This is a genomic window from Staphylococcus sp. HMSC068G11, from assembly GCF_001815825.1.
Taxonomy (GTDB): Bacteria; Bacillota; Bacilli; order Staphylococcales; family Staphylococcaceae; genus Staphylococcus; species Staphylococcus epidermidis.
In genome coordinates, this window is sequence record NZ_KV822060.1 from 1 (window position 1) to 57,671 (window position 57,671).

Annotated in this window: 59 protein-coding genes and 1 pseudogene (1 of these 60 running past the window's edge); 42 read left to right on the forward strand and 18 right to left on the reverse strand. The window is 31.2% G+C overall.

Translation table 11 applies throughout. The features are described 5' to 3' along the window. The coding region (locus HMPREF3058_RS02055; protein ID WP_141755959.1) for an LPXTG cell wall anchor domain-containing protein at positions 1 to 323 on the forward strand (323 nt) is incomplete at its 5' end. 428 nt (positions 324 to 751) lie between these two features. On the opposite strand, the gene HMPREF3058_RS02060 is transcribed toward HMPREF3058_RS02055, so the two are convergent. Then, the gene (locus HMPREF3058_RS02060) at positions 752 to 2,038 is read right to left on the reverse strand and encodes an aminotransferase class I/II-fold pyridoxal phosphate-dependent enzyme (protein WP_002499513.1); all 1,287 of its coding nucleotides are present in this window, start codon (positions 2,036 to 2,038) and stop codon (positions 752 to 754) included. Between the two features lie 475 nt (positions 2,039 to 2,513). On the opposite strand from HMPREF3058_RS02060, the gene HMPREF3058_RS02065 reads away from it, so the two are divergent. From HMPREF3058_RS02065 to pmtD, 6 genes are all read left to right on the forward strand, one after another. After that, the gene (locus tag HMPREF3058_RS02065) at positions 2,514 to 2,684 is read left to right on the forward strand and encodes an SE1626 family protein (protein ID WP_001832481.1); all 171 of its coding nucleotides are present in this window, start codon (positions 2,514 to 2,516) and stop codon (positions 2,682 to 2,684) included. A 318-nt stretch (positions 2,685 to 3,002) separates the two neighbouring features. Further along, the gene (locus tag HMPREF3058_RS02070) at positions 3,003 to 3,380 is read left to right on the forward strand and encodes a PSM export ABC transporter transcriptional regulator PmtR (RefSeq protein ID WP_001830364.1); all 378 of its coding nucleotides are present in this window, start codon (positions 3,003 to 3,005) and stop codon (positions 3,378 to 3,380) included. After that, on the forward strand, positions 3,380 to 4,294 hold the full coding sequence (gene pmtA, locus HMPREF3058_RS02075; protein WP_002490544.1) for a phenol-soluble modulin export ABC transporter ATP-binding protein PmtA: 915 nt from the start codon (positions 3,380 to 3,382) through the stop codon (positions 4,292 to 4,294). The genes HMPREF3058_RS02070 and pmtA overlap by 1 nt, the downstream gene beginning before the upstream one ends. Continuing rightward, complete coding sequence (pmtB, locus tag HMPREF3058_RS02080; RefSeq protein ID WP_002499514.1) at positions 4,275 to 4,934, forward strand: phenol-soluble modulin export ABC transporter permease subunit PmtB; 660 nt, start codon at positions 4,275 to 4,277, stop codon at positions 4,932 to 4,934. Before pmtA ends, pmtB begins: the two co-directional genes overlap by 20 nt. Positions 4,935 to 4,954: 20 nt before the next feature. Further along, a complete protein-coding gene (gene pmtC / locus HMPREF3058_RS02085; protein WP_002487353.1) occupies positions 4,955 to 5,827 on the forward strand; it encodes a phenol-soluble modulin export ABC transporter ATP-binding protein PmtC in 873 nt (290 codons plus the stop codon). After that, positions 5,827 to 6,558 carry a phenol-soluble modulin export ABC transporter permease subunit PmtD gene (gene pmtD / locus HMPREF3058_RS02090; RefSeq protein ID WP_002487326.1) on the forward strand — a complete coding sequence of 244 codons (732 nt, stop codon included), beginning with the start codon at positions 5,827 to 5,829 and terminating at the stop codon, positions 6,556 to 6,558. The genes pmtC and pmtD overlap by 1 nt, the downstream gene beginning before the upstream one ends. A 130-nt stretch (positions 6,559 to 6,688) precedes the next feature. Here the strand turns inward: pmtD and HMPREF3058_RS11540 are convergent. After that, a pseudogene (locus tag HMPREF3058_RS11540) lies at positions 6,689 to 7,249 on the reverse strand (thioredoxin family protein). Positions 7,250 to 7,417: 168 nt separating this feature from the next. On the opposite strand from HMPREF3058_RS11540, the gene HMPREF3058_RS02095 reads away from it, so the two are divergent. The 3 genes from HMPREF3058_RS02095 to HMPREF3058_RS02105 are packed head-to-tail and all read left to right on the forward strand — an operon-like array spanning position 7,418 to position 9,347. After that, positions 7,418 to 7,903: a hypothetical protein gene (locus HMPREF3058_RS02095; RefSeq protein ID WP_002491507.1), complete on the forward strand. Its 486-nt coding sequence runs from the start codon at positions 7,418 to 7,420 to the stop codon at positions 7,901 to 7,903. Positions 7,904 to 7,956: 53 nt separating this feature from the next. After that, positions 7,957 to 8,514 carry a DUF1700 domain-containing protein gene (locus tag HMPREF3058_RS02100; RefSeq protein WP_002447480.1) on the forward strand — a complete coding sequence of 186 codons (558 nt, stop codon included), beginning with the start codon at positions 7,957 to 7,959 and terminating at the stop codon, positions 8,512 to 8,514. Beyond that, the gene (locus tag HMPREF3058_RS02105; RefSeq protein ID WP_002491493.1) at positions 8,511 to 9,347 is read left to right on the forward strand and encodes a DUF4097 family beta strand repeat-containing protein; all 837 of its coding nucleotides are present in this window, start codon (positions 8,511 to 8,513) and stop codon (positions 9,345 to 9,347) included. Before HMPREF3058_RS02100 ends, HMPREF3058_RS02105 begins: the two co-directional genes overlap by 4 nt. A gap of 53 nt (positions 9,348 to 9,400) precedes the next feature. Here HMPREF3058_RS02105 and HMPREF3058_RS02110 read toward each other — a convergent pair whose 3' ends face one another. Then, on the reverse strand, positions 9,401 to 10,441 hold the full coding sequence (locus HMPREF3058_RS02110) for a C45 family autoproteolytic acyltransferase/hydrolase (protein ID WP_002491543.1): 1,041 nt from the start codon (positions 10,439 to 10,441) through the stop codon (positions 9,401 to 9,403). A 379-nt stretch (positions 10,442 to 10,820) separates the two neighbouring features. On the opposite strand from HMPREF3058_RS02110, the gene HMPREF3058_RS02115 reads away from it, so the two are divergent. Then, on the forward strand, positions 10,821 to 10,991 hold the full coding sequence (locus tag HMPREF3058_RS02115) for a hypothetical protein (RefSeq protein ID WP_002491512.1): 171 nt from the start codon (positions 10,821 to 10,823) through the stop codon (positions 10,989 to 10,991). A 213-nt stretch (positions 10,992 to 11,204) separates the two neighbouring features. On the opposite strand, the gene HMPREF3058_RS02120 is transcribed toward HMPREF3058_RS02115, so the two are convergent. Beyond that, complete coding sequence (locus HMPREF3058_RS02120) at positions 11,205 to 11,603, reverse strand: YolD-like family protein (protein ID WP_002491499.1); 399 nt, start codon at positions 11,601 to 11,603, stop codon at positions 11,205 to 11,207. Positions 11,604 to 11,838: 235 nt separating this feature from the next. Here HMPREF3058_RS02120 and HMPREF3058_RS02125 point away from each other — a divergent pair, with 235 nt between their 5' ends. Beyond that, positions 11,839 to 12,867, forward strand: coding sequence for a 6-phosphogluconolactonase (locus HMPREF3058_RS02125; protein WP_002491495.1), 1,029 nt, complete (start codon positions 11,839 to 11,841; stop codon positions 12,865 to 12,867). A gap of 110 nt (positions 12,868 to 12,977) precedes the next feature. Here the strand turns inward: HMPREF3058_RS02125 and HMPREF3058_RS02130 are convergent, their stop codons facing one another. The 3 genes from HMPREF3058_RS02130 to HMPREF3058_RS02140 all read right to left on the reverse strand — a co-directional run bounded on the left by HMPREF3058_RS02130 (position 12,978) and on the right by HMPREF3058_RS02140 (position 16,195). Continuing rightward, positions 12,978 to 14,357: an aldehyde dehydrogenase gene (locus tag HMPREF3058_RS02130; protein ID WP_002475608.1), complete on the reverse strand. Its 1,380-nt coding sequence runs from the start codon at positions 14,355 to 14,357 to the stop codon at positions 12,978 to 12,980. A gap of 299 nt (positions 14,358 to 14,656) precedes the next feature. Beyond that, positions 14,657 to 15,586 carry a manganese-dependent inorganic pyrophosphatase gene (locus HMPREF3058_RS02135; protein WP_002458565.1) on the reverse strand — a complete coding sequence of 310 codons (930 nt, stop codon included), beginning with the start codon at positions 15,584 to 15,586 and terminating at the stop codon, positions 14,657 to 14,659. 54 nt (positions 15,587 to 15,640) lie between these two features. After that, positions 15,641 to 16,195 (reverse strand): cysteine hydrolase family protein, encoded by a 555-nt coding sequence (locus tag HMPREF3058_RS02140; protein ID WP_002447473.1) that lies wholly within the window; start codon positions 16,193 to 16,195, stop codon positions 15,641 to 15,643. A 190-nt stretch (positions 16,196 to 16,385) separates the two neighbouring features. Between HMPREF3058_RS02140 and HMPREF3058_RS02145 the strand changes: the two genes are divergently transcribed. Further along, positions 16,386 to 17,483, forward strand: coding sequence for a glycosyl hydrolase family 28-related protein (locus tag HMPREF3058_RS02145; protein WP_002447472.1), 1,098 nt, complete (start codon positions 16,386 to 16,388; stop codon positions 17,481 to 17,483). 112 nt (positions 17,484 to 17,595) lie between these two features. Here the strand turns inward: HMPREF3058_RS02145 and HMPREF3058_RS12270 are convergent, their stop codons facing one another. From HMPREF3058_RS12270 to HMPREF3058_RS02155, 3 genes are all read right to left on the reverse strand, one after another. Further along, positions 17,596 to 17,754 carry a hypothetical protein gene (locus tag HMPREF3058_RS12270; protein WP_002447471.1) on the reverse strand — a complete coding sequence of 53 codons (159 nt, stop codon included), beginning with the start codon at positions 17,752 to 17,754 and terminating at the stop codon, positions 17,596 to 17,598. A gap of 330 nt (positions 17,755 to 18,084) precedes the next feature. Continuing rightward, on the reverse strand, positions 18,085 to 18,888 hold the full coding sequence (locus tag HMPREF3058_RS02150) for a prephenate dehydratase (RefSeq protein WP_002447470.1): 804 nt from the start codon (positions 18,886 to 18,888) through the stop codon (positions 18,085 to 18,087). Between the two features lie 18 nt (positions 18,889 to 18,906). After that, a complete protein-coding gene (locus HMPREF3058_RS02155) occupies positions 18,907 to 19,974 on the reverse strand; it encodes a nitric oxide synthase oxygenase (RefSeq protein WP_002487309.1) in 1,068 nt (355 codons plus the stop codon). A 191-nt stretch (positions 19,975 to 20,165) separates the two neighbouring features. Between HMPREF3058_RS02155 and HMPREF3058_RS02160 the strand changes: the two genes are divergently transcribed. From HMPREF3058_RS02160 to HMPREF3058_RS02205, 10 genes are all read left to right on the forward strand, one after another. Beyond that, a complete protein-coding gene (locus HMPREF3058_RS02160) occupies positions 20,166 to 21,635 on the forward strand; it encodes a nicotinate phosphoribosyltransferase (RefSeq protein WP_002487360.1) in 1,470 nt (489 codons plus the stop codon). Then, a complete protein-coding gene (gene nadE, locus HMPREF3058_RS02165) occupies positions 21,628 to 22,455 on the forward strand; it encodes an ammonia-dependent NAD(+) synthetase (RefSeq protein ID WP_002487354.1) in 828 nt (275 codons plus the stop codon). Before HMPREF3058_RS02160 ends, nadE begins: the two co-directional genes overlap by 8 nt. 74 nt (positions 22,456 to 22,529) lie before the next feature. Then, positions 22,530 to 23,156: a DUF2179 domain-containing protein gene (locus tag HMPREF3058_RS02170; protein ID WP_001830398.1), complete on the forward strand. Its 627-nt coding sequence runs from the start codon at positions 22,530 to 22,532 to the stop codon at positions 23,154 to 23,156. Continuing rightward, positions 23,140 to 23,319, forward strand: coding sequence for an NETI motif-containing protein (locus tag HMPREF3058_RS02175; protein WP_002447465.1), 180 nt, complete (start codon positions 23,140 to 23,142; stop codon positions 23,317 to 23,319). Before HMPREF3058_RS02170 ends, HMPREF3058_RS02175 begins: the two co-directional genes overlap by 17 nt. 410 nt (positions 23,320 to 23,729) lie before the next feature. Continuing rightward, on the forward strand, positions 23,730 to 25,025 hold the full coding sequence (gene purB / locus HMPREF3058_RS02180) for an adenylosuccinate lyase (protein ID WP_002458558.1): 1,296 nt from the start codon (positions 23,730 to 23,732) through the stop codon (positions 25,023 to 25,025). A 124-nt stretch (positions 25,026 to 25,149) separates the two neighbouring features. Continuing rightward, a complete protein-coding gene (locus tag HMPREF3058_RS02185; protein WP_002458557.1) occupies positions 25,150 to 25,452 on the forward strand; it encodes a YerC/YecD family TrpR-related protein in 303 nt (100 codons plus the stop codon). Between the two features lie 323 nt (positions 25,453 to 25,775). After that, the gene (locus tag HMPREF3058_RS02190; RefSeq protein ID WP_002447864.1) at positions 25,776 to 26,468 is read left to right on the forward strand and encodes a heptaprenylglyceryl phosphate synthase; all 693 of its coding nucleotides are present in this window, start codon (positions 25,776 to 25,778) and stop codon (positions 26,466 to 26,468) included. After that, complete coding sequence (pcrA, locus tag HMPREF3058_RS02195; protein ID WP_002491518.1) at positions 26,465 to 28,654, forward strand: DNA helicase PcrA; 2,190 nt, start codon at positions 26,465 to 26,467, stop codon at positions 28,652 to 28,654. Before HMPREF3058_RS02190 ends, pcrA begins: the two co-directional genes overlap by 4 nt. A gap of 3 nt (positions 28,655 to 28,657) precedes the next feature. Continuing rightward, positions 28,658 to 30,655 (forward strand): NAD-dependent DNA ligase LigA, encoded by a 1,998-nt coding sequence (ligA, locus tag HMPREF3058_RS02200; protein ID WP_002491487.1) that lies wholly within the window; start codon positions 28,658 to 28,660, stop codon positions 30,653 to 30,655. Positions 30,656 to 30,674: 19 nt separating this feature from the next. Next, on the forward strand, positions 30,675 to 31,883 hold the full coding sequence (locus tag HMPREF3058_RS02205; protein ID WP_002491486.1) for a CamS family sex pheromone protein: 1,209 nt from the start codon (positions 30,675 to 30,677) through the stop codon (positions 31,881 to 31,883). 327 nt (positions 31,884 to 32,210) lie between these two features. Here the strand turns inward: HMPREF3058_RS02205 and putP are convergent, their stop codons facing one another. Continuing rightward, the gene (gene putP / locus HMPREF3058_RS02210) at positions 32,211 to 33,746 is read right to left on the reverse strand and encodes a sodium/proline symporter PutP (protein WP_002491521.1); all 1,536 of its coding nucleotides are present in this window, start codon (positions 33,744 to 33,746) and stop codon (positions 32,211 to 32,213) included. Positions 33,747 to 34,124: 378 nt separating this feature from the next. Between putP and gatC the strand changes: the two genes are divergently transcribed. The 7 genes from gatC to dinB all read left to right on the forward strand — a co-directional run bounded on the left by gatC (position 34,125) and on the right by dinB (position 42,030). Continuing rightward, positions 34,125 to 34,427: an Asp-tRNA(Asn)/Glu-tRNA(Gln) amidotransferase subunit GatC gene (gene gatC / locus HMPREF3058_RS02215; RefSeq protein WP_001830435.1), complete on the forward strand. Its 303-nt coding sequence runs from the start codon at positions 34,125 to 34,127 to the stop codon at positions 34,425 to 34,427. A gap of 1 nt (position 34,428) precedes the next feature. After that, a complete protein-coding gene (gene gatA / locus HMPREF3058_RS02220) occupies positions 34,429 to 35,886 on the forward strand; it encodes an Asp-tRNA(Asn)/Glu-tRNA(Gln) amidotransferase subunit GatA (RefSeq protein WP_002458553.1) in 1,458 nt (485 codons plus the stop codon). Positions 35,887 to 35,898: 12 nt separating this feature from the next. Continuing rightward, entirely contained in the window at positions 35,899 to 37,326 is a 1,428-nt protein-coding gene (gene gatB / locus HMPREF3058_RS02225; RefSeq protein WP_002457087.1) for an Asp-tRNA(Asn)/Glu-tRNA(Gln) amidotransferase subunit GatB, read from the forward strand. A 224-nt stretch (positions 37,327 to 37,550) separates the two neighbouring features. Beyond that, on the forward strand, positions 37,551 to 38,501 hold the full coding sequence (locus HMPREF3058_RS02230) for a diacylglycerol kinase (RefSeq protein WP_002491540.1): 951 nt from the start codon (positions 37,551 to 37,553) through the stop codon (positions 38,499 to 38,501). 89 nt (positions 38,502 to 38,590) lie between these two features. Then, positions 38,591 to 39,961: a 23S rRNA (uracil(1939)-C(5))-methyltransferase RlmD gene (gene rlmD, locus HMPREF3058_RS02235; RefSeq protein WP_002491547.1), complete on the forward strand. Its 1,371-nt coding sequence runs from the start codon at positions 38,591 to 38,593 to the stop codon at positions 39,959 to 39,961. Positions 39,962 to 40,104: 143 nt separating this feature from the next. Then, a complete protein-coding gene (locus HMPREF3058_RS02240; protein WP_002487348.1) occupies positions 40,105 to 40,647 on the forward strand; it encodes a DUF3267 domain-containing protein in 543 nt (180 codons plus the stop codon). 312 nt (positions 40,648 to 40,959) lie between these two features. After that, positions 40,960 to 42,030 (forward strand): DNA polymerase IV, encoded by a 1,071-nt coding sequence (dinB, locus tag HMPREF3058_RS02245; RefSeq protein ID WP_002458550.1) that lies wholly within the window; start codon positions 40,960 to 40,962, stop codon positions 42,028 to 42,030. A 30-nt stretch (positions 42,031 to 42,060) separates the two neighbouring features. Here the strand turns inward: dinB and HMPREF3058_RS02250 are convergent, their stop codons facing one another. Together HMPREF3058_RS02250 and ftnA are read right to left on the reverse strand one after the other, a co-directional pair. Then, complete coding sequence (locus HMPREF3058_RS02250) at positions 42,061 to 42,615, reverse strand: 3'-5' exonuclease (RefSeq protein ID WP_002487329.1); 555 nt, start codon at positions 42,613 to 42,615, stop codon at positions 42,061 to 42,063. Between the two features lie 192 nt (positions 42,616 to 42,807). Then, entirely contained in the window at positions 42,808 to 43,305 is a 498-nt protein-coding gene (gene ftnA / locus HMPREF3058_RS02255; RefSeq protein ID WP_002491525.1) for an H-type ferritin FtnA, read from the reverse strand. A gap of 221 nt (positions 43,306 to 43,526) precedes the next feature. Between ftnA and HMPREF3058_RS02260 the strand changes: the two genes are divergently transcribed. The 3 genes from HMPREF3058_RS02260 (at position 43,527) to HMPREF3058_RS02270 (ending at position 46,540) form a co-directional block, all read left to right on the forward strand. After that, a complete protein-coding gene (locus HMPREF3058_RS02260; protein WP_002447448.1) occupies positions 43,527 to 44,840 on the forward strand; it encodes a lipid II isoglutaminyl synthase subunit MurT in 1,314 nt (437 codons plus the stop codon). 1 nt (position 44,841) lies between these two features. Beyond that, complete coding sequence (locus HMPREF3058_RS02265) at positions 44,842 to 45,567, forward strand: lipid II isoglutaminyl synthase subunit GatD (RefSeq protein WP_001832482.1); 726 nt, start codon at positions 44,842 to 44,844, stop codon at positions 45,565 to 45,567. Positions 45,568 to 46,003: 436 nt separating this feature from the next. Continuing rightward, complete coding sequence (locus tag HMPREF3058_RS02270) at positions 46,004 to 46,540, forward strand: immunodominant staphylococcal antigen IsaB family protein (protein WP_002447446.1); 537 nt, start codon at positions 46,004 to 46,006, stop codon at positions 46,538 to 46,540. 151 nt (positions 46,541 to 46,691) lie between these two features. Here the strand turns inward: HMPREF3058_RS02270 and HMPREF3058_RS02275 are convergent, their stop codons facing one another. Continuing rightward, positions 46,692 to 47,678: an FUSC family protein gene (locus tag HMPREF3058_RS02275; RefSeq protein WP_002447445.1), complete on the reverse strand. Its 987-nt coding sequence runs from the start codon at positions 47,676 to 47,678 to the stop codon at positions 46,692 to 46,694. 173 nt (positions 47,679 to 47,851) lie between these two features. Between HMPREF3058_RS02275 and map the strand changes: the two genes are divergently transcribed. The 5 genes from map to vraR all read left to right on the forward strand — a co-directional run bounded on the left by map (position 47,852) and on the right by vraR (position 51,529). After that, positions 47,852 to 48,607, forward strand: a complete 756-nt coding sequence (gene map, locus HMPREF3058_RS02280) for a type I methionyl aminopeptidase (RefSeq protein WP_002447444.1) — start codon at positions 47,852 to 47,854, stop codon at positions 48,605 to 48,607. 157 nt (positions 48,608 to 48,764) lie between these two features. After that, positions 48,765 to 49,151, forward strand: coding sequence for a hypothetical protein (locus HMPREF3058_RS02285; RefSeq protein ID WP_002491498.1), 387 nt, complete (start codon positions 48,765 to 48,767; stop codon positions 49,149 to 49,151). 14 nt (positions 49,152 to 49,165) lie between these two features. Continuing rightward, positions 49,166 to 49,867, forward strand: coding sequence for a cell wall-active antibiotics response protein VraT (gene liaF, locus HMPREF3058_RS02290; RefSeq protein ID WP_002447442.1), 702 nt, complete (start codon positions 49,166 to 49,168; stop codon positions 49,865 to 49,867). Further along, the gene (locus tag HMPREF3058_RS02295) at positions 49,864 to 50,910 is read left to right on the forward strand and encodes a sensor histidine kinase VraS (protein ID WP_002447441.1); all 1,047 of its coding nucleotides are present in this window, start codon (positions 49,864 to 49,866) and stop codon (positions 50,908 to 50,910) included. The genes liaF and HMPREF3058_RS02295 overlap by 4 nt, the downstream gene beginning before the upstream one ends. After that, positions 50,900 to 51,529, forward strand: coding sequence for a response regulator transcription factor VraR (gene vraR, locus HMPREF3058_RS02300; RefSeq protein WP_002473914.1), 630 nt, complete (start codon positions 50,900 to 50,902; stop codon positions 51,527 to 51,529). The genes HMPREF3058_RS02295 and vraR overlap by 11 nt, the downstream gene beginning before the upstream one ends. 56 nt (positions 51,530 to 51,585) lie before the next feature. On the opposite strand, the gene HMPREF3058_RS02305 is transcribed toward vraR, so the two are convergent. The 3 genes from HMPREF3058_RS02305 to HMPREF3058_RS02315 form a co-directional block, all read right to left on the reverse strand. Then, entirely contained in the window at positions 51,586 to 52,764 is a 1,179-nt protein-coding gene (locus tag HMPREF3058_RS02305; protein WP_070731082.1) for a YihY/virulence factor BrkB family protein, read from the reverse strand. A 405-nt stretch (positions 52,765 to 53,169) separates the two neighbouring features. After that, a complete protein-coding gene (locus tag HMPREF3058_RS02310) occupies positions 53,170 to 53,454 on the reverse strand; it encodes a YtxH domain-containing protein (protein ID WP_002447438.1) in 285 nt (94 codons plus the stop codon). A gap of 7 nt (positions 53,455 to 53,461) precedes the next feature. After that, entirely contained in the window at positions 53,462 to 53,926 is a 465-nt protein-coding gene (locus HMPREF3058_RS02315; RefSeq protein ID WP_001830437.1) for a low molecular weight protein-tyrosine-phosphatase, read from the reverse strand. 141 nt (positions 53,927 to 54,067) lie between these two features. Here HMPREF3058_RS02315 and HMPREF3058_RS02320 point away from each other — a divergent pair, with 141 nt between their 5' ends. The 3 genes from HMPREF3058_RS02320 (at position 54,068) to HMPREF3058_RS02330 (ending at position 56,137) form a co-directional block, all read left to right on the forward strand. Beyond that, positions 54,068 to 54,283, forward strand: coding sequence for a DUF1128 domain-containing protein (locus tag HMPREF3058_RS02320; RefSeq protein ID WP_001830421.1), 216 nt, complete (start codon positions 54,068 to 54,070; stop codon positions 54,281 to 54,283). 1 nt (position 54,284) lies between these two features. Further along, a complete protein-coding gene (locus tag HMPREF3058_RS02325; protein ID WP_002458545.1) occupies positions 54,285 to 55,526 on the forward strand; it encodes an aminopeptidase in 1,242 nt (413 codons plus the stop codon). An 80-nt stretch (positions 55,527 to 55,606) separates the two neighbouring features. Further along, a complete protein-coding gene (locus HMPREF3058_RS02330) occupies positions 55,607 to 56,137 on the forward strand; it encodes an acyl-CoA thioesterase (protein WP_002447436.1) in 531 nt (176 codons plus the stop codon). 135 nt (positions 56,138 to 56,272) lie between these two features. Here HMPREF3058_RS02330 and yfkAB read toward each other — a convergent pair whose 3' ends face one another. Beyond that, positions 56,273 to 57,415, reverse strand: a complete 1,143-nt coding sequence (gene yfkAB, locus HMPREF3058_RS02335) for a radical SAM/CxCxxxxC motif protein YfkAB (protein WP_070731085.1) — start codon at positions 57,413 to 57,415, stop codon at positions 56,273 to 56,275. A 158-nt stretch (positions 57,416 to 57,573) separates the two neighbouring features. On the opposite strand from yfkAB, the gene HMPREF3058_RS02340 reads away from it, so the two are divergent. Beyond that, on the forward strand, positions 57,574 to 57,671 hold the 5' portion of the coding sequence (locus HMPREF3058_RS02340; RefSeq protein WP_001830395.1) for an SE1561 family protein. Its footprint extends 64 nt past the window's final position; 98 of the gene's 162 nt are visible here — the first part of the coding sequence; its start codon is at positions 57,574 to 57,576; its stop codon lies beyond the right edge, outside the window.

A 57,671-nucleotide genomic window follows, 5' to 3' on the forward strand; every position in this document is an offset into this window, starting at 1 on the left:
AAGACAAAGAAAAGAAAATCACAAAAACTCCGAAAAAAGATAGAGAGGAAAAAAGCCCAACAAAACTAAATAGCGTTAAAGACGAGAAAAAATCTAAAGACACAAAAACACCAAATAACGACATAGACGAGAAAGACACAAAAATAACTAAGAAAGACAAAGAAGACGAAATTACAACAACTTCTAAGAAAGACATTAACAATGATGTACAAGATAAATTACCGGAAACAGGTAAAGCAAACGATATTCAAAACCCTGCTTTAATAATGTTATTTGCTGGTTTAGGTTTATTAGGATTATTTAGAAATAAAATAAGAGAATAGTTAGTCATAGAGTGTGGGTGTACAATCCACACTTTTTCTATTTAAAAACTTAAAGAATAGGGTGGCGAGTGTAGTTACTTGATAAATAATCATTGTAGAAAAATCACAGAGGCTCAACTTCGAGATAATGGAGATAGAAATCAAAAGTCAAAAACTAATGTACTGAGTATCAATTTATTCGTTTTAGCTTTTTGTACTTAAATCACAAAAATAAAACAATAAATTATTAAAGGGTCGACTAACTAAATTGTGAAGATTCTTAAAATTTATATCCGAAGAAAATATAATTAATATTTTTTAGTAAAAATTACATCATATCAAATTAAATGAAAAGGTTTTAACACATAGTTTTCAAGAACAAATCAATCAAGATAAGAATAGAACTGGGACTGTGAATAGAGAGCATTCATAATCCCAGCCCCTTAAACTTATTTAATATCATCAATTGCATTAGCAATAGACTCAAAGACATAAGGAATATCTTCTTTTTCTACACAACTAAAGGCAATACGAATATCTGTGCTATTTAAAGCAATAATACCAATTGAATAGTTATTAATTAAATGTTTACGTAATTCTTCTGGATCGACTTGATTTAATTTCAATGACATAAAGTATCCTGAATTAAAGTCATAGGCTTGCCAATATTTAGTATATTTATTATCGTACACCACTTGTTTAGTTACTTCGTAGCGTTCTTTTAAAATATTGATATTTTGATCGATTTCTTTATCAAATTGCTCATGATGTTTAAGTACATGTTTGATAGCACTCTGAGAAGGTAGCGGAGAACTTGAAATATTGCTACGAATCAATCCTTTTACTTTAGCTTCTAGTGCATTTTTTAACGTTTCATGATTAATTCCAAACGTCATAAAGCCAACACGGAATCCCCAAGAGAAGAATTCTTTAGTAGCTCCATCCAAACGCACTGGTAAAAGGTTTGAAGATTTAACCTGTGTTAAAGCCGTGAAAATCGACTGTTGGTAAACTTCTTCATAAAATAACCCATAGTATGCATCATCGACAACAGTTACTACTTTAGTACCCTTATTAGCTAATTCTTCAATTGCATCTACAATAGTATTAACTTCTTCTTTATTTGGTGTGTAACCAGTTGGGTTATTAGGATAATTTAAAATCATAATCACTTTGTCTTTTTTATATTCTTTTAATGTTTTTACAAGCTCAGATGTAGTGAAGTGTCCTGAGTCATCAAAAATAGAATACGTATCGATATGAGCACCGTGACGTGTACTAAATACAAGTTTATAATTGCCCCAGTTGTGTGTCGGTAATAAGATGGTATCTTCTGTATCTACAAATAAATCAGCTACTAGAGAGAGACCGTGCGTGAGCGCGTTTGTAACGATGGGACGAGAGATAGATTTTGACTTTAAGTCGGGATTTTCTTTAAGCATTTTTTTCTGCCATAAATCACGTAATTCCTCTACACCTTGAGGAGGTGCATATGGGAAAATTTCATCCGGTGTAAGGTCATTAAACATTTGGTTAAGTGAATCTGCGTACATTTTACCTTCTTTTTTGGTTGCCATACCAATAGTAGCATTATATGTAGTACGTTTTGCTTCGGCGGATTGTGATAAAATTCCTTTTGGATAAAACATCTCTTTACCTAATTGTGACATCATATCTAATACTTCTGGACTTGATTGCTTTATTTCATCATTCAATTTTTGGGCTAATGGATTCATCATTGTCTTAACCTCTTTTCAATAAAGTGTTTATATATATATTATCTTGTATTGCTTTAAAGATAAAGTGTTGTACTAAAGTTATAAATTAAAAATTATCTACCAAAAACAGAACATATGTTCTGTTTTTATGTTAAACTATTGATAGGTCATCATATTATATGACACTCATCTTTTTGGGAGGTGTAGTATAATGACGTGGTGGCAAGATGGAATCATAACATTAATTACCGGTGGCATACTCATTGTCTTTCGTATTTGGTTGGAAATAAAATGGAAAGGCAAATAGATGACCAAAAAACCCCAAGTCTGCTGGTACCAGACTTGGGGTTGTGTAGTATAATACGTGGATACAATTAAATTGTAACACTGTACTAAATAGACCGCAAACAATATTATATAAAGTGATGCTATTGAGTGTGGTTCATAGTTTTGTTTTAATTTGATATACTTTTATATTACTGAGGTGAAATAAATGAAACACTTGACTAAAATATTTGTTGGATTAGCTATTGTACTATTTATAGTTGGGTATTATTTACAAGCGACAGATCACGATTCGCAAGGGATAAAATTATTGCTAGCAGCAATTATGTTTATGATTTGTGCCTTTATTAATAGACATAATGAGCGTAAAAAAAAATAGACACATTCATGTGATAAAACTTCAAATATTACTTTAAGTTTTAAGTACATAAAATTAAACAGGTGAAGTATATTTTGCTGTTTCAACAGTAATTTTAAAAGGATCTTAGTAAATATTTGGCGAAATTTGGTAAAATATCTAATTTTTAGGATGAAATGTAGAATTCAAATGAATTCAGTTTCATCCTTTTTGTATATAGATGATATATACAGTATATCCCTTATGAAATAGAGATTTCTACTATTTTTTCCGAAATCACTTTACAAAAGTGTATATATTGTATATATTATGTATATACAGAAGAAAAGGGGGACATTAATGAAAATAATTTTGAAGAACAATAGTGAAAGTCCTATATATGAACAGATTAAACAACAAATTAAAGAAAATGTTTTGAAAGGTTATGTTTCCCCTGGTGAACATCTTCCATCAATGCGTGAGTTAGCTAAAGATTTAAAAGTGAGTTTAATAACGACAAAACGAGCATATGAAGATTTGGAAAAAGATGGGTTTGTAACAACTATTAGAGGTAAAGGAACCTTTGTAAAGGAACAAGATAATTCTATTCTAAAGGAAAAGCAATTTTTTGTTATTGAAAATTTAGCTCACTCTATGTCAAAAGAAGCCAAAACAATTGGAATGCCTTTAGAGGAATTAATAGAAATATTGACTATGATTTATGAGGAGGACGACTAATGAACGCGATAGAACTTAAAGATGTTAATTATCGATCTAACGCATTTCAATTGCAAGATGTCTCCTTCAATGTTCCTAAAGGATATGTTACAGGTTTTATAGGTGGAAATGGTGCGGGGAAAACTACAATAATACGATTAATTATGGATTTAATTCAATCTGAAAGTGGTACGATCACTGTTTTTGAGAAAGATATAAAAATCCATCCTCGTGAAATAAAAAATAAAATTGGATTTGTGTATTCTGAGATTTATTTTAATCAAAAATGGACAGTAAAAAAATTAGAAAATATTATTGCCCCTTTTTATGATCGTTGGGATCATGAAATATTTATAAAGTATTTAAATTTTTTTCAACTTCCATATAAAAATAAAATAAAAACTTTCTCAACTGGTATGAAAATGAAACTATCGTTAGCAATTGCATTCAGTCATCATGCAGAATTATTTATCTTAGATGAACCAACTTCAGGGTTAGACCCGTTAATAAGAAATGAATTACTTGAAATTATTCAACAAGAATTGATAGATGAAAATAAGACAGTTTTCTTTTCAACACATATTATTTCTGATTTAGAAAAAATTGCGGATTATATCGTTTTTCTCAGTGAGGGTGAAATCATATTCAATGAGTCTAGGGATAAACTATCGCAAAAATACAAAATCGTCAGTGGTTCTAATGAAGACTTAGATGAAGAGTTGAATGAACTGTTGATATACAAAGAAAGTAAGCAAACAGGCTACATTGGTTTAACAGAATATTATCAAACATTTAATGAATTATTTGGTAGTGGCGTTGAAATAAAAGATGCATCTATAGAACAATTGATGATTTATTTAGAAAAAAGTAAACAGGAACGAAATACAAATTCAAAACACAAAGTGAGATTTAACTATGAAGCAATTAATGATTAGAAACTTAAAATTACGTAGTTGGACATTAATTCTTTACGCATTATTGCTTTTATTCTTCCCCATTTATCATTTGTTAAATAAACATACACCATTATATTCAATTATCTCAGGACCAATCGGATTAATACTGACGATGATATGCTTGATAGATATAGGTCATTTATTTAGAGTTAACCGTAGATTAGGTGGTTCATCTTCATATTATTTCTTTTATAGTTTGCCTGTTTCAAAGAAAGATTTGCTTAACGCTAATTACATGACGTGTATTTTATTAACTTTTATAGGTGCGCTTATCATTAGTTTATATGGATACAATACAAGCACAATAAAAACAGATTCGATTTATTTTTCGACGACTTTTTCATTCATTGTAGGAAATTTCTTTTCTATACCTATAGCGTTTAGTAAGAGTACTGAACGTAAAGATCGAGATATCCCATATTTAGCTTATATTGTAGGGATTATGGTGGTTCTGCCATTTACTTTATCGGTCGTTTTCATCTTAATCAATTATCTTACACACAATGATAGCCATATCCCAATGATATACTCATATTTCTTAAATTATGGTCTATTAGTTATAAGTAGCATTTTCTTAGTCATTAATTATTTGATTCAAATTAAAAAAATAAAGAATTAACATTTTTAAGGAGGTCTATGATGAAATTACAACATATCACAAAAAAATATGGTCAAAATACTGTTTTAGACGATATAGATTTTGATTTTGGCGAGAGTCAAATCGTTGGTCTTATCGGTAAAAATGGAGTTGGTAAAACAACTTTGATGAAGGTCATGAATAATAACATTATTAACTATCAAGGAAAGGTCGACATGCCTAAAAGTGAGAATGTTGGCTATTTAATTGAGCATCCTAAGTTATATGGAAATAAGACAGGTTTATTTAACTTAAAATTATTTGCACAAGTATTAGGCGATGGTTTCGATAAGGAATATGCAAATCATATTATTGAAGCTTTTGGAATGAAACCATATATCAAGAAAAAAGTTAACAAATATTCAATGGGAATGAAACAAAAATTATCAATTGCACTTTCATTAATGAACAAACCTAAATACTTAATTTTAGATGAACCTACAAATGGTATGGATCCAGATGGTTCGATAGATGTACTAAAGACAATTCAATCACTTGTTCAACAATTAGAAATGAAAATATTAATCTCAAGTCATAAATTAGAAGACATTGAATTGATTTGTGATAGAGCAGTATTTCTTAGAGATGGTAAGTTCGTTCAAGATGTAGATATGAAAGATGGGGGACCAGAGGATAGTACCATTCTTACTTTACAAAAAGATGACTTTAATAAAGCTTTAGATTATCTTTCTGAAAACTTTAAAGTACAGCAGTCTCAAAAAGAATCTGGAGAAATTATCATTAAAGCTCAAAATGATTATAGAGAGTTACTTAAATCGTTATCCCAACTAGATATATATCCAAAATATATTGAAACACGTAAAAGTTCACTACGTGATACTTACTTTAATATTAATCAAAGAGGTGATAAATAATGAAGAGCTTACAATTAGTCAAATATGATTTAATTAGTATACTTAAAAGTCCGTATACTTATTTAGCATTTATACTTGTAATTGGAATGACGGTATTCCAAGCTAGCATGATGGCAAATTATAGTTCTGCACATAAAGTTAATATAGATATGGTTTTTAATTTAGCTAATTGGCTTTTCTTGTTTGCTGGACTTTTATTCATTATAAAAACAATAACAAGAGATTACTCACAAGGTACTATACAATTGTTTATGAGCAGAATAACTAGCAGAATGGGCTATATCATTACTAAAACAGTATCTATTGTATTAATTTCATTCTTATTTACAATTATTCACTACTTGGTAATAATTATTATACAATCTACAACTAAAAGTGAAAAAATGGATGGAGATAGATTTTTAAATAATATTTGGTTTTACCTTATTTTCTTTTTATTCTTTGGATTATTCTTATTATTAATCACTTTAATAGTAGAAAAACCTGCTGTCATATTTACTCTAGGTATTTTCTTAATACTCATCGTTCCGTTTATTCAGCCATTTATTCCAATGATTCCGAATATTGGCGATGATATTCAAGATTCATTTAAATATATACCATTTACGTATTTAACTGAAAAAATGACTGGTGAGATTAAATTCTCTCATTGGCAATGGTTTATCTCTATTGCATCAATAGTGGTCTTATTTATTGCAAATATGTTATATGCCTCAAAGAGAGATATTTAAATAATAAAACGCGGAGAAGTTAGTTAAGTGACTCAGACATATAAAAATTGTTTAGTCATTAATTAAAATTTATGAGGTGTATTTTATAGGGTGGGACATAGAATTCATGACGAGTTCTGTCCCACTCGTTTTATTTATATACAAGTAGATTTATTATTGAGTTAAAACTTATTCCAAAATATTGAATTAATTTTATACCTTTGACTAATAATGATATGTGTTTCTTTAAGTCAATCCTCAAAAATTAGGATGGGTTTTATCTGGCAACTTATTACTTCTAATTTTATTGACAAATTTGTACTTCTTTTGCTTTTGGTCCCCAAACTGTTAATCGTTTGAATAAATCGTTCATGAAGACAAAGCTAGGGATAGCACTTGATTAACTATTTGTTAAATATTGATCAATCAGATGTGTATCATCATCTCTATGAAAAACTCTTGCTTCGATGTTCAGAAATTCAATAATATACTTTAATATTAGAATGTTAATCATGGCATCGCCACACCAATACTCTTTAATTATAAGCACCTTAGAATAATTCGATTCTCTTAATTGATTTAAACGTGCATCATTAAGTGATAGGTGGAAGAAATTATAAATGGATAATAAATTGTCTTTATTTACTTGTATTTCCTTAATGAATTCATTGAGTGTTTGACTTTTATTAAAATAAGTTTTTAAATTTCTTATATAAAAACCCTCCTTTGAATAATTTAAAATGTTATATCAAATTTTTGAGTTTAAAGAAATTAAAATAACTTAATATATGTATATTAAATAATGTGACTATCTTGTTAGATGAAACTACATTGTGCATATGCTATATTAATTAGAACAAGAGTGAAAGTGGTGACTCAGGTGCGAATTCAAAGTAGATGGTTAATATTCGCTATTTTTTTAACTGGAGCTATTTCTTTATTGATAGGTTTGACTTATTATAAAAGTATAAAATCTGTGGATTTATCTGGTTACAGTGTGAATCATATTAGTTTAAATCATGGTTTTAATCAAAAAGGATTTGTGGTTAATAAGAAAATTAAGTTAGATAGATATACCTTTTACAATAATAAAAATCATAAAGATTTTACAGTAAAAGTAAAAAATAAAACGCATAAGGTTAAAGGCATGGTTTTAGTCAAAGATGATAAAGTTAAAACAAATTTTGGTGTTAAAATGGGTGACCCAATTGATAAAGTCATCAATAAATTGGGAGAAAACTACAAGATTAATAAAGTAGGTAAAAATTATCACTCAATGACATATGTAGACCGTTTTAATAAACTGAAATTAAATATTTTATATAAAGATAACATTGTTAAAAGAATTGAGTTCTTTAGTAAATAATAATCAAAAAAGTATTAGATATTTTTTAGTTCAGATTGAGAGCGTGCGTAAATATGGATAAAATAACCTTCTTAAATGAATTAGAATTAGCTTTAGATGATTTACCTAGAGAAGAAAAAGATAGTATTATGCACAAGTATGAAAACTTATTCTATGAAGAAGAGTTGAAAGGGATTAGTGAATCACAAATTATAAAAAAGTTAAATGATCCTTATCATATTTCCAAAGAAGTAAAAGCTAGAAGTGCTATTCATTATGCTAGTTACAAACCAACCTTAGCAAACATCGTAAGAGCAATACTAGCATCGTTAAGTCTTGGTATTTTGTCGTTATTTATTATTTTAATACCGGTTGTTATCATTGCATTACTTATTCTACTCTGTTTCCTTATTTCTATTTGTTTTATCTTTGCACCATTTGTTTTATTATTTTATTCAGTATTACATGGTTTCGAAAATGCTATAAGTAATGTGTTTTTTTCAATTTCTTTTACAGGTTTAGGAATTATGTTTATTGTTATTACTTTGAAAATTGGTGAAATAATTCATAAACTTATTTTGAAATATCTTCTTTGGTATATAAAGACTGTTAAAGGAAGCGTTAAAGAATGAAAAAGCTTTTTATTAGTGGTTTAATCATATTTATCATTTTCTTTGCTAGTGGTACTATGACGTGGTTTACTATAGATAAAAACAAATACGATAATCGACATTATAACAAAACTATAAATAGTAAAATTGAACATTTATCAATAAGTACAGTAACAACCAATGTTAATGTAATTTCTGGGAAAAAATTAGCTGTTTATTTTACTGGAGATAATAAAATAAATGTTACAAAAAATAATAAAAGGTTAAGTATTAAAGAAAAACGTGCAGTAGATAGAGGATATGGATTAAATTTTAATCCATTTCACTCAAATAATAGGAAGCTAACAATTGTTGTACCAGAAAAAGACCTTAAATCTCTTAATATTCAATCGTTATTGGGAGAAATTGATTTAAATCAAGTGAATTTGAAACATGTATCATTGGAAACTGATAGAATTATACAACTTAAACGGTCTGAACTCAATCAGCTAAATATCGAATCCTCTAAAGCAAATTTTTATATTACAGACTGTTTAATCAGGGAAGGTCGTATGAAGCTTGATAAGGGCTTAACTCATGTTAAAAATAGTACATTAAGTGATACTGTTTTCTTGGTTAATAGAGGTGATATTTCCATGACGGACATGAAATCTAGCAATGATATAAAAGCTTCTACACAAAAAGGTAATATTAATTATCATTTTGGCGAAAAACCCAAAAACACCTTGCTTAAACTTCATCCTGGTCATGGAAATAAAGAAATTAAAAATCGATATTTCGACAAAGGAAAAGTAGGAAACAGCGATAATATATTGGAATTTTACACTTTAGATGGCGATATTATAATTGAATAAATAATATAAATTATTCGACCCTTTGATTTATTAAGATAGGGTCGAATTTTTAATTAGTATGTGGCAAAAGTTAATGGTGTATCTATTTCGCCTTCAAAGTAATTTATATTCAATTTCTCACCTTTTAACCAATTAGAGAAATTGATTGAGGTTGGATGACTGTTTTGACCTAATGCCATCCATGCTATTAATGAATTAGGTTCATATAGTGAAGTATGAATTGTACCAGACCAACTTTTAAATAGTTTGCTATAGATTTCGTATTGCGGATCGTTAAATAATTTGAATGCGATATCTTTGTTTGTAGAAGGAGTTGTTTTATTTATTACACGATTTAAGCGTTCTTTAGATTCTCTTGTATAATTTCTATTTTCATGGGTAAGCAATTCAAAATGATTTGTACATATATGTTCATACCTTACATCTATTGATCGAGGTGTAACTTCGACAATGGCATAATTCGAATGTCTATCCATTAGTATATAACTGAATGAACTACGGTGCGGTACTTCTTTTAAAAATTTGATTGCTTCAGTTACATTTTTGCAGTTTTCAAGTATAAGCCGACCAACCATGTAACATACAAACCCATTTTCAGGCTTTTTACGATGCATAAAATTATATGCCATAACTAAACCATACTCGTTCATACCATCCATTCTACCAGTCACTCTTGAAGTCGGTCCTATTTGAGATAATCCCCCGTCATTAGGTTGAAATAATAAGTATCTACCATCATACGTTGCAGGATGATAATCATAATTTCGAACTAAAAAATCACTACCTTTATATACTGTGCAGCCACTGTCCTTTAAATCAGTAAATCGATAATGGCCAAAATTTAAAATCATTTGTTTTGTAGGTAGATTCAATACATCTTGCATGCCAATTATTTCTTCCCAAATCTGTGGTGAATAGACTTGAAATATATCATAGGTTTCTTTGACATCAATATCAAAACGTGGAATTCTCTTTCGCCATTCTTTATTTCGATTTTTTAATAAAGGAGTGGTTTGTAACCAAAGAGCAGTATTTACTCCTAAATCATAGTGCGAACCGCGATGAGTCATTATATCAGAACGTACTTTTTGCATTTTATAATCTCTCCTTATATTTTTACTTCAATGTAATATAAAAGTAACTTAGTATTAATTGAACTTGATTTATGTAAATCATACAATCTAAATTAAGACAATGACATTATCTCAATAGGAGTGATCATTCTGAATATTGATAATTACAAAGTAATCACTGATAAATTAAAATCTTGGTTGCTAAGTTAATCTGTGTGTACCATGATTAAAGAAATCATTTAATTGTTTCATTTTAAGCATCTTTAGTTGATATATTATCATAATTTATATTCATATTTAGAATAATTATCCGTAAAAAGGGTATATATTTAATGATGAAGTTAAGTATGCTATCATTATGAAATGTAGCTATGCATATTAATTATAGAGGTGAAAACTAATGTGGAACTTTATTAAAGGGTTATTCAAATTTGTCTTTAGTTTATTAACTATTACTACAGTAGTAGTAGGCATCGGTGTAGTTGCCTTTGCTTATATTTTTAAAAAAGACTTTGAAGATATCGAAAGAAAAACGAAAGAAATCGTTTCTGATATCGAAAACAACAATTAATTTATAATAATTTAGGAATAAGCCTGTACATCATTGAGATGTGTAGGCTTATTTTTATTAGTTGATTTTACCAATTATCAGTCAAAATTAATTATTGAATTCTAAAATTAATAATTAAATGGTTTCATTCAGAAAGGCTTTAGATAACACTAAGTATGTTGGTGGTTATATAAGTGTAAAATGAGAAATTCATAATAAATTCTCTTGTACTCTTTATATAAAAGAAATATCTATAATGTCTAAAAATGAAACTTTATGACGTTCTCTTGAATGAGGAGCAGTACCTTCAATCTCATAATTTATTGAATCAATTCGATGTACAATGAGCTCTATAAAGTTAATATATCCTTCTTCGTAATATTTGATATTGACTGGGCGTGATTGTTGTAGTGCTTCATGTAAATGTATATTTAGTTGCGAAAGTTGGTCGTCTGAAAGCACTGGTCTGCTCACTTTATTTTGATCTATCATATATTGATAAATTGTTTCAAACTGTTCTGGTAAAGTTGCGAATGGTGCCCATTTAACCATACCACGACCGGTAGGAATATTTTTATCTAGCATGTCTTGTGGTATATTACGGTAATCCATTTCATTAAATATATCTTTCATTATTCAATCACCTCAATCCTTATAGTATCATTATACGAACATTTGTTCTGTTTTTCAATATAAAGTTTTTGGCAATATAATTGTTCGTGATGTTTTAGTGTGATAGAAGTAATTTCTAATTTGATTTCGTTATCATAAGTAGTAAGGTAATATGTAAAATGACTTTTCGTTGTAAATTAAATATACTTAAAGGTAAAATTGAATCAATGATTAATGATTTTATGGAGGTTTTGGTATGACATTAGGTTACATAGGTTCTTATACTAAAAAGAATGGTAAGGGTATATATCGCTTCAAATTAAATGACGAAACAGGAGTCATTGAAGCGTTAGAAACTGGTTATGAAATTGAAGCGTCAACTTATCTTACTCGTAAGGAATCGTTTTTATATGCGATTACTAAAGAAGGTGAAGAATGTGGTGTAGCTAGTTTTAATATTAAAGAAGATGGACAACTTGAATTAATTAATAAATGTCTAGCATCAAAACAGGGAACTGGCTGTTACATTCAAGTGTCTAGTAATGGTAAATATTTATTTGAAGCGGTTTATGGTGCAGGACTTGCAAGGATTTATAAATTAAATGAAATTACGGGAGCAATAGAGAAATTAATAGAAGAACTTGCGCATGAATTTCCAACTGGCTCACATGAAAGACAAGATTCATCACATGTTCATTTTTTAAATGAAACACCTGATCATAAGTATGTTGTAGCTACTGATTTAGGTACAGATAGAGTTGTAACATACAAATTTGGTGAGGATGGTTTAAACCAATATGCAGTTTCTCAATTCAATAATTCAGACGGACCTCGCCACATCGCTTTTAGTAAAGATGGGCGACACGCGTATATCGTTCATGAGCTGTCAAATGAGGTGAGTGTTACAGAATACCAAGATGGTAAGTTCATTGAGCTAGAAAGACATTCAACTATTCCAAGAGACTTTGATGGGGAATCGAAACTAGCAGCAGTAAGACTATCACATGATGGGAAGCACTTATATATAAGTAATAGAGGGCATGATAGTATTGCTATTTTTGAAGTTTTAAAAGATGGCAGGTCACTGAGAAGTATTGAAATACAACCAAGTTACGATGCCTTTCCAAGAGATTTTAATATAACTGAATCAGATAATTATTTAATTTGCGCACATCAAGAAGGAGAATCAAAAGTTTCAATTTTTGAGCGTGATAACATAACTGGCAAACTTTCATTAAAAGATAAAAAAGCTATAGCTAATGAAGGTGTCTGTGTACTACTATAAGATGTCTTTGAATAATATAAAAGCGATATAAAAGCCCTTGAGTGATTATGAGATTAAATAACAAAACTCTGTATATCACTCAAGGGCAATTCATATGGAGATAACTAACACTAGTTCTTGAAGAAGGTTTTAATATATTTAAATTTACCTTTGTATGGAGGGAAAAATAAACTCGATTCTAGACGTGTAGATTTAAATGTATATGATTTCATATGACTAAATGTATCAAAGGAATACTTACCATGATATTGACCTATGCCTGAAGAACCTACGCCACCGAAAGGTAAGTTAGGATTAGCTAAATGCATTAACGTATCGTTAATTGCACCGCCCCCAAATGATAATTCTTCAAGCACTCTATGTGTCATGTTTTCATCTTCGCTAAAAAGATACAAACTTAATGGTTTTGATTTACTTTGGATGATTTCAAGTACTTCATCGAAATTATCATAAGTAATGATAGGCAAAATGGGACCGAATATTTCTTCTTTCATGATTTTATTGTCATTGGTTATATTATCCAAAAGAGTTGGTTCAATATATAAATCTTCCTTAGAACTATTACCTCCAAAAACAACATTATCTTTATGAATTTGAATCAAGTCATTCAACCGATTAAAGTGCTTTTGATTAACAATCCGTCCGAAATCAGGGCTTTTTTCAATATTTTCTCCGTAAAATTCAGTAATTGTTTTTTTAAGCGCTTTTATTAAATCATTTTTAACTTTCCGCTGAACTAATATATAATCTGGAGCGACACACGTTTGACCAGCATTTGTAAATTTACCAAAACTAATACGCTCACTCGCTACTTTGATATTGGCTGTATCATCGACAATAACAGGTGATTTACCGCCAAGTTCAAGAGTAACTGGAATTAATTTTCTTGCTGCAGCTTCATAGACAATTTTTCCGACTTTTTCACTTCCAGTAAAGAATATATAATCAAATGGTAAACTTAATAACGTTTGAGTTTCTTCAATGCCACCTTCAACAACAGAGACGTATGTTTCATCAAATGTATCTTCAATGATGTCCCTAATCACAATAGCAACATGAGGTGTTAACTCTGAAGGTTTAACTATAGCAGTATTTCCGGCAGCTATTGCTCCTATGAGAGGTTCGAAAACTAATTGAACCGGATAATTAAATGGTCCTATAATAAGCACCGTACCGTAAGGTTCTTTTTTAATATAACTCTTTGTAGGGAATAAGTAGAGTGGTGTATCCGTTTGTTTGGTTTTCGACCAATTTTTTAACTCTTTGCGCATTAGTTTTATGCTTTTCAAAAGCATACCTATTTCAGTTGCGTATGCTTCAACCTTACTTTTACCTAAATCTTTATATAAGGCATCTAATAATTCATTTTCATGATTTTTGATATTTTTACTTAGTAATTTAAGTTGTTGTTTTCGGAATTTAAGGTTTTTTGTTTTATGCGTATTAAAAAAAGCTTTACAATTGTTAAATTTATCTCTAATTATTGTCATAAAATTACCTCCAAATTATTTTTTTGGTAAAGAGGTTGAGATAGTCCTGAATATATTAAATGAGAACATAAAAGGATTAGTGATTATTTCTTCTTAAATATAAAAATTTTGTTTAAAAAGTTACAAAAAGGGAGTGGAATAGAATTCATATCGAATTCTTAGTCCACTCCTGAAATTTAGAACTAACAATTTAATAACACCTGATATCAATGTGTTATTAAATCAATCAACTACTGAGAAATTACTCTAGGATGAAAAAATATATCGTGGGCAACAACATAGTTTTAATGCTTTTAAAATTATTGTGTTAAAACTTCAGTGATTTGAGGAACAACTTGTTTTTTTCGTGATACAACGCCAGATAAGAAAGCCATACCATCATCTAGTTGTACTTTAAATGCTTCTCCAACTTTATCTTTTTCAGCACCAACTACAAGGATTTTAGAATCGCTGTTAATAATATCAGTAACTACAAGAACGAATAAATCGTATTTTTCATTGGCACTCATTTCTAACATAACTTTTTCAAATTCATCTTTACGATCTAAAACTTCATCAATATCTACAGTATTGACTTGAGCAATACGTGTTACATAATCTCCCATATTGAATGATTTAGCATCCATATTGACAAGTGTTTCAGCAGATTTGTCTGTAGTTGAAGCACCTGCTTTTAACATTTCTAAACCATATGCTTCTAAATCAACATTTGCAATATCTTTAAGTGCTTGAGCAGCATCTACATCTTCTTTTGTGCAGGTAGGTGATTTAAATAATAAACTATCAGAAATGATAGCTGAAATCATAAGTCCAGCGATTTCTGGTTTGATTTCAAATCCACGCTCTTTATACATTTTATATAAAATTGTTGCACTACAACCAACAGGTTCTGCTCTATAGTATAAAGGGCCAGCTGTTTCAAAGTTAGAAATTCTATGATGATCTATCACATGTTTAATTGTTGCGTTTGAAATGGTATCTGCACTTTGTTGAAACTCGTTATGGTCGACTAAAATAACATCTTGTCCTTTTAAATCTTCGTTTAATAATTCTGGAGCTTCTACGTTAAAATGATCTAGTGCAAATTGAGTTTCCGCACTTATTTCACCTAAGCGATAAGCTTTTGCTTCAGTATTACCAGTTTGTTGCTCAAAATCAGCCATAATTAAAGCTGAAGAAATAGCATCAGTATCTGGATTTTTGTGACCGAAAATAAAAGTTTTTGTCATTTTCAATATCTCCTTATACATATATTGTTAATCATATTTTATCATGATTGTTGTTTAATCTTCTACTTTTGCACCAAGGGAATTTTTAAAATGAGAGAGTGCCCATTGATGACCATCTTGGTTAAATGATGCTACGCCTCTAATTGGGATAGTGATGTTATAACCTAAATTGTATGCTGAAACAGCGGTATGCAAAATACAAATATCCGTGCAAACACCCACAATTTCAATATCATTGATTTGTCTTTCACGTAATAAACTATCTAATGGCGTGCCGTAGAATGAATCGTATCTCGTTTTATCTAAATAATGTACATTCATTTGGTCTTTAATAGAGTTGTATAATCTTCCTACCTCCCCATATAGCTCACGACCTGGTGTTTGATGAATATTATGATTGGGGAATAATTTACTTTCAGGATGAAATTGATCATTTTCATAATGCAAGTCCATTAGGAAAAATATTTCCTGTTGATTATCATGATAATTTTTTATACGTTGAGTAATAAAAGTTTCAATTTCTTGTCCAGGTTTGCCACATGTTAATTTACCATTATCGTCAATAAAATCAAAAGAGTAATCTACAATGATTAATGCTTTGTTACTCATTAGAACATCCTCCCAATATGTGTTTGAAAAGCGTTAGATTGGTATATTTATATAAAGCTAAGACTTTTGTAATCGTTTAAATTAAATTGGCATAAAAATATATACCATAATTAAAACGAAATGTAATTATAGTATATAGACTTTACTTTAAGCACACAATCATTATTTAAAATATATGAGGAGTTATAACATGTTTATCAATGCAAAAGATTTCGGATTAAAAGGAAAAAGTAAATATAAGGATACAAGAGCGATTCAAAAAGCATTAAATTACGCAAAAAAAGGCAGACACACTGTTTATATACCTAAAGGAACTTATTATATCAGAAAAGCTTTAGTTATTTATGATTCTACAACATTGTTATTGGATGAAGGTGCAATACTTTTAAGACAAGGGAAAGACGCACTATTAAAAAATGGTAGACGTTTAAAGCTATATCACGGCTATAATGGAAATAGTCACATTTATATTAAAGGAGGAACTTTTGATATGAATGGAGGCGAATATCCATATAATAATACAGCCATGTGCATGGGACATGCAGAAGACATTCAAATTTTAGGTGTAACATTCAAAAATATTGTTGGGGGGCATGCACTCGACGCATGTGGAATCAATGGTTTACACATATCAGAATGTGATTTTAAAGGATTTCTTGATATTGATGGAGATCGTTCTTTCTCTGAAGCAGTACAATTGGATATACAAGTACCTGGCGCTTTTCCTAAATTTGGAACTACAGATGGAACGATTACGAAAAATGTTGTCATTGAAAAATGCTATTTTGGTCGTTCAGATCATCCTAAAATGAAAGCGTGGAATAGAGCTATTGGCTCTCATGCCAGTAGATATAACTGCTATTATGAAAACATTCATATCAATCAAAACATCTTTGATAATTTAAATGAGTATGCTTTAACTCCTCTAAAGTCAAAAGACACATTTATTACAAAAAATAAATTTATAAATTGTAATGGTGGAATAAGATTTCTTGGAGTGAAAGATGGTAAAAATGCTGCCGATCCTATTACAGGACAAGTGATGGAAACTCAAGCTGGCGAGAATTTCAATGTGATAGGTAATACTTTTATTGGGAAGATGAAAAGAGATGCGATTCATATTAGAAGTTATCATAACGTCCGACATCAACACGTTTTTATAGCGGCAAATCAATTTGAAGATGCTTCACAATCAATACATTTAGAAAATATTAATGGACTTACTTTAAATCAGGAACAAACAAAAATCAAAATCAAGAGTATTGATGTGAAAAAAATTAGTAATTAAAGATTCAGAAATATATTAATCATTGAATCATTTAGTAAAAATATAAGAGTACAATCTTTAATAGGTAAAATGATTAACGAAATTTTGATAGAACTTGATGACCAACACATATTCACACGATTAAAATAGAAAATGTGACAAGAAAAGATGTTGCACCACGATAATGTCTGTATTCAGTCTTAGGAATTGTTTCTACACTATCATTAGTGGGGATAAGGACTGAAGTTTCCTTTGGTAAAGTAAGTTGAGCCGCATTATATTCTTTATACATTAGGCACCTTGTTAATTTAGTTTAGTGGTATTTATTAAATTATACGAAAGGGCCTTATTTTTAAGTATTTCAATGTAAAATGGCATATAAACATAAAGTATTTTGGAGAGATTCTTGAGGGAACAGGACAATCTGAAGACTACAGGATGAAGCTGTCCCCTAAGAAAGCAATCCAACTATACGAAGTATTGTAAATAAAGAAGCCCGTAAATGAATTTATAAAAAACTCATTTACGGGTTATTTTGCTAGGAATTATGTCCTAGCCTTTTAACTTTATGGAATTGTAAAAAAATATAGTGTTTTCAAGAATTTTTACAATTCATGTAAAGTTAGTTTTTCTTGTTAAAAGCTCCTATGATTTTAACTTGAAAATCCAAAGTCTCTAAAATTGAAACAATTTTATTCACATCATTATTTATAGCAGTATCGGCTTGAACATAAAAATGATACATTCCTAATTGAGTTTTAAGTGGTCTAGATTCAATCCACGATAAATTTATGTTGAATAAAGTAAAAGTATTTAAAACACTGGCTAAAAGTCCTGGCTTATCATACTTAGGCGTGATAAGAAAGATAGTAGTGTTTGGATGTTCAATAAAATGAGTATGATTTTTTACTACTAAAAATCTAGTTACATTATGAGGATAATCTTGTATATGTTGATCTAAAGTATGGTAACCATAAGTCTCCCCACTCCCAAGAGGAGCTATTGCTCCAATACCATCTTTTATCATGTTAAGGCTTTGAATAGTGCTATCTACATAATCATAGTCAAACTGTTGACGATGAATGTAGTTTATTGTTTGACTGATTGCTGGAGCAATTGAATATACTTTATGAATATCATCAAGTGAATTTGAATGATGACCGTAAAGTGAAAAATCTATATCTAGTTGAATTTCACCATGTGCGTATACATCATGATGTGCTAATGAATCTGCCACGATGTTGATAGTACCTTCAATAGAGTTTTCAATAGGGACAATTCCTACAGCCTGTTTATCTTTAGATACGGATTGAATGACTTCATGCAAGTTAGATAATGGAATGAAGTCATACTGTTCGTGTGATTCAAATTGCTTAGCCGCTAGATATGAAAAAGTTCCTTTAGGTCCTAGATAATATAAATGCATTATGCCACCTCGTTTAAATTAATGGAAAGGGCACTTCATAGGTTCTTCTTTTTTATAGAAGAAATTCGTATGATGCATTGTATTATCATATCCATGATGATAGTTAGAAGTTAAAGTTGGTGAAAGTGGAGGTGCCAGCCAAGACCACTTACCAGTAACATCTCTGTTTTGTTGATGTTCATTTCGTTCAAACATTTCAAATTGCTTCGCTGCAGTTAAGTGGTCAACAATAGAAACACCATCAGCTTTAAATGAATGATACACAGCATGATTTAACTCTACAAGTGCTCGATCTTTATTAAATGAATTATTTTTAAGTGTATCAAATTCAAAAGCTTCTGCAACTTTTTCTAAAAGATTATAACGATAGGTGTCTGTGAAATTACGTACAGCAATTTCGGTTACCATATACCATCCATTAAAAGGTGCTGTAGGGTAAGTAATACCACCGATTTTTAAATCCATATTTGAAATAATAGGTACTGCATACCATTTTAAACCTAATTTTGAAAGCTTGGGATAGTTTTCATGATGTATAGAAACTTCTTTTACAATATCATGTGGAAGTTCGTGTATTTTTATAGTGTCGTTTGGCAATTGATAAATCAGAGGTAAAATATCAAAATTTGAACCTTTACCTTTCCAACCAAGATGTTCAGCCAAACGAGTAACCTCTTTTTCAGATGGATCGCCAGCATTTTCATAACCAGCATAACGGATCAATTGATTATTATAAATTTTAGGTGTATCTTCAGGACTAAAAATTGTAATATATGGTTTGATTTTTCCACCATTTGTAGCTTCTTTAATATGTGTATGTATAAATTTTATAAATTCTTTTTCGTCACATACATCTCGGGCATCTTCAACATTTAAAGAATCCCAAAACAATCTACCAATACAACGATTTGAGTTTCTCCATGCCATTTTTGCACCGTAAGATAATTCTTCATAAGTATGTGTGTAACTACCAGTCAAGTTAATTTCTTGCTCAATCTCTTTCATTCTATTTTCAATTTCATTAGCATTATATTTTAACTCGCTATACATGGTCTGAATAAATGATTTTGCTTTATCTATTAGCATTTAAAACACCTCAATCGTCATTATACGTGAGCATATACTGTTTCTTGAATAATATAGGGAATTGTCATAAATTTGTCGACACTAAATTAGAATTTATTAAGAAATAAATGTAAATCAAACATGCAAGTACCTACTATATATGAATTATGATAAACTAATTGTAAATATTTAGGTCGATTGGAGAGGTTAATGTGTACCAATATAACGACGATAGCTTAATGTTACACAATGATTTATATCAAATTAATATGGCTGAAAGCTACTGGAATGATGGTATCCATGAAAGAATAGCAGTGTTTGATTTGTATTTTAGAAAAATGCCATTTAATAGTGGATATGCGGTATTTAACGGATTGAAACGCGTTGTGAATTTCATCGAAAACTTTGGGTTTACAAATGAAGATATCACATATTTAAAATCGATAGGTTATAAAGAAGATTTTCTAAACTACCTAAAAGATTTGAAATTTACTGGGAATATTAAATCTATGCAAGAAGGTGAAATTTGTTTTGGCAACGAGCCATTATTAAGAGTTGAAGCCCCTTTAATCCAAGCACAACTTATTGAAACTATTTTGTTAAATATCATTAATTTCCAAACATTAATTGCAACTAAAGCCAGTCGAATTCGTCAAATAGCAACTCATGACACTTTGATGGAATTTGGTACAAGAAGAGCTCAAGAGATTGATGCTGCACTGTGGGGCGCTAGAGCAGCCTTTATTGGAGGGTTTGATTCGACAAGTAATGTTAGAGCAGGAAAACTTTTTAATATACCTGTATCTGGCACACATGCACACGCACTAGTACAAACATATGGTGATGAGTACATAGCATTCAAAAAGTATGCTGAGCGACATAAAAATTGTGTGTTCTTAGTTGATACTTTCCATACTTTAAAATCAGGAGTACCAACCGCAATTAAGGTTGCGAAAGAGTTGGGAGATACTATTAATTTTATAGGTATCAGATTAGATTCTGGTGATATTGCGTATCTATCTAAAGAAGCTCGTAGAATGTTAGATGAGGCAGGTTTTACAGAAGCTAAAATTATCGCATCAAATGATTTGGATGAGCAGACTATTACAAGTTTAAAAGCACAAGGCGCTAAAGTTGACGCATGGGGAGTAGGTACAAAACTGATTACAGGATATGATCAACCAGCTTTAGGTGCAGTTTATAAATTGGTTTCTATTGAAACAGACGATGGCACAATGAGTGATCGTATTAAATTATCAAATAATGCTGAGAAAGTCACTACACCAGGCAAAAAAAATGTTTATCGTATCATTAATAATAAAACAGGCAAGGCTGAGGGCGACTATATCACGCTTGAAGGTGAAAATCCTAATGACGAATCTCCATTGAAAATGTTCCATCCTGTTCACACTTATAAAATGAAGTTTATTAAATCATTTAAAGCGGTTAATCTACATCAATCTATATTTGAAAATGGCAAACTTGTATACCATCTTCCAGATGAATATGAAGCTCAGGACTATCTTAAAAATAATTTAACTATTTTATGGGAAGAAAATAAACGATATCTTAACCCACAAGATTATCCAGTAGATTTAAGCACTAAATGTTGGGAAAATAAGCATAAGCGTATTTTTGAAGTTGCTGAACACGTTAAAGAGATGGAGGATGAAAATGAGTAAATTGCAAGATGTTGTAGTTAATGAAATGAAAGTAAAAAAACAAATTGACAGTGTAAAGGAAATCCAAGAAATTAAGCAATTTATTAAAGCGTATGTAAAATCACATTCATTTATACAAACTCTTGTTCTTGGAATATCAGGTGGTCAAGACTCCACTCTAACAGGTAAGTTAGCACAATTAGCAGTAAATGAATTGAAGGAAGAGGGACGTAACTGTAAATTTATAGCAGTGAAATTACCTTATGGTGTGCAACAAGACGCTCATGAAGTAGAAGATGCACTTGAGTTTATTAATCCTGACATAACGTATACAGTTAATATTAAACCAGCAGTTGATCAGAGTGTTCAATCACTTAGTGAAGCAGGCATCAAACTTACTGATTTTCAAAAAGGTAATGAAAAAGCACGTGAACGAATGAAAGTTCAGTTTTCAATTGCTTCTAATACTCAAGGTATAGTTTTAGGAACTGATCACTCTGCCGAAAATATTACTGGATTTTACACTAAATATGGAGATGGTGCTGCGGACATTGCACCTATTTTTGGGTTAAATAAAAGACAAGGTAAGCAATTACTAGCTTATCTAGGAGCACCTAAACACCTTTATGAAAAAGTGCCAACAGCTGATTTAGAAGATGATAAACCTCAGTTACCAGACGAGGAGGCACTAGGCGTATCTTATCATGATATTGATGATTATTTAGAAGGTAAAGAAATTCCTGCAACTGCTCGTGAAACAATCGAAAAACATTATGTTAGAAATGCACATAAGCGTGAACTTGCTTATACACGATACTCATGGCCTAAAAATAACAATTGAAAATTTTATAAGTGACAAAATGATTGGCGACTGATAAAATAATCTGGATTTAAAAGTAAGAAAAGAGGAATAATATGTCAGCAATTGCTCAAAATCCATGGTTAATGGTCTTAGCAATTTTTATAATTAATGTATGTTATGTCACATTTTTAACAATGAGAACGATATTGACTTTGAAAGGTTATCGTTATGTTGCAGCAGTAGTTAGTTTTATGGAGGTCTTAGTTTATGTCGTTGGTTTAGGGTTAGTAATGTCTAGCCTAGACCAAATTCAAAATATTTTTGCTTATGCATTAGGGTTCTCCGTCGGTATTATAGTAGGAATGAAAATCGAGGAAAAACTTGCGTTGGGTTATACAGTTGTCAATGTTACTTCATCGGAATATGAGTTAGATTTACCAAATGAATTAAGAAATTTAGGATATGGTGTCACCCACTACGAAGCATTTGGTAGAGATGGAAGTCGAATGGTAATGCAAATATTAACACCAAGAAAATATGAATTAAAGTTAATGGATACTGTAAAGAACTTAGATCCTAAGGCATTTATTATAGCGTATGAACCAAGAAATATTCACGGAGGATTCTGGGTTAAGGGTGTACGTAAACGTAAACTGAAAGCTTATGAACCAGAGCAACTGGAAGTTGTAGTAGATCACGAAGAAATAGTAGGTGGTAGCTCAAATGAGCAAAAAGTTTAGAGTTGAAGATCAAGAAACAATTGCAGATTGTCTCGACAGAATGAAAAAAGAAGGATTTATGCCAATACGTCGTATTGAGAAACCAGTTTATAAAGAGAACAAAGATGGCAGTATAGAGATTTTAAAACAGGATATTATATTTGTAGGTGCGTTAATCCAATAAATAAGATTAACTATAGAATAATAAAGCCTAGGACATCCACTATTGTCCTAGGTATTTTTATGCATTGATTACTGATCATAATGTTAATGCCAGTCTTATATCAATTGCTTTTAGACACTTGGTGATTCAACTGAAAAGTGTTGTTATAAAATTTTATAGGCAAAACGAGTTGAAAATTTCACACTAAGAATTAAATAAAGCATTATCTTACATCTAATTATAGTTTTTACTAGATTGTGTTTCTAGATTGATTCAAATAAAATAGTAATAACTAGATAAACACTTATACATTTTAATCAAGTTCTGTTAAACTATAGATGAAAGCTTAGAAACGAACTTTTCTTATAAAAAATGTGATAATGTACAGTTTTTGTAGGAGCTATAATACATACGATAGGAGTTTACAAAGAATGATAGAACGTTATTCAAGAGATGAAATGTCTAGTATTTGGACAGACCAAAATCGCTATGAAGCATGGTTAGAAGTAGAGATTCTAGCGTGTGAAGCATGGAGTGAGTTAGGTTATATTCCTAAAGAAGATGTAAAAAAAATTCGTGAAAATGCCAAGGTAAATGTTGAACGCGCTAAAGAAATTGAGCAAGAAACACGACACGATGTAGTTGCATTTACACGCCAAGTTTCTGAAACTTTAGGTGATGAACGTAAGTGGGTACATTATGGATTAACTTCCACTGATGTAGTTGACACTGCCTTAAGTTATGTAATTAAACAGGCAAATGAAATCCTTGAAAAAGATTTAGAAAGATTTATAGATGTATTAGCTGCCAAAGCTAAAAAATATCAGTATACATTGATGATGGGGCGTACACATGGTGTTCATGCTGAGCCTACAACTTTTGGCGTGAAAATGGCACTTTGGTATACTGAAATGAAACGTAATCTTAAGCGTTTTAAAGAAGTGCGTAAAGAAATAGAAGTAGGGAAAATGAGTGGAGCAGTAGGAACATTTGCCAATATTCCACCTGAAATTGAGGCTTACGTATGTGAACATTTAGGAATAGACACTGCAGCTGTTTCTACACAAACATTACAAAGAGATCGTCATGCTTATTACATTGCTACATTAGCACTGATTGCTACATCAATGGAAAAATTTGCAGTAGAAATTCGTAATTTACAAAAAACCGAAACTAGAGAAGTCGAAGAGGCATTTGCAAAAGGACAAAAAGGATCATCAGCTATGCCACATAAAAGAAATCCAATTGGTTCTGAAAATATTACAGGTATATCTCGTGTGATTCGAGGGTATATTACTACTGCCTACGAGAATATTCCTTTATGGCATGAAAGAGATATCTCTCATTCTTCTGCAGAACGTATCATGTTACCTGATGTGACAATTGCTCTAGATTATGCACTTAATCGATTTACGAATATTGTTGATCGACTTACAGTTTATGAAGATAATATGAGAAATAATATTGATAAGACGTATGGTTTAATCTTCTCACAACGTGTACTACTAGCATTAATTAATAAAGGCATGGTACGTGAAGAAGCTTATGATAAAGTTCAACCTAAAGCAATGGAATCTTGGGAAACAAAAACACCATTTAGAGAGCTAATTGAACAAGATTCATCTATAACTGACGTTCTATCAACTGAAGAATTAGATGATTGCTTCGATCCTAAACATCATCTTAATCAGGTCGACACTATATTCGCACGTGCTGGTTTATCTTAATTAAATCAAATTTAATACAAGACAAATGATTCTAATTTCCTATACATTTTTCATGAAACTACTACACTTTAACGAATTAGTAAGTTAAAATAATGAGAGAATATTTGTATAGGGGTTGTTCGAGATGCAAATTGAAAAATTAAGAGGTCAGTCATTAGATGAATTATTTGATGCGATCTTAGCACTAGAAAACAGAGAAGAATGTTATCAGTTTTTCGATGATTTATGTACTGTAAATGAAATACAGTCATTATCTCAGAGACTTCAAGTTGCTAAAATGATTAAACAAGGTTATACTTACGCAACTATTGAAGAAGAGTCTGGTGCATCAACTGCAACGATTTCTAGAGTAAAGCGTTCGTTACAATGGGGTAATGATGCTTATACAATGATTTTGAATAGACTAAATATTGAAACAAAGGCATAAGAATGCATACACTTTCGTCTGATTTCAGTGTTTCATTTAATACATTAATAGCTTTGAAAGATTTATTGAAATCTTTCAAAGCTATTTTTTAATGAAGCTAAATTTTTAAAGATAATTAATTTAAGCATTCTGTGTGAACTATTATAACGAATCTACACTGTATCTAGTTATTGAATTCAATAGCAAGATACTCATTTTTGCTTAAAGCATATGTTAAATTAAATATGACTTAAAATCATATATGATTAACTTATTTAGTCTTTAGAACTTAAAACTTAAAAATGCTATAATTTAGGGTATGTTAAATAAAGGAGTTTCATAAAATGTACGACATAACCAAGTGGAAACATATGTTTAAATTAGATCCGGCTAAATCAATTTCGGATGAAGATTTAGAGGCACTGTGTATGTCTAACACTGATGCAATAATTATTGGTGGGACAGATGATGTAACAGAAGATAATGTTATTCATTTAATGAGTAGAGTAAGACGTTATCCTTTACCACTTGTCTTAGAAGTTTCGAATGTAGAAAGTGTGATGCCTGGTTTTGATTTCTATTTTATTCCAACAGTCATGAATAGTAAGGATACAAAATATCATAACGAAATTTTGCTAGAAGCCCTTAAAAAATATGGACATGTGATTAATTTTGATGAAGTTTTTTTCGAGGGATATGTCGTTCTAAACGCGAATAGTAAAGTTGCAAAAATTACCAAAGCTTATACTCAATTAGATATAGAAGACGTCGAAGCATATGCACAAATGGCAGAAGAATTATATCGATTTCCAATTATGTATGTAGAATATAGTGGCACATATGGAGATGTTGATAAGGTTAGAGCGATTGCAAATATGCTTCAACATACGCAATTATTTTATGGCGGTGGTATAACAAACATTGACAAAGCTAAAGAAATGTCTAACATTGCGGATACCATTGTTGTTGGCGATATTATATATAACGATATTAAAAAAGCATTAAAAACTGTAAAGATAAAGGAGTCTAATAAATGAATGCGCTAGTAAAAAATATGAATTCAGAGCAAAGTGAAGCGGTTAGAACAACAGAAGGGCCATTACTTATTATGGCAGGTGCTGGATCAGGAAAGACACGTGTGTTAACACATCGCATTGCGTATTTATTAGATGAAAAAGATGTATCACCTTATAATATTTTAGCTATTACGTTTACAAATAAAGCAGCTAAAGAAATGAAGGCACGTGTAGAACATCTTGTGGGAGAAGAAGCGCAAGTGATTTGGATGTCCACTTTTCACTCCATGTGTGTAAGAATTCTGAGAAGAGATGCTGATCGTATTGGCATTGAAAGAAATTTCACTATCATTGATCCTACAGATCAAAAATCAGTGATTAAAGATGTATTGAAAAGTGAAAATATTGACAGTAAACGATTTGAGCCGCGTATGTTTATTGGTGCAATTAGCAATTTAAAAAATGAATTAAAAACACCTGAGGATGCTCAAAAAGAGGCGAATGATTTTCACTCTCAAATGGTTGCAACGGTATACAAAGGTTATCAAAGACAGTTATCACGTAATGAAGCACTCGACTTTGATGATTTAATTATGACAACTATTAATTTATTTGAACGAGTACCCGAAACTCTAGAATACTATCAAAATAAATTTCAATATATACATGTAGATGAGTATCAAGATACTAATAAAGCACAATATACTTTAGTAAAACTATTAGCAAACAAATTTAAAAATTTATGTGTTGTTGGTGATTCTGACCAATCTATTTATGGTTGGAGAGGAGCTGATATACAAAATATTTTATCTTTTGAAGAGGACTATCCTGAAGCAAAGACAATTTTCCTCGAACAGAACTATCGTTCAACTAAGAATATTTTAAATGCTGCAAATGAAGTTATAAAACATAATTCTGAACGAAAACCTAAAGGTCTATGGACTGCAAATTCTGGAGGAGACAAAATTCAGTATTATGAAGCTATGACTGAAAGAGATGAAGCAGAATACGTTGTTAAAGAAATAATGAAGCATCAACGCGGTGGTAAAAAATATAGTGAAATGGCTATATTATATAGAACAAATGCCCAATCACGTGTACTTGAGGAAACATTTATGAAATCAAATATTCCTTATACAATGGTTGGAGGTCAAAAATTCTACGACCGTAAAGAAATTAAAGATTTACTTAGTTATTTAAGGGTTATTGCTAATAGCAATGATGATATTAGTTTGCAACGTATTATTAACGTGCCTAAACGTGGTATTGGACCTTCATCTGTTGAAAAAATCCAAACCTATGCACTTCAAAATAATATAAGTATGTTTGACGCACTGGCTGAGGTAGATTTTATAGGTCTCTCTAAAAAGGTTACTCAAGAATGTATCAGCTTTTATGAAATGATTCAAAATTTAATCAAAGAACAAGAATTTCTCGAAATTAGTGAAATCGTAGATGAAGTACTACAAAAATCAGGCTATAAAGACATGCTTGATCGAGAACAAAGTATTGAATCACGAAGTCGATTAGAAAACTTAGATGAATTTATGTCTGTACCTAAAGATTATGAGGAAAATACACCTTTAGAGGAACAATCGCTTATTAATTTTCTAACAGATTTATCATTAGTTGCTGATATTGACGAAGCAGATACACAGAATGGTGTTACATTGATGACAATGCATTCAGCAAAAGGTCTTGAATTTCCTATAGTTTTTATTATGGGAATGGAAGAGTCGTTGTTCCCGCATATAAGAGCAATTAAAAGTGAAGATGATCATGAAATGGAAGAGGAACGTCGTATTTGTTATGTAGCAATTACACGAGCAGAAGAGTTGCTTTATATCACAAATGCAACGACCAGAATGTTGTTTGGTCGTTCTCAATCAAATATGCCATCTCGATTTTTAAAAGAAATCCCAGAAGACCTACTTGATAGTCATACCGGTCAAAAAAGACAAACTATATCTCCTAAATCTCAACCTAAAAGAGGGTTTAGTAAGCGTACGACATCAACTAAAAAACAAAGTTCCTCATCTGATTGGAAAGTAGGAGATAAAGTTATGCATAAAGCATGGGGTGAAGGGATGGTTAGTAACGTGAATGAAAAAAACGGATCTGTAGAGTTGGATATTATATTTAAATCAGAAGGTCCAAAACGATTATTAGCTCAGTTCGCACCAATAACAAAGAAGGAGGACTCATAGGGGATGCAAGATGTTAAAAAGCGTGTGGAAAAATTACATGATTTGTTGAATCAATATAGCTATGAATATTATGTACAAGATAATCCCTCAGTGCCTGACAGCGAGTATGATAAGTTATTACATGAGCTGATTGAAATTGAAGAAAAATATCCAGAATTCAAATCGACAGATTCTCCAACAGTGCGTGTGGGTGGCGAAGCCCAGTCTTCTTTTGAAAAAGTAAATCACGACACGCCGATGTTAAGTTTAGGTAATGCGTTTAATGAAGAAGATTTAAGAAAATTTGATCAACGTATTCGTGATAGTATTGGTCAGGTCGAATACATGTGTGAACTTAAAATAGATGGTTTGGCTGTTTCACTCAAATATGAAAATGGCCGTTTTGTCCAAGGACTTACACGTGGTGATGGTACGACAGGTGAGGATATAACTGAAAATCTAAGAACTATACATGCTATACCACTAAAAATTAAAGAACCTCTCAATTTTGAGGTCCGTGGGGAAGCTTATATGCCACGTCGTTCATTCATTCATTTGAATAATGAAAAAGAAGAAAATGGTGAACAACCTTTTGCAAATCCACGAAACGCTGCTGCTGGCTCGTTAAGACAACTTGATTCTAAATTAGCTGCGAAAAGAAAGTTAAGTGTCTTCTTATATAGTGTGAATGACCTAACCGAGTTTAATGCAACAACACAAAGTGAAGCGCTAGAGGAGTTGGACCAATTAGGTTTTAAAACTAACCAAGAACGTGAACGAGTATCAGATATTGAGGGCGTACTTAATTATATAGAGAAATGGACAAGTAAAAGGGAATCTTTATCATACGATATTGATGGTATTGTTATAAAAGTTAACGATTTATCTCAACAAGAGGAAATGGGTTATACGCAAAAATCTCCAAGATGGGCGATTGCTTATAAATTTCCAGCTGAAGAAGTTATTACAAAATTATTGGATATCGAACTAAGTATTGGACGTACGGGTGTTGTGACACCAACTGCAATTCTAGAACCTGTAAAAGTAGCTGGCACTACAGTTTCAAGAGCCTCTCTTCATAATGAAGATTTAATACATGAAAGAGATATACGTATCGGAGATAGTGTTGTTATAAAAAAAGCCGGGGACATCATCCCTGAAGTTGTAAAAAGTATTTTAGATAGACGACCTAACGAATCGGAAATTTATCATATGCCAACACATTGTCCTAGTTGTGGACATGAATTAGTTCGTATTGAAGGAGAAGTTGCTTTACGTTGTATTAATCCAAAATGTCAGGCACAGCTTATTGAAGGACTTATACATTTCGTTTCAAGACAAGCGATGAATATAGATGGCTTAGGTACTAAAATTATACATCAGCTATACGAAAATCAGTTAATCAAAGATGTCGCAGATATTTTCTATTTAAAAGAAGAAGATTTATTACCATTAGAGAGGATGGGAAAGAAGAAAGTTGATAATCTATTATTAGCAATAGAAAAATCTAAAGAACAGTCATTAGAGCATTTATTATTTGGACTAGGTATTAGACATTTAGGTGTAAAAGCTAGTCAAGTACTTGCTGAGCGATATGAAACGATGGATCAACTTTTTAAAGTAACAGAAAGTGAATTAATTGAAATTCAAGATATTGGAGATAAACTTGCACAATCTGTTGTAACATATCTCGAAAATAGTGATATTCGTTCATTAATTGAAAAATTAAGTAATAAAAATGTTAATATGTCTTATAAAGGAATTAAAACAACTGAAATTGAAGGTCATCCTGATTTTAGTGGGAAAACAATTGTATTAACAGGGAAACTCGAGCAAATGACGAGAAATGAAGCATCTGAATGGTTGAAAATGCAAGGTGCTAAAGTTACAAATAGCGTGACTAAAAGTACTGATATTGTCATAGCTGGAGCAGATGCAGGGTCTAAATTAGCCAAAGCTGAGAAGTACGGTACTGAAATTTGGACTGAAGCAGCATTTATAGAAAAACAAAATGGAATCTAATAATTAGAGGAGTACGTGAATGAAGCGAACAATATTTTTACTCATGTCGATACTGTTATTATTAACGGCTTGCGGAGATGGACATAAACAAACTTCATCAGATAAAGAACAAAGTGAACATAAGGATAACCATAATAAAAATCAAGTGAAACAAATAGCGACTGATAAAAAAGTTCAAGGTGATAACTATAGGACTATATTGCCCTTTAAAGAAAGCCAGGCTCGTGGATTATTACAAGATAATATGGCAAATGGTTATAATGGAGAAGATTTTGAAAGTGGTTTACTAGAATTAAGTAAAGAAATCTTTCCAACAAATAAGTATTTATATCAAGATGGACAATATTTAGATAAAAAAACGATTAATGCATACTTAGATCCGAAATATACAAAAAAAGAAATTGACAAGATGAGCGAAAAAGAAAAGCAAAGCAAAAATGCTAATGAGAATCTTGGACTCAATCCATCTCACAATGGTGAAACAGATGAAGAGAAAATAGCTGAAAATTCTCCAGCCTATCTTTCAAATATACTCGAGCAGGATTTTTATGGAAACAGTGATTCTAAAGGTAAAAATATAAAAGGCATGACAATTGGTTTAGCCATGAATAGTGTTTATTATTACAAAAAAGAGAAAGATGGCGAAACATATAGTAAAGATTTATCTGATAAAGAGATTGAAAAGCAAGGTAAACAGATGGCTAGTGAAATGCTCTCTCGTTTACGTGAGAATAGTGATTTAAAAGATATTCCTATTCATTTTGCTATCTATAAACAATCAAGTCAAGATTCCATTACACCAGGTGAATTTATAGTTGGTACTACAGTTGAAGAGGGTAAAACTAAAATTAACTCATGGGATAATATTAATGAAAAAGCAGCCTTAATTCCTTCGTCAACTGCAGCTGATTATGATGAAACGCTGAATAATAACTTTAAACAGTTTAATGATAATTTGCAATCGTATTTTTCAAACTTCACACAAGCAGTTGGTAAGGTTAAATTCGTAAATAAAAAAGCAAAACAACTTACAGTTGATCTGCCTATAGATTATTACGGACAGGCAGAAACGATAGGTATTACACAATATGTTACAGAGCAAGCCGAAAAGTATTTTGATAAACTAGATGAGTATGAAATTAGAATCAAGGATGGAAATACTCCACGTGCTCTAATTAGTAAAACTAAAGACGATAAAGAACCACAAGTTCATATTTATCATAATTAGTTACCTATGAAGTATGACACCCATTTCATTGTATAGAAAAGAATAGGATAGAATTCAAATTAAGTTTACTGGTCAATTCAGTACCAAAGGAATATATTTGCAATTTGATATTATTGATGATTTTGACTCATTTTTCGAGCCGTCAATAAATTTAAATATAAAAAATTAGCTATGAAGAAATTTATATTGATAGATTTCTTCATAGCTATTTTCTTAAGTGAATGAAAGAAATTGACACTGTATATTAGAAAAGTATTTAAATTATACTTCTAATTGTTACTTAATTAATCAATTTTATAATGTTGATATAGTCTGATAATTGTACATTTATTCTTTAACGATGTGTTTAACTTTATTAAGATTTTCAATAACAACATCATCAGGTTTTTTTGTTAATTTACTTACGATGTACGTAATCAATACGCTAACTATGAAACCCGGTATAATTTCATACATACCAAAGAATGCATTGATTGTAGCCAAAGGTTTAATCCAAGAAATCCAAACAATAACAACTACAGCACCAGCTACCATTCCGCTAATAGCTCCTGCACGTGTTAAATCTTTCCAATACAAAGAGTAGAGTACTAAAGGACTAAAAGCAGCTCCAAAGCCAGCCCAAGCATTACCAACTAAATTTAATATTGTATCGTTTGGATGCCAAGCAATCGTAATAGCAACTATCGCAACAAGTAAAACTGATAATCGTCCAATCAAAACAAACTCTTTTTGGTGTGATGATGCTTTATCTGAACCTCTGATTAGTTTATAGAAATCTTCAGTTAAAGAACTTGATGTTACTAGTAATTGTGAAGAGATAGTACTCATTATTGCAGCAAGGATGGCTGCTAATAAAAATCCACCTACAAGCGGATGAAATAAAATTTGACTCATCACAATAAATAGTGTTTCAGGATCTTCTAATTTAATATGCTTTTCAGATATAAATGAAATTCCTGTTAATCCCACACCAATCGCTCCTAATAGACCGACTGCCATCCAACTTATTCCCAGACGTCTGGCTTTTGGTAGTAATTTATGTGATTTGATAGACATAAATCTTACTATAATATGTGGTTGACCAAAATATCCGAGTCCCCATGAAAATAATGAAACAATGCCTAAAATAGTGGTTCCTCTAAATAAATCTAAGTTTGTAGGTTTCATTTGAGCAACATCATGAAATGTATCCCAACCGTTGAGTTTAAGCATTGCAACGATAGGTACCAATACCATAGCAATAAGCATAATCACACCTTGAAAAAAATCAGTAATTGATACAGCTAAATAGCCGCCAAAGAAAGTGTAAAAAATAACTATAATAGCCACTATCAAAAGTCCTACGTGATAGTTTAATCCAAATGCACTTTCAAAGAGTTTTCCGCCAGAAACGAAACCTGAATGCGTATATAGAGTGAAAAAAACGACAATAATCAATCCTGAAATAATTTTAATAATATTCTTCTTATCATCTAGTCTATTTTTAAAAAAGTCTGGGAGTGTAATAGCATCTCCCGCAACCTCAGTAAATACACGTAGTCTTGGAGCAACAACAAAATAATTAATGTATGCACCTAAGGTTAATCCAATTGTTATCCAAATGGCGGATAAACCTGTACTGTAAACTGAACCTGGAAGTCCCATAATCATCCATCCAGACATATCAGAGGCACCAGCTGATAATGCTGTGATATATGGTCCGATACTACGCCCTCCCAACATAAATTCACTTAAGTTTCCAGTAGCTTGTCGATAACCATAGAAGCCGATAATTAGAAGGATTAAGAAATAGACAATAATCATAACGTAAGTCTGCCAATTTGCATCAATTTGATTACTGAGAGCTGTACCTAATGTAAACATAATTAACACTCCCTTTTTTAAATAATGATATAAGATACATGTAATATTATACAATGTAACTAAATGTTCAGAAAAGTAAAACTTTTAATGGTAGTATTAAAAGTCTTTGATAAAGGGTGTTTAACTCTAAGTGTGTTTTATGATTAATCAATATCTATTGCATAAATATGTACAAAATTATTATTAGAATTAAAATTTAATTCATCTATCATTTTAAGACATAGAGATGACAATTAGCGGTATTCATATGTAAAAGTTTATTAAACACCTTAAATATCAAGTGTTTATTTTGAGTAACTTATTCATAAATATTTAGATTTTTGGTTCGAAATTTGATACAATTTGGTGATGAATGAGTATTAAGGAGGCTTTTATTTAATGACTAAAGTTACACGTGAAGAAGTTGAACATATTGCTAATTTAGCTAGACTTCAAATTTCTTCTGAAGAAACAGAAGAAATGGCTAATACTTTAGAAAGTATTTTAGATTTTGCGAAACAAAATGATAGTGCCGATACAGAAGGTATTGAGCCAACTTATCACGTATTAGATTTACAAAACGTATTACGTGACGATAAAGCAATCGAGGGCATTCCTCAAGAATTAGCATTGAAAAATGCGAAAGAAACAGAAGATGGTCAATTTAAAGTGCCATCCATCATGAATGGGGAGGACGCTTAAGATGAGTATTCGTTTTGAATCTATCGAAAAATTAACTGAATTAATCAAAAATAAAGAAATTAAACCTTCTGATGTAGTAAAAGATATATACGCAGCTATTGAAGAAACTGATCCAACAATCAAGTCATTCTTAGCTTTAGATAAAGAAAATGCAATAAAAAAAGCCGAAGAATTAGATGAATTACAAGCTAAAGATCAAATGGATGGTAAACTATTTGGAATTCCAATGGGAATCAAAGATAATATCATCACAAAAGATGTAGAAACTACGTGTGCAAGTAAAATGTTAGAAGGGTTTGTACCTATTTATGAATCCACTGTAATGAACAAACTACATGATGAAAACGCGGTATTAATTGGTAAATTAAACATGGATGAGTTTGCAATGGGTGGCTCTACAGAGACTTCATATTTTAAGAAAACATTAAATCCTTTCGATCACACAGCAGTACCAGGTGGATCTTCAGGTGGTTCTGCAGCAGCAGTTGCAGCAGGTTTAGTTCCTTTTAGTTTAGGGTCAGACACTGGTGGTTCTATTAGACAACCTGCATCTTATTGTGGCGTAGTTGGTATGAAACCGACTTATGGCCGTGTATCACGTTTTGGTTTAGTTGCATTTGCTTCTTCTTTAGATCAAATTGGACCAATCACGCGTAATGTTAAAGATAACGCATTAGTACTTGAGGCAATTTCCGGTGTTGATGCGAATGATTCTACAAGCGCACCTGTTGATGATGTAGATTTTACTTCTGATATTGGTAAAGATATTAAAGGTCTTAAAATTGCATTACCTAAAGAATATTTAGGTGAGGGTGTAAGTGAAGAAGTGAAGACTTCTGTAAAAGAAGCGGTTGAAACGTTAAAATCACTTGGTGCTGAAGTTGACGAAGTCTCATTACCAAATACAAAATATGGTATTCCATCATATTATGTTATTGCGTCATCAGAGGCTTCAGCAAACTTAGCTCGATTTGATGGTATTAGATATGGATATCATTCTAAAGAAGCACAATCGTTAGAAGAATTATATAAAATGTCCAGATCGGAAGGCTTTGGTGAAGAAGTCAAAAGACGTATCTTCTTAGGTACTTTTGCTTTAAGCTCAGGTTATTACGATGCATACTATAAAAAATCTCAAAAAGTTAGAACGTTAATTAAAAATGATTTTGACAAAGTATTTGAATCTTATGATGTTGTGGTTGGACCTACAGCACCTACAACAGCATTTAATATTGGCGAAGAAATTGATGATCCTTTAACTATGTATGCGAATGACTTATTAACTACACCAGTTAACCTTGCTGGTTTACCTGGTATTTCAGTTCCTTGTGGACAATCAAACGGACGCCCAATTGGTTTGCAATTAATTGGTAAACCTTTTGATGAAAAAACGTTATATCGTGTCGCTTATCAATTTGAAACACAATACAACTTACATGACGCATACGAAAATTTATAAGGAGTGGAAATCATGCATTTTGAAACAGTAATCGGACTTGAAGTTCATGTTGAGTTAAAAACGGACTCAAAAATGTTCTCTCCATCACCAGCACATTTTGGAGCTGAACCAAATTCAAATACAAATGTTATCGACTTAGCTTATCCAGGTGTGTTACCAGTAGTTAATAGACGTGCAGTAGATTGGGCAATGAGAGCTTCAATGGCATTAAATATGGATATTGCTACAAATTCTAAATTCGATCGTAAAAACTATTTCTATCCAGATAATCCAAAAGCATATCAAATTTCTCAGTTTGATCAACCTATTGGAGAAAACGGCTATATTGATATTGAAGTTGATGGAGAAACAAAACGTATCGGTATTACACGTCTTCATATGGAAGAAGATGCAGGTAAATCAACACATAAAGATGGATATTCTTTAGTAGACTTAAACCGTCAAGGTACACCATTAATTGAAATTGTATCTGAACCCGATATTCGTTCACCTAAAGAAGCATATGCTTACCTTGAAAAACTACGTTCAATCATTCAATATACGGGTGTATCTGATTGTAAAATGGAAGAGGGCTCCCTACGTTGTGATGCTAATATTTCACTTCGTCCATATGGTCAAAAGGAATTTGGTACAAAAACTGAATTGAAAAACCTTAACTCATTTAACTATGTTAAAAAAGGTTTAGAATATGAAGAAAAACGTCAAGAAGAAGAATTATTAAATGGTGGAGAGATTGGTCAAGAAACACGTCGATTTGATGAATCTACTGGTAAAACAATTTTAATGCGTGTGAAAGAAGGTTCAGATGATTACAGATATTTCCCTGAACCAGATATTGTACCATTGTATGTAGATGAAGATTGGAAAGCACGTGTGAGAGAAACAATTCCAGAATTACCAGATGAACGTAAAGCTAAATACGTAAATGATCTTGGACTTCCAGAATATGATGCGCATGTATTAACATTAACTAAAGAAATGTCTGATTTCTTTGAAGGCGCAATTGACCATGGTGCAGATGTTAAACTTACTTCCAACTGGTTAATGGGCGGTGTTAACGAGTATCTTAATAAAAATCAAGTTGAATTAAAAGATACGCAACTAACACCTGAAAATTTAGCTGGTATGATTAAATTAATAGAAGACGGAACAATGAGTAGTAAAATCGCTAAAAAAGTCTTTCCAGAACTAGCTGAAAATGGTGGAGATGCTAAACAAATTATGGAAGATAAAGGTTTAGTACAAATTTCTGATGAAGCAACATTACTTAAATTTGTAACTGATGCTTTAGATAATAATCCACAATCAATAGAAGATTATAAAAATGGTAAAGGTAAAGCTATGGGATTCTTAGTGGGTCAAATTATGAAAGCTTCTAAAGGTCAAGCTAACCCACAAAAAGTTAATAGCCTATTAAAACAAGAATTAGATAACCGTTAATTCGAAAATTATAATACTTTAAGCTTCTAACAAAGAATATGAACTTTGTTAGAAGCTTTTATTACTTTTGAAAAGTATAGGTATTAAGTTTCTTAATGTTTAAAATTACATATATTTCACCTTTGTTGTACCGAATAGTTTAGAGAAATCGGAAATAAATACTTTTAACTGATGTATAAATCATATAATATAAGTAATGAGTATATGAATTTGAGGGATTAACTATGAGAAAACGTGCAAGAATTATATATAATCCAACATCAGGAAAAGAACTTTTTAAACGTGTATTACCAGATGCACTGATTAAACTTGAGAAAGCAGGTTATGAAACGAGTGCATATGCAACTGAAAAAATTGGTGATGCCACTTTTGAAGCTGAAAGAGCACTAGAAAATGAATATGATTTACTCATTGCAGCTGGAGGTGACGGTACGTTAAATGAGGTGGTCAATGGAATCGCCGAGCAACCCAATCGTCCTAAATTAGGTGTAATACCAATGGGAACCGTTAATGACTTTGGAAGAGCGCTTCATTTACCAAGCGATATAATGGGAGCGATTGATGTAATTATTGATGGTCATACAACCAAGGTAGATATTGGAAAGATGAATAATCGTTATTTCATTAACCTAGCTGCAGGGGGTAAACTAACACAAGTATCTTACGAAACACCAAGTAAGTTGAAATCAATTGTAGGACCGTTCGCGTATTATATTAAAGGATTTGAAATGTTACCTCAAATGAAAGCGGTAGATGTACGTATCGAATATGATGATAACATCTTCCAAGGAGAAGCTTTACTATTCCTTCTAGGTTTAACGAATTCAATGGCTGGCTTTGAAAAATTAGTTCCAGATGCGAAGCTTGACGACGGTTATTTCACGTTAATTATTGTAGAAAAAGCAAATCTTGCTGAATTGGGCCATATTATGACATTAGCGTCTCGAGGCGAGCACACAAAACATCCTAAAGTCATTTATGCTAAAGCGAAGTCTATTAATATTTCATCATTTACTGATATGCAACTTAATGTTGATGGTGAATACGGTGGGAAATTACCTGCAAATTTCCTTAATTTAGAACAGCACATAGAAATTTTCACACCTAAAGATGTATTTAACGAAGAACTATTAGAAAATAATACAATACCTGATATTATGCCAGATAAGCAATGAAATTATTACGACTAATTACGACATCAAATTTAAGGTTAGGAATGCCACACATTATATTCCTAACCTTTTTGTATGTAGGAGGGGAAAAATTGGAAACATTTAAGAAAAACGATGTTAAAACGGGAAAGGTTATTGATTTAACTCATGAGGGACACGGAGTTGTTAAAGTTGATCGATATCCAATTTTTATTCCTAATGCTTTAATTGATGAAGAAATTAAATTTAAATTAATTAAAGTGAAAAAGAATTTTGCTATAGGAAAATTGATAGAGGTCATAAGTGAAAGTGATGATAGAGTGACACCGCCTTGTATTTATTATGCAAAGTGTGGTGGTTGTCAATTACAACATATGACATATAGAGCACAATTGGATATGAAAAGAGAACAAGTAGTTAATCTTTTTCATAGAAAAGGCCCTTTTGAGAATACCACCATAAAGGAAACGATTGGCATGGATAATCCTTGGCGTTACCGTAATAAATCTCAAATTCCTGTAGGTCAAGGTAACTCCAATCAAGTTATAATGGGATTCTATAGACAACGTAGCCATGACATTATAGATATGGATAGTTGTCTTATACAAGATAAACAACATCAAGAAGTAATGAATCGAGTGAAGTACTGGCTCAATGAATTAAATATATCTATATATAACGAAAAAGCGAAAACAGGTTTAATACGTCATTTAGTAGTAAGGACTGGTTATCATACCGATGAAATGATGGTTATCTTTGTTACAAATGGAGCAACATTTAAACAATCAGAACTGTTAGTAAACAAGCTGAAAAAAGAATTTCCAAATATAACAAGTATTAAACAGAATATAAACAATAGCCATTCTAATGTTATTATGGGACGTCAATCAATGACTTTATATGGTAAAGATAAAATTGAAGACCAATTAAGTGAAGTAATTTATCATATTTCTGATTTATCATTTTATCAAATTAACTCATCACAAACTGAAAAACTTTATCAGCAAGCTCTGAACTATGCTCAATTAACAGGAAAAGAAATAGTATTGGATACGTATTGTGGTATAGGAACGATTGGGCTATATATGGCACCACAAGCCAAGCATGTTTATGGAGTAGAAGTTGTTCCGCAAGCCATAAAAGATGCGGAAGACAATGCGACTAAAAACCAACTAAAAAATACGACTTTCGAATGTGGAAAAGCAGAAGATGTTATCTTAACATGGAAATCACAAGGGATTAAACCTGACGTAGTCATGGTAGATCCACCTAGAAAAGGATGCGATGAAACTTTCTTAACTACTCTTTTAAAATTAAATCCGAAAAGGATTGTTTATATATCATGTAACCCTTCAACGCAACAAAGAGATGCGCAAATATTGGCTGAACAATACGAGTTAGTAGAAATTACACCAGTTGATATGTTCCCACAAACAACACATATTGAGACTGTAGCATTATTTGTACGCAAAGATGAAGAGTGAATTTAATAGAAATCAATTCATTATTATTTTGAAGTGATTGTTAAGATTGTATTACAAGCAACTTACTTTATTGAAAAAGGTCTTTTTTAGCTATAATAAAAATTGTATACTGTTTTTGAAAATAGAGAACTGGAGGGGTGAATGTGCATAAAATAGATTTATCAGGCAATAAATTTCAAATCCAACGATTTGTTCTGTTGCAAATTGTATTGGCGCTATTTACAATACTATTTACTTATAAATGGGCTTATCAAACAACGCATATCATTGAACAAAATTTTGTCATGAATCTTATTTTGGGCTTTGTAGGTTTCGCAGTGCTAGTTATTTTGCATGAGTTTATTCATCGTATTTTGTTCATTATATTTTCTAAAGGTGAAAAACCATCTTTAAAATATGATAAAAACAAAATTATTGTACAGTTCTCTCAGACTTGTTTTCATCGGTGGCAATTTACAATTATCATGATAGCACCACTTGTTATCATAAGTGCGACCTTACTAGCACTTATTCAAATATATTCCTTCTCATCTTTAATCTTTATGTTTAGTATACATACAAGTTATTGCATGATAGATGTGTTTTTAGTAGCATTGGCATTACAAAGCAAATTCAAATATATACAAACTTATGGAGAAGGTTTGTATCTTTATCAACAAAAGCCCACTCAAACCTATTATGAATAATCACTAATTATACTGACAAGCGCATATATTAAAGTTGATAATTGATTTAAAAATTTCATTTCTTATTTTTCAACTCGTTTCCATCGTAATAAACAAATATCTCATTAAAATATGCAACTACATTCACATAACCACTTATGTAGGAAAGGATAGGACTATGAATTTATTCTAAAATTGTAGTCCTATTTTTTGCTATTACATTAAGTAAATAAACAATACAAGTATTATCATGTGCACAATACATGTAATGATAAAACTGATGGCGTATAATAGTATAAAGCTATTTTTTGGAAGACATAGTGAGGTGAGTCGATGACTGAAAGAAGAATTATTCATATAGATATGGATTATTTTTTTGCTCAAGTTGAAATGAGAGATAATCCTAAATTAAAAGGAAAACCTGTCATCGTTGGTGGTAAAGCGAGTCATCGAGGCGTTGTTTCTACGGCATCATACGAAGCAAGAGCTTATGGTGTTCACTCTGCTATGCCTATGACTCAAGCACATAAGCTGTGCCCCAATGGCTATTATGTAACAAGCCGTTTTGATGCTTATAGAGAGGTATCTGGTCAAATCATGGAAATATTCAGAAGTTATACAGAATTAGTAGAACCTATGTCTTTAGATGAAGCTTATTTAGATATTACACATTTAGTGAGACCGGATTTATCAGCATCAACTATTGCAAATTATATTCGCAGAGATATATACGAAGTAACACGTTTAACTGCGTCAGCTGGCGTGTCTTATAATAAGTTTTTAGCTAAGTTAGCGAGTGGTATGAACAAGCCAAATGGTTTGACAGTTATTGATTACAATAATGTACATGAAATATTAATGCAATTAGATATTGGAGATTTTCCAGGGGTAGGCAAAGCGTCGAAGAAAAAAATGCATCAACATCATATATATACAGGTCAAGATTTATATAATAAAGATGAATTTGAATTAATACGCTTGTTCGGTAAAAGAGGACGAGGTTTGTATAATAAAGCTCGAGGTATAGACCATAATGAAGTAAAGGCGAGTAGAGTTCGTAAATCTGTTGGGACTGAAAGGACATTTTCTACAGATGTTAACGATGATGATGTTATTTTAAGAAAAATAAGAGAGCTTTCAGGAAAAACAGCAGAGCGTTTAAATAAAATTCAAAAATCAGGAAAAACAGTCACTGTAAAGATAAAGACTTATCAATATGAAACAATCTCAAAACAAAAAAGTTTGAGAGATCCTATTCGTACTGAAACTGATATTTATAATATTGCATATACTTTATATAACGACTTAAAAGATCCAGAGATTCCGATTCGATTAATAGGTGTAACGGTTGGGAGTTTAGTGCAATCTGATTTTAAAAATTTAACAATATATGATTTTATTTAAATGGCTGATGAACACAGGTTAAGTGGACAATCAGCCTTTATCTTTAAGATTTTTTCCATATATATTTAACATGCTTTGAAGATCATCATAATGTTTCAATAAGCGGTAGGTAATCATTGCACAAGCTTTAGCATCATTTAACGCATCATGATGACCGTGAAAATCTAAATGGTAATGATTCATTAAATGTTTTAGTCCATAACGATATGCATTTATTGTTCGTTTAGCTAATTGATATGAACAAAAGTATGTCAAAGAAGGAGTATCTATATTAAGACTTTTTAAACTTTGATGTAACACATTCATATCAAAAGCAGCATTATGGGCAACAACAGGAAGTTGATCAATAAATTGTAGCATATATGGATAGACATGCTTGAATCCAGGAGCATCTTGCACATCTTCGGGGTGGATGCCGTGTACATTAATATTTGTTTCAGTAAAGTAGTCAAAAGGATTCACAAGGGTATGAAATGACTCTGTTATTTGATTATCAATAACTTTAACCATTCCTACAGAGCATATGCTTGTTCGTTTACCGTTAGCAGTTTCAAAGTCCAGTGCAACAAATGCATTTTGTGCCATTATTTCATTCCTTTCAATTATTTTTGGTTATGTGAGTATTTAATGTCAATATTTTATTACAATAACAATTTTATAGATAGTAAAACGGGTTAAAACAAATGATTTATGCATTAAAAAAACCCTTAAATCATTTATCTTTGAGGAGATTTAAGGGTAAATAACACAATATTTAGGAATAAGTTATTGTAATTATTACTCGTTGAATGAACGCGCTGCTAATTCTTTTTCATATAAGTAAAGTGTATTACAATCGTCACCAATACGAGTAAGGTAATCTATATGAGTTTCAAATGTAGATTCTTCTTCAACTTGTTCATCTAAGAACCAGTTTAAAAATGAAATTGTAGCATAATCTTTATCATTCCGAGCTAATTCTGATAGATTATAGAAACGTTGAGTAACATCACGTTCTTGAGCTAAACTATCTTTAAATGTTTCTAAAATAGAAGAAAATTCTACTTTAGGAGCTTTAATTGTATCAAAAATAGCATGTTCGCCACGATCATTGATATAGTCATAGATTTTTTTACCGTGGAAACGTTCCTCTTTAGCTTGTTCTATATAAAAATTTGCAAATCCGTCATAAGATTTTTTGTCACAGTATGCCGCCATTGCCATATATGCGTGCGCTGCAAAATATTCTTGATTCATCTGTTCATTTAAAGCTGCTAATAGTTCTTTACTTAACATCTTCAATCACCCCGTATAAATAAAAATAAGATTCTTGTATATTATAACAAAACTTTTCTCAATAGCAAATAATAATTATTATAATCTAGAAGTAGTGATTATCGTTCTTATTAATAATTATTCTAATTTGTGAAATGAATAGCACATCTTAGATGAGAATCTTTTTTGTTGTACCCTTTACGTGTTATAATTACTCGAGTGCAAATTGGAGGAGGAAACGCATGAGACAATGGACTGCAACCCACATGGCTAAGTTAGCAAGGAAAGCAAGTATAGCTGTAGGTAAAAAGGGTACAGACTTGCCGGGACAGATTGCAAGACGTGTGGATCATAATATTTTAAGAAAATTAGCTAAACAAGTAGATGACATTGTTTTTATTAGTGGGACTAATGGTAAAACGACTACATCTAACTTAATTGGACATACTTTAAAGAAAAATCAAATAAACATTATTCACAATAATGAAGGGGCAAATATGGCAGCAGGGATAACTTCTGCTTTCATTATGCAAAGCTCTAAGGATACTAATATTGCGATAATTGAAATAGATGAAGGATCTATACCACGTGTTTTAAACGAAATTACACCCTCTATGATGGTGTTTACAAATTTCTTTAGAGATCAAATGGATCGATTTGGTGAAATCGATATTATGGTTGATAATATTGCAAAATCAATAAGTAACAAAGGGATAAAATTATTATTAAATGCAGATGATCCGTTTGTGAGTCGTTTGAAAATTGCAAGTCATTCCATTGTGTATTACGGAATGAAAAAATTTGCACATGAATTTGAACAAAGTACAATGAATGAAAGTAAATATTGTCCTAATTGTGGACGATTATTGCAATATGACTATATACATTATAATCAAATTGGACATTATCACTGTGAGTGTGGATTTAAACGAGAAGTACCTACATATGAAGTGTCATCATTTGAAGCTTCACCATTCTTAAAAATGATAATAAACCAAAGTGAGTTTAATATGAAAATTGCAGGAGATTTTAATTCTTATAATGCAATAGCAGCTTATACCGTATTAAGAGAATTGGGATTAAATGATGATGCAATACGCAAAGGTTTTGAAACATATACGTCTGATAATGGTCGAATGCAGTATTTTTCAAAAAATAAGAAGGAAGCTATGATTAATCTAGCAAAAAATCCAGCTGGAATGAATGCAAGCCTATCAGTAGGCGAACAAATTGATGATAAAAAAGTTTATGTTATTAGTCTTAATGACAACGCGGCAGATGGTCGAGATATTTCATGGATATACGATGCTGACTTTGAAAAGCTGGCTACCCAAGATATCGAAGCTATCATTGTAAGCGGTACACGTGCTGAGGAACTACAATTACGTCTCAAACTTGCTGAAGTTGAAGTGCCTATTAAGGTTGAAAAGGATATCTACAAAGCGACTGCATTAACTATGAAATACAGTTCATTTACGGTAGCAATTCCAAACTATACATCATTAACACCAATGCTTGAACAACTTAATCGCTCATTTGAAGGAGGGCAATCGTAAGATGAATGAACTAACGGTTTATCATTTCATGTCAGATAAGCTTAATTTATACAGTGATATTGGTAATATCATGGCATTAAAACAAAGAGCTAAAAAAAGAAATATTAAGATAAATGTTAAAGAAATCAATGAGACTGAAGGAGTCACATTTGATGATTGCGATATTTTCTTCATTGGTGGTGGGAGTGATAGGGAACAAGCGCTTGCCACAAAGGAATTAAGTAAGATTAAAACGTCGTTAAAAAATGCAATTGAAGATGGTATGCCTGGGTTAACTATATGCGGTGGTTATCAATTTTTAGGTCATAAGTATATTACTCCTGATGGTACCGAGTTAGAAGGATTGGGTGTTCTTGATTTCTATACCGAGTCTAAAAAAGAACGCTTAACTGGAGATATCATTATAGAGAGTGATACTTTTGGCACGATTGTTGGATTTGAAAATCATGGTGGTAGAACATATCATCCGTATGGAACATTAGGTCGAGTAACGTATGGTTATGGTAATAATGATAACGATCGAAAAGAAGGTATACACTATAAAAATCTATTAGGTTCTTATCTTCACGGCCCAATTTTACCAAAAAATCATGAAATAACTGATTATCTACTTGAGAAAGCATGTGAAAGAAAAGGCATACTATTTGAGCCTAAAAAGATTGATAACACCGAGGAAGAAGCTGCTAAGCAAGTTCTGATTAAACGTGCAAAAGAAAATAAAAAATAACTCAATACAACTTAATTTTTAATAATGATTGTTAATCATGACGATAATTGATTATTAGTATAAAGACTTATCATATTAATGCCTCTAGAACATCAATGCATGTTCTAGAGGCATTTTAACGTATTAGCAGCCATTGACTGAATTGTAAATAACTTATGAAGATGTTAATTAACAAAAGGTCAGGAACGAAGTGATGAGCATTTTCTTTTAAAACGTTAAAGAAAATATGGAAAGTGGGAGGTGTTGAGATGAAAAAAATTGTTCTATATGAATACGTAGCACCTTTTGATATACATTTAGGAAACGTTAATGTTCATTGACCTTGAAACATAGACACTCAAGTGCTAATTTCTATTATCTACGAAAAAAATACTTTGAAACATATAATAGTTGTTAAACTGTAATTGAACCATACAATAAATATAGGAGTGAAAATATGAAGATTTTTAAATTGACGTCATTGACTCTAGCTGCTTTAACGTTAGCCTTTCCGTTTTCACATGTCGCACAAGCACATACTTACTTAGAAAAGCATCATCAAACAAACGAAACCAAACAATCTCATAGCTTTTCATTAGAAGGTGAGGCAGGTAAAAATCCAACATTTTTAACTCAACCTCAATTTATTACTTCTCTAGATAATGGTCATTTAAATATTAATGGTTATCAGATTCAACAAGATGATACTAATGATATTGAATACAAAAAGATTTATGATCAAGAAATCAGAGCTACAAGCAATCATACAGCGATAAGTGTACGTTTCAGTATTAATAATCAATCACTATCACTTGAAAGTATGAAAGATGCATACCCAAAAGAGAGATTGAATCATATTCCACATACAAGCAGTGATTCACAATATCCAGAAGACGGTATATATGTCTATCATGGTAAAATGATTAAATTACAATACAAAGTGACACAAGGATTTGTTACGAGCGTGACGATAGGTGAAGGTGTAGACGAATAGTTTGCCAAACATTCAAATTTAAAGCGTTAACGAGATTTATGAGTATATTTATATGTATCAAGAAAGCCGTAGATAAACTTTGTTCTACGGCTTTGTATCATATTTAATTATTTTTTGAATAGGTAATAAAGTAATTATTTTTAACGTCATATTATTTTGCATAACGTGAATCTAAAATTTTATATATGAGTAGAATTTCATATATGAGTGTACTTTTCATTTGATTTTGGTCAAACTCATCCATCTGTTTAACAGAAGACTTTAATGTTGCAATAGATTCTTTTTGACGTGTAAAGCTTCCTTTTTGAATGATGCCATTAATACTATTACTAATATTAATCAATGCTATCTTCTCATTAGCATCAAAAGCAATAGACGTATGTTTGGGTAAATAAATAATGTTAGATAAATGTGAAATAAATAAACGGTTGTTATAAGCGCGATTTGTAAGGCGATTTAATAATTTCCAATTATCTTCATTTTTATGATAATGAAGTTCATCTCTTTGATAACTCATTAATGTTTCAGCTTTTTGAGCAATTATGTTTAATTTTGATAATTCTTTACTAGTCTTCTCTGAGCTAAATTTTCCTAATAATAACTCATTACAGCGTACATAAAATAAATTATACATTTTTTTCTCACTAAGGGCTAATTGCTCTTCAAGTTGATGATAATACTTAGGTGGTAAGATGATAAAATTGACTAATCCAGCCGTAACAAGCCCTATAAGAGCTGTAAGTAACCGTGAAAAGAAATTGAATACATAAGCTTCATGTATACCTGGAATCATCGCAACGGAAGTTAATACTGCAACAGTTGTTCCTACCTGTAAATTAAGTTTAGTGCAAATCAAAATGGTAAATGTAGCACTTAAAGCATAACTTAACGGCGATTGATCACCGAAGACATATGTAAAGACAACAGCAAATAACGCACCGATAACTGTTGCTGGTAGCCTTTTATACCCCTTTTTTAATGATGCTTTAGCAGTAGGTTCAATTGTAACAATTGCAGTAAGTATGGCAAAAATTGGAGTGAGGTTTAACAACATACAAAATAAAGACGTAAAAAAAGTAGCCAAACCAGTTTTAATGGTTCGCGCTCCAATTATATGTCTATACCATTTATCATTCATATCATACTGACTCCTCTTAAGAAAAGGAAATTCGAAAAGACTTTACTTTAGACAAATTCTCTTTCTTTGAAAATTAATTTAACTATTACGAATCGTTATACATTCATATTTAGTATATCAAAAAATTTTTGCTATAATAAGATGTAATATAATTTATAAAGGAACGGGATAAAATGATTGTTAAAACTGATGAAGAATTACAAGCATTAAAAGAAATAGGTTACATTTGTGCAAAAGTCAGAGATACTATGAAAGAAGCTACTCAACCTGGAGTGACTACCCGTGAATTAGATCACATTGCCAAAGATTTATTTGAAGAGCATGGAGCGATTTCAGCGCCTATTCATGATGAAAACTTCCCAGGTCAAACTTGCATTAGTGTTAACGAAGAGGTCGCGCATGGAATCCCTGGTAAACGAGTAATTCGTGAAGGTGACCTAGTTAATATTGACGTATCAGCTTTAAAAAATGGGTACTATGCTGATACTGGTATTTCATTTGTTGTAGGGAAATCAGATCAACCACTTAAGCAAAAGGTCTGTGACGTAGCCACAATGGCTTTTGAAAATGCTATGAAAAAGGTGAAACCAGGTACAAAATTGAGTAATATTGGAAAAGCTGTTCATGCAACGGCACGACAAAATGACTTGACTGTGATTAAGAATTTAACTGGACATGGTGTTGGACAATCACTTCATGAGGCACCTAATCATGTCATGAATTATTTTGATCCTAAAGATAAAACATTATTAAAAGAAGGGCAAGTCATTGCAGTAGAACCATTCATATCAACACATGCTACATTTGTAACTGAAGGTAAAAATGAATGGGCATTTGAAACTAAGGATAAAAGTTATGTCGCCCAAATTGAACACACGGTTATAGTAACTAAAGATGGTCCGTTACTTACAACTAAGATTGATGATTAATTAAATATTAGTAATTCAAATTAGAATTTAAGATTATGATTTACTTTTTTCATATCTCGTCAGACTAAAGTATGAAGCGTATATGGTTCCGAAGCCTATTTCATTAGGTTTCGGAATTGTTTTATAATAAAGCTTAATCAGTGACGAGGTGATATCATTGAATATTTTAGATTCATATTTACAACAATTTATAAAACGTATTACTAAAAAAAGTATCAATGACTATAAAATGTCATTAGATAAGCAAATTAAAAATATTGATACTTATATTAATTATTTAAGAGAAAAAAGATTACAACTAAAGAAGTTAATTGACACTCTCACGCTCTCATTAGAAAATAAATATATAGATTTAGTAAACAATCAAGCAATCTATTGTGCTGAAGAAATACATGATAATGATATTGATATGATTAAATCACTATTAAATGATGCTGAGTCTTATTATGCGAGAATTGAAGCGGATATAAATTTACAATCTAGAATGAAAATAACTACTGAAGAAGCATTCCACTTTATATATCATATGAGTGCTGTAGCATAGAAAGGTGGCGAAATATGACACGCAAATATATATCAACTGAAATGTTGATTATTTTTACTGCTTTAATGATTATTGCCAATTTTTATTATATATTTTTTGAGAAAATTGGTTTTTTACTAGTACTCCTATTAGGATGTGTACTTGTATATGTAGGATATGTGTATTTCCATAAAGTTAGAGGACTATTATCTTTTTGGATAGGAACTTTATTAATTGCTTTTACACTTTTGTCTAATAAGTATACGATTATTATTCTATTTGTCTTTTTAATTGTAGTCATCATACGTTACTTGGTTTATAAGTTTAGACCTTTAAAAGTGATTGCTACAGATGAAGACATCACATCACCCATTTTCATTAAACAAAAATGGTTTGGTGAACAACATACACCAGTGTATGTATATAAATGGGAAGACGTACAAATTCAACACGGTATAGGAGACATACACATTGATATGACAAAAGCAGCAAATATTAAGGAAACAAATACCATAGTTGTGCGTCATATTTTAGGTAAAGTACAAGTAGTTGTACCTCTTAATTATAATATAAATTTACATGCGACTCTCTTCTACGGTACTGCTTATGTGAATGATAAATCTTATAAGATTGAGAATAACCATGTTCAAATTGAAGAAAAAACGAAAGATGATAATTATACTGTTAATGTTTACGTTTCATCATTCATTGGAGACGTAGAGGTGATTTACAGATGAATCACTACATAAGAGCTATAGGCTCAATGCTTATATTAGTATATAGTATGCTTATTGCTTTTTTATTTATTGATAAAGTGTTTGTAAATATTATCTTTTTTCAAGGGATGTTTTATACACAAATATTTGGAATACCTGTTTTTCTATTTTTAAATTTATTAATAGTTTTTTTATGTATTATAGTTGGATCTGTTTTAGCTTATAAAATTAATCAACAAAATGATTGGATTATTTCCCAAATAGAAAGATCAATAGAAGGACAAACAGTAGGTATCAATGATCAAAATATCGAATTATATACAGAAACGATAGATATTTATCATACACTAGTTCCATTAAATCAAGAATTACATCGACTTAGAATGAAGACTCAGAATTTAACTAATGAAAACTACAATATTAATGATGTAAAAGTCAAAAAGATTATCGAAGATGAGCGACAGCGACTTGCTAGGGAATTGCATGATTCTGTTAGCCAACAATTATTTGCTGCGAGCATGATGCTATCAGCAATAAAAGAGTCGAAATTAGAACCACCTTTAAATCAACAGATACCAATTCTTGAAAAAATGGTTCAAGACTCACAACTTGAAATGAGAGCTTTGTTGTTACATTTAAGACCGATAGGTTTAAAAGATAAGTCTCTAGGTGAAGGTATTAAAGATTTAGTCATCGATTTACAAAAGAAAGTACCAATGAAAGTTTTGCATGAAATTCAAGATTTTGAAGTGCCAAAAGGTATTGAAGATCATTTGTTCAGAATTACACAAGAAGCTATTTCAAATACATTGAGACATTCAAATGGTACGAAAGTAACTGTGGAATTATTTAATCAAGAGGATTATCTTTTACTAAGAATTCAAGATAATGGAAAAGGATTTAATGTAGATGAAAAATTTGAACAAAGTTATGGTTTAAAAAATATGCGAGAACGAGCGTTAGAAATTGGTGCGACGTTTCATATTGTATCTTTACCTGATTCAGGTACACGAATTGAAGTTAAGGCACCATTGAATAAGGAGGAGAATTCAAGTGGCGATTAAAGTTTTATTTGTTGATGATCATGAAATGGTAAGAATCGGTATTTCAAGCTATCTTTCAACACAAGAAGATATAGAAGTAGTAGGTGAGGGTGCTTCTGGTAAGGAGGCTATCACTAAAGCGCATGAGCTAAAACCAGATTTAATATTAATGGATTTACTTATGGACGATATGGATGGTGTAGAAGCTACTACTGAAATAAAAAAAGATTTACCTCAAATTAAAGTAGTCATGTTAACAAGCTTTATAGAAGATAAAGAAGTTTATCGTGCACTTGATTCTGGAGTAGATAGTTATATTTTAAAGACAACAAGTGCAAGTGATATAGCTGACGCTGTGCGTAAAACGTATGAAGGTGAATCAGTATTTGAACCAGAAGTGTTAGTAAAAATGCGCAACCGTATGAAAAAACGTGCCGAGCTTTATGAAATGTTAACAGAAAGAGAAATGGAGATCTTATTACTTATAGCTAAAGGATACTCTAACCAAGAGATTGCAAGCGCATCTCATATCACCATCAAAACAGTAAAAACTCATGTAAGTAACATACTGAGTAAATTAGAAGTACAAGATCGAACACAAGCAGTAATCTATGCGTTTCAACATAATTTAATTCAATAAATTATTAAAGGCGAAAGTAACGGTGCATCTACCGATACTTTCGCCTTTCGATATTATCAGTCGGTTGTGTGATGTTCTTCTTTAGATTGATGATTGATATTATAAGTATCATCTTCATTAGAAATATCTACATCTTTATTATCTTTGTAGTATTCATAAGTCGTATTTTCGTTATAATGATTTTCATTGTTATCATCATGTTTAATAGCGGCTTCTTCAGGTGTGTGACCAGCTATGACTTTTCTTTGGTGAATAATTGCATTGATTTCAGCACCGATAATAATAATAAAGCTTGTGATATACAACCATAAGAATAAAATGATAATACCAGCTAAACTTCCGTATGTTTTCGAATAGTTACTAAAGTTTGAAATATAGTAACCGAATGCAAACGACCCCAGTAACCAAATAATGGAAGTGAAAATAGCGCCAGGAATAACGGAACGTAATTTTGTTTTAACATTAGGTGCAACTGAATAAAGTACAGTAAATATGATGAAAATAATAATCAATGGAATAACAATTCGTACTAAATTAAAAATCCATTCAATTTGATTATCAATACCTAGTGGTCCAAATAAAAATTTATTAATGACTGGACCTAGTGTAATAAGTACAACAGCAACAACAAATACTGCACCTAAAACAAGTGTGTATAGTATACTTAATAATTTAACTACTATACCGTTTCGAGAATCCTCAACGTCATAAGCAACATTAAATGAGTTAATAATAGCGGACATTCCATTTGATGCTGACCAAATAGCTAAAATTAACCCAACTGACAAAATACCTCCACTGGCAGTGTCAGAGATATCTTTAACAATTCGGCCAACGATACTAGCTGTTTCTTGATCAGGGACATATTGACTTACTTTTTGATTAATCTGATTAGCATCAATCGTGATGAATTGACCAAGTAGCGTAAGTAAAAAAATTAGCATTGGGAAAAGTGCTAATACAAAATGATACGTCATCTGTGCTGCTAAACCTGCAGCGTCATCTTTACCTATCCTATAAATAAGGTAGGAAAAGAAATTAGAGTTTTCGGTGTATTTTGCTGGTTTATTCAGCCGAGAAACAAAAAATACTTGATTCTTTTTTTTAGGTTTCTTCGATTGGAATTCTTGCGGTTCTATATATGTACGGTCAACTTCTATTTTTTTATTCTTTTTATGCTCTTTATCTTCTATTGAATTAAGATATTTAGAAGTTGTTTTCTCTTTTTTTGACATAACAATCTCCTTCGCTTTTTATGTTTTACATTTAAACTTGTATTCCCATATTTGCGGTATAGTAAAACAAAAATGGTTTTATTTATATATGATAAATCTAATACCCTTTAAAAAGTAATGTATTTTTAACACTCAATGATTATTTTGGCCTAAATTAAATAGAAAGGCAATAGTTTTTGAATATTGATTTATAGTTTTAAACACGAGTTAAAGTATTAAACAAGGGCGAGTCAAAGTTTAACAATCAATGTAGAGTTTATAATCAACAAAGATAAAAAGAGTGGAGCAGAATTCATTTAGAATGAATTCCGTTCCACTTCATAGTCATCGAATATCATAAACTTATATGCCTACATTTTCCAATTGAAGTCCTATTTTCTCAGAAAATGCTACGTATTTAAAAGTTTATTTACCTAAGCGTTGATTTTTACGATTTACAAAAGTTTCTTTAGCATCTTTAATTGAACGTTCTAATTCAGGATTATTGCGACGTATTTCTTCTAATGTATCCTTCCAATACATTACTTCATCTTTGATGCTACTTATTTTTGAGGGTTTACGTGTACGATTTCCTTCTTTGATGTCTTTGAATGATTGTTTTAAAGAATGACGTGTAGATTTATCAGCAAGAGCAGCCGCGCCACCAATTACGGCACCAATTAAAATACCAGGTACTAATTTATTTTCCATAGTTGAATTACCTCTCTTTCAAATTTGCATCTTTTACGATGTAGTCAATTAAATTATCACAAGATGATTGCACCATCTCGAAAACACCTTCAAAATTATTAGTGTAGTATGGATCTGGTACATCACTCTCTTCCATGTTACTAAATTCTAGCAATTTGAACAATTGTCCTTGTAAATTTGGATTGATTTGTTTGATATTGTCTACGTTACTTTGGTCCATAGCAATAATATAGTCAAAATCATCATCAGGTTCGAAAAGTTCGCTCACCATACCATCATAAGGAATATGGTACTTCTGTAGAATTTTTTGTGTTCCATTATGTGGAGGTTCGCCTAAATTCCAACGTCCTGTACCTCTAGAATGAACTTTTATATCTGAAATGCCTCTTTCTTGTAGTCTTTGCCTCATGATAGCTTCAGCCATTGGAGAACGACATATATTACCTAGACATACAAATGCTACATGTATCATAAGTATTCACTCCAAACTATGTATTTATATGCCCATTTTATATACTATCTAAACAATAAGAAAGTACTTAACCTCAAATTCTATCAAAGTTTAACAAAATATGATATTTTGATAGAATATTGAACTAAAGAGGTGAATTAAATGTCATTATCTAATGAAGAAATGATTTCTAATATTAGACAAAAATTAAATATTGTAAATCAAGCGTTACTTAATCCGGAAAAATTTAAATCAACACCTCATCAAGACATAAGCGAAATATATGAATTCGTAATGTCTAAAGATTCATTCTCGCCTAGTGAGGTTACGGCCATTGCGGACCATTTAGGACAACTTAGACAAGATATGGAGGATTAATATGACGAGTTATCATAATAAGTTAAAACAATATGCAGAATTATTAGTAAGAGTGGGAATGAATGTACAGCCACATCAACCAGTATTTATACGTTCATCTGTCGAAGCTTTAGAATTAACTCATTTAATCGTCGAGGAAGCATATAAAGCAGGGGCAGAAGATGTTCGAGTGAGTTACACAGACCCGAGATTAAAAAGATTAAAATTTGAAAACGAATCAGTTGAACACTTTGAAAACCAAGAGCTCAAACAATATGATATTGAAGAGCGTCTTGATTATGTTAATCGTGGTGCAGCGAACTTGGCACTCATTGCTGAAGATCCAGAGCTATTAAGTGGAATAGACGCGCATAAGTTAAAAGCGTATCAAACTGTATACTCAAAAGGATTTAAACCATATATGGAAGCAAGTCAAAAAAACCAGTTTCCATGGGTAGTGGCTGCTTTTCCTACGCGAGATTGGGCACATCGTGTCTATCCTGAGTTGGATGTTGAATCGGCATATATTAAATTCATTGATGAAGTATTTGATATTGTTCGTGTAGATGGACAAAATCCAATTGAAAATTGGGAAAAACACGTTAAAGATTTAAGTGTTCACGCTAAACGATTACAAGAGAAAAACTATCAAGCTTTACATTACATATCAGAAGGCACGGATTTAATAGTAGGGTTACCTGAAGGACACATATGGGAAGATGCAACAAGTTATGTAAATGGGGACGGTCAACCTTTTATTGCTAATATCCCTACAGAAGAAGTTTTTACAGCTCCAGATAGAAACAATGTTAATGGATATGTAACAAACAAATTACCTTTAAATCTTAATGGTAACATTATAGACGGGTTTACATTGACTTTTAAAGATGGTGTGATAGTTGATGTCAAAGCAGAAAAAGGTGAGAAATTACTTAAAGATTTGATTGCAACTGATGAAGGTGCATGTAGATTAGGGGAAGTAGCACTAGTGCCCGACGATTCACCAATATCAAACCGACGCACAATATTCTATAACACTCTTTTTGATGAAAATGCATCATGCCACCTAGCTATTGGGTCAGCTTATAGTTTTAATATCAAAGGTGGTACTGAAATGACTACAGAAGAAAAAATTACAAATGGACTTAATGATTCCAATATTCATGAAGATTTCATGATTGGTAGTCCTGATTTAACAATTTATGGGATATTGCAAGATGAAACAAAAGAATTAGTTTTTAAAAATGGAAATTGGGCTAAATAGTATAAGTGGAATAAACAATCAATTTATTGAAATGAATTGGGAGTTTGTTTAAATATTATAAATTGGGGAGATTATGATTTATGGCTAACACAAATAGAAAAAGCAAAAAAATGTCAGATGCTAAATGCGTCAAAACAAGACAGGTATATCCACAAGATACCAATCATCATCACACAATGTTCGGTGGAACTTTAATGGCAAATATAGATGAAATAGCTGCTATTACTGCTATGAAGCACGCTGGGAACCCAGTTGTTACTGCATCAACAGATTCTGTTGACTTTTTAAGACCTATTACAACAGGAGATATTTTATCATATGAAGCAATGGTTTCTTATGCTGGAACAAGTTCGATGGAGATATGTGTTCAAATTGTTATTGATGATGTTTATAAGAACGAGCGCCATTTGGCTGCTTTAAGTTTTTTAACTTTTGTAGCATTAGATAGTGATGGAAAGCCAACATCAGTACCTGATGTTGAACCTGAAACATCTGTAGAAAAATGGTTCCATGAAACTGCACCACAACGTGTTGCTAGACGTAAAGAACGTCGTAAAGAAAGTATAGATACAATTGAATATTTATCTAGAGTTAGACATATCGAAAAGTAAGAATTTAGTAATTAATTTAAATGATAAGATAATATAAGTTTAACAATAAAGTTTTCTTTTTTAATAAAACAGTAACCACCCTATGAATGTTAAAAACAACATAGAGTGGTTACTGTTTGTTTATACCAAAATTTGTTACGAAAATATTTGATATTGATGCATTTTTTGTTCTTTTTTCTTGAAATCAGTATTTGGGTAATACATATTTTTAACTAAAACATTTGGACCAAGACAGTGATATTCTGCACAATGACAATTTAAAGATTGTGCAAGATCAGTGTTTAACCACTGGTTGAATACATCTGTCAATTTATCCTTTTGTATATTAGATATTGTACCATTTTCATCACCAAAGTCAGTCACAATAACATCGCCAGTAAATACATTAACATTCAAACGGCTACGACCATCAGGGTCATTTCTCATTGTAACATTCTTTGATTTTCTTAAACGTTGCAATAAATGTTGATCATATTCATCATTTAAACAAGGATAGATAGGTAGAGTACCAAACAACATCCATGTGTTTTCATCACGGATATCTAACAAATGATGAATAGCTTCTTTCATTTCTTTAAGAAATAATACATTTAATTGACTGGCAAAATCAGATGGATACATTGGGTGAATCTCATGACGGCTACATTTCATGTCATTTACCACTTCATTATGTATTTTATTTAGATAAGGGACTGTGCTTTGATTAAGCATAGTTTCTGCCGAAACGAACATGCCTTGGTCTGATAAAGTGCTGGAATTTTCAAGCATTTGCTCATATAATTTCAACTTGGCTTTTAGAGGAGGTTGTTTTCTCATTGCACCAAAGCCAACATCAGTAAATTCTTGAATGGTTCCCCAATTATGAGAAATATGCATAACATCTATGTACTCTGCAATATCTAAATAGCGGTCTTGAGGTAAAGTTAAATTTGAATTCATTTGAACATAAATACCACGATGCTTGGCATACTTAAGTAGAGGCTTAACGACGTTTTTGATTGACTTTTTGGAAAACATAGGTTCCCCACCTGTAATAGACAATGTTCTTAAGTTAGGTATCTCGTCCAAACGTCGATAGATGATATCCATTGGAAGAGGGTCAGGATCTTTAGTTTGTAAAGTGTAACCAACTGCACAATGACTGCAACGCATATTACATAAATTTGTAGTTGTAAATTCTATATTACTCAATGTTAATTGGTTATGTTCTAAAATATCATTATATGCTTCCCATGGATCATTGTTGATAGAAATAGGGGATTTGTTTGATATTATCATAATTTATTACTCCTAAAATTAAAAAGTTTCCATCTACTTTGTTTTGATTATGTGCAAAATGTACAATGAATATTATTATGATTATATCGCTTTTTGTCAAATTCTGTTAGGATAATATTATCGTATTAAATACAAGTAAAAAGGAGTTCCAATATTTAATGAGTGAACAGCAAACGATTGATCAAATTAAAACACGATTAAACAAATTTATTGAAGACATTGATCACGTAAATCCGGATGAGGTACGTGTAGAAGA

Excerpts from the sequence above, each read along its gene's own strand:
- HMPREF3058_RS02060 (WP_002499513.1), bottom strand. The coding sequence starts at position 2,038 with ATGAATCCATTAGCCCAAAAATTGAATGATGAAATAAAGCAATCAAGT.
- HMPREF3058_RS02065 (WP_001832481.1), top strand. The coding sequence starts at position 2,514 with ATGAAACACTTGACTAAAATATTTGTTGGATTAGCTATTGTACTATTT.
- HMPREF3058_RS02070 (WP_001830364.1), top strand. The coding sequence starts at position 3,003 with ATGAAAATAATTTTGAAGAACAATAGTGAAAGTCCTATATATGAACAG.
- pmtA (WP_002490544.1), top strand. The coding sequence starts at position 3,380 with ATGAACGCGATAGAACTTAAAGATGTTAATTATCGATCTAACGCATTT.
- pmtB (WP_002499514.1), top strand. The coding sequence starts at position 4,275 with ATGAAGCAATTAATGATTAGAAACTTAAAATTACGTAGTTGGACATTA.
- pmtC (WP_002487353.1), top strand. The coding sequence starts at position 4,955 with ATGAAATTACAACATATCACAAAAAAATATGGTCAAAATACTGTTTTA.
- pmtD (WP_002487326.1), top strand. The coding sequence starts at position 5,827 with ATGAAGAGCTTACAATTAGTCAAATATGATTTAATTAGTATACTTAAA.
- HMPREF3058_RS02100 (WP_002447480.1), top strand. The coding sequence starts at position 7,957 with ATGGATAAAATAACCTTCTTAAATGAATTAGAATTAGCTTTAGATGAT.
- HMPREF3058_RS02105 (WP_002491493.1), top strand. The coding sequence starts at position 8,511 with ATGAAAAAGCTTTTTATTAGTGGTTTAATCATATTTATCATTTTCTTT.
- HMPREF3058_RS02110 (WP_002491543.1), bottom strand. The coding sequence starts at position 10,441 with ATGCAAAAAGTACGTTCTGATATAATGACTCATCGCGGTTCGCACTAT.
- HMPREF3058_RS02115 (WP_002491512.1), top strand. The coding sequence starts at position 10,821 with ATGTGGAACTTTATTAAAGGGTTATTCAAATTTGTCTTTAGTTTATTA.
- HMPREF3058_RS02120 (WP_002491499.1), bottom strand. The coding sequence starts at position 11,603 with ATGAAAGATATATTTAATGAAATGGATTACCGTAATATACCACAAGAC.
- HMPREF3058_RS02125 (WP_002491495.1), top strand. The coding sequence starts at position 11,839 with ATGACATTAGGTTACATAGGTTCTTATACTAAAAAGAATGGTAAGGGT.
- HMPREF3058_RS02130 (WP_002475608.1), bottom strand. The coding sequence starts at position 14,357 with ATGACAATAATTAGAGATAAATTTAACAATTGTAAAGCTTTTTTTAAT.
- HMPREF3058_RS02135 (WP_002458565.1), bottom strand. The coding sequence starts at position 15,586 with ATGACAAAAACTTTTATTTTCGGTCACAAAAATCCAGATACTGATGCT.
- HMPREF3058_RS02140 (WP_002447473.1), bottom strand. The coding sequence starts at position 16,195 with ATGAGTAACAAAGCATTAATCATTGTAGATTACTCTTTTGATTTTATT.
- HMPREF3058_RS02145 (WP_002447472.1), top strand. The coding sequence starts at position 16,386 with ATGTTTATCAATGCAAAAGATTTCGGATTAAAAGGAAAAAGTAAATAT.
- HMPREF3058_RS12270 (WP_002447471.1), bottom strand. The coding sequence starts at position 17,754 with ATGTATAAAGAATATAATGCGGCTCAACTTACTTTACCAAAGGAAACT.
- HMPREF3058_RS02150 (WP_002447470.1), bottom strand. The coding sequence starts at position 18,888 with ATGCATTTATATTATCTAGGACCTAAAGGAACTTTTTCATATCTAGCG.
- HMPREF3058_RS02155 (WP_002487309.1), bottom strand. The coding sequence starts at position 19,974 with ATGCTAATAGATAAAGCAAAATCATTTATTCAGACCATGTATAGCGAG.
- nadE (WP_002487354.1), top strand. The coding sequence starts at position 21,628 with ATGAGTAAATTGCAAGATGTTGTAGTTAATGAAATGAAAGTAAAAAAA.
- HMPREF3058_RS02170 (WP_001830398.1), top strand. The coding sequence starts at position 22,530 with ATGTCAGCAATTGCTCAAAATCCATGGTTAATGGTCTTAGCAATTTTT.
- HMPREF3058_RS02175 (WP_002447465.1), top strand. The coding sequence starts at position 23,140 with ATGAGCAAAAAGTTTAGAGTTGAAGATCAAGAAACAATTGCAGATTGT.
- purB (WP_002458558.1), top strand. The coding sequence starts at position 23,730 with ATGATAGAACGTTATTCAAGAGATGAAATGTCTAGTATTTGGACAGAC.
- HMPREF3058_RS02185 (WP_002458557.1), top strand. The coding sequence starts at position 25,150 with ATGCAAATTGAAAAATTAAGAGGTCAGTCATTAGATGAATTATTTGAT.
- HMPREF3058_RS02190 (WP_002447864.1), top strand. The coding sequence starts at position 25,776 with ATGTACGACATAACCAAGTGGAAACATATGTTTAAATTAGATCCGGCT.
- pcrA (WP_002491518.1), top strand. The coding sequence starts at position 26,465 with ATGAATGCGCTAGTAAAAAATATGAATTCAGAGCAAAGTGAAGCGGTT.
- ligA (WP_002491487.1), top strand. The coding sequence starts at position 28,658 with ATGCAAGATGTTAAAAAGCGTGTGGAAAAATTACATGATTTGTTGAAT.
- HMPREF3058_RS02205 (WP_002491486.1), top strand. The coding sequence starts at position 30,675 with ATGAAGCGAACAATATTTTTACTCATGTCGATACTGTTATTATTAACG.
- putP (WP_002491521.1), bottom strand. The coding sequence starts at position 33,746 with ATGTTTACATTAGGTACAGCTCTCAGTAATCAAATTGATGCAAATTGG.
- gatC (WP_001830435.1), top strand. The coding sequence starts at position 34,125 with ATGACTAAAGTTACACGTGAAGAAGTTGAACATATTGCTAATTTAGCT.
- gatA (WP_002458553.1), top strand. The coding sequence starts at position 34,429 with ATGAGTATTCGTTTTGAATCTATCGAAAAATTAACTGAATTAATCAAA.
- gatB (WP_002457087.1), top strand. The coding sequence starts at position 35,899 with ATGCATTTTGAAACAGTAATCGGACTTGAAGTTCATGTTGAGTTAAAA.
- HMPREF3058_RS02230 (WP_002491540.1), top strand. The coding sequence starts at position 37,551 with ATGAGAAAACGTGCAAGAATTATATATAATCCAACATCAGGAAAAGAA.
- dinB (WP_002458550.1), top strand. The coding sequence starts at position 40,960 with ATGACTGAAAGAAGAATTATTCATATAGATATGGATTATTTTTTTGCT.
- HMPREF3058_RS02250 (WP_002487329.1), bottom strand. The coding sequence starts at position 42,615 with ATGGCACAAAATGCATTTGTTGCACTGGACTTTGAAACTGCTAACGGT.
- ftnA (WP_002491525.1), bottom strand. The coding sequence starts at position 43,305 with ATGTTAAGTAAAGAACTATTAGCAGCTTTAAATGAACAGATGAATCAA.
- HMPREF3058_RS02260 (WP_002447448.1), top strand. The coding sequence starts at position 43,527 with ATGAGACAATGGACTGCAACCCACATGGCTAAGTTAGCAAGGAAAGCA.
- HMPREF3058_RS02265 (WP_001832482.1), top strand. The coding sequence starts at position 44,842 with ATGAATGAACTAACGGTTTATCATTTCATGTCAGATAAGCTTAATTTA.
- HMPREF3058_RS02270 (WP_002447446.1), top strand. The coding sequence starts at position 46,004 with ATGAAGATTTTTAAATTGACGTCATTGACTCTAGCTGCTTTAACGTTA.
- HMPREF3058_RS02275 (WP_002447445.1), bottom strand. The coding sequence starts at position 47,678 with ATGAATGATAAATGGTATAGACATATAATTGGAGCGCGAACCATTAAA.
- map (WP_002447444.1), top strand. The coding sequence starts at position 47,852 with ATGATTGTTAAAACTGATGAAGAATTACAAGCATTAAAAGAAATAGGT.
- liaF (WP_002447442.1), top strand. The coding sequence starts at position 49,166 with ATGACACGCAAATATATATCAACTGAAATGTTGATTATTTTTACTGCT.
- HMPREF3058_RS02295 (WP_002447441.1), top strand. The coding sequence starts at position 49,864 with ATGAATCACTACATAAGAGCTATAGGCTCAATGCTTATATTAGTATAT.
- HMPREF3058_RS02305 (WP_070731082.1), bottom strand. The coding sequence starts at position 52,764 with ATGTCAAAAAAAGAGAAAACAACTTCTAAATATCTTAATTCAATAGAA.
- HMPREF3058_RS02310 (WP_002447438.1), bottom strand. The coding sequence starts at position 53,454 with ATGGAAAATAAATTAGTACCTGGTATTTTAATTGGTGCCGTAATTGGT.
- HMPREF3058_RS02315 (WP_001830437.1), bottom strand. The coding sequence starts at position 53,926 with ATGATACATGTAGCATTTGTATGTCTAGGTAATATATGTCGTTCTCCA.
- HMPREF3058_RS02320 (WP_001830421.1), top strand. The coding sequence starts at position 54,068 with ATGTCATTATCTAATGAAGAAATGATTTCTAATATTAGACAAAAATTA.
- HMPREF3058_RS02325 (WP_002458545.1), top strand. The coding sequence starts at position 54,285 with ATGACGAGTTATCATAATAAGTTAAAACAATATGCAGAATTATTAGTA.
- HMPREF3058_RS02330 (WP_002447436.1), top strand. The coding sequence starts at position 55,607 with ATGGCTAACACAAATAGAAAAAGCAAAAAAATGTCAGATGCTAAATGC.
- yfkAB (WP_070731085.1), bottom strand. The coding sequence starts at position 57,415 with ATGATAATATCAAACAAATCCCCTATTTCTATCAACAATGATCCATGG.